This window comes from Petroclostridium xylanilyticum, from assembly GCF_002252565.1.
Lineage (GTDB): Bacteria > Bacillota > Clostridia > SK-Y3 > SK-Y3 > Petroclostridium > Petroclostridium xylanilyticum.
In genome coordinates, this window is the sequence record NZ_NPML01000004.1 from 1 (window position 1) to 57,671 (window position 57,671).

At 35.6% G+C, this 57,671-nt stretch carries 48 protein-coding genes, 1 tRNA gene and 1 pseudogene (1 of these 50 running past the window's edge); 40 read left to right on the top strand and 10 right to left on the bottom strand.

What is annotated here, in order from left to right; translation table 11 throughout:
* The first annotated feature begins 160 nt into the window (after nt 1-160).
* The 14 genes and pseudogenes from CIB29_RS01960 (at nt 161) to CIB29_RS02025 (ending at nt 17,387) form a co-directional block, all read left to right on the top strand.
* Complete coding sequence (locus CIB29_RS01960) at nt 161-1,285, top strand: RNA-guided endonuclease InsQ/TnpB family protein (RefSeq protein WP_094546271.1); 1,125 nt, start codon at nt 161-163, stop codon at nt 1,283-1,285.
* Nucleotides 1,286-1,464: 179 nt separating this feature from the next.
* The gene (locus tag CIB29_RS01965) at nt 1,465-2,010 is read left to right on the top strand and encodes a D-lyxose/D-mannose family sugar isomerase (protein WP_094546273.1); all 546 of its coding nucleotides are present in this window, start codon (nt 1,465-1,467) and stop codon (nt 2,008-2,010) included.
* Nucleotides 2,011-2,146: 136 nt separating this feature from the next.
* On the top strand, nt 2,147-2,839 hold the full coding sequence (gene sleB / locus CIB29_RS01970) for a spore cortex-lytic enzyme (protein ID WP_479724515.1): 693 nt from the start codon (nt 2,147-2,149) through the stop codon (nt 2,837-2,839).
* Nucleotides 2,840-3,150: 311 nt separating this feature from the next.
* Nucleotides 3,151-4,770: a response regulator transcription factor gene (locus tag CIB29_RS01975; RefSeq protein ID WP_094546277.1), complete on the top strand. Its 1,620-nt coding sequence runs from the start codon at nt 3,151-3,153 to the stop codon at nt 4,768-4,770.
* Nucleotides 4,745-6,559 carry a sensor histidine kinase gene (locus CIB29_RS01980; protein WP_094546279.1) on the top strand — a complete coding sequence of 605 codons (1,815 nt, stop codon included), beginning with the start codon at nt 4,745-4,747 and terminating at the stop codon, nt 6,557-6,559. Before CIB29_RS01975 ends, CIB29_RS01980 begins: the two co-directional genes overlap by 26 nt.
* Nucleotides 6,552-8,147 carry a response regulator transcription factor gene (locus tag CIB29_RS01985; RefSeq protein ID WP_157910182.1) on the top strand — a complete coding sequence of 532 codons (1,596 nt, stop codon included), beginning with the start codon at nt 6,552-6,554 and terminating at the stop codon, nt 8,145-8,147. Before CIB29_RS01980 ends, CIB29_RS01985 begins: the two co-directional genes overlap by 8 nt.
* A gap of 75 nt (nt 8,148-8,222) precedes the next feature.
* Entirely contained in the window at nt 8,223-9,929 is a 1,707-nt protein-coding gene (locus tag CIB29_RS01990) for a type 2 periplasmic-binding domain-containing protein (RefSeq protein WP_094546283.1), read from the top strand.
* Between the two features lie 111 nt (nt 9,930-10,040).
* Complete coding sequence (locus CIB29_RS01995; RefSeq protein WP_094546285.1) at nt 10,041-11,006, top strand: ABC transporter permease; 966 nt, start codon at nt 10,041-10,043, stop codon at nt 11,004-11,006.
* A gap of 15 nt (nt 11,007-11,021) precedes the next feature.
* Nucleotides 11,022-11,936 (top strand): carbohydrate ABC transporter permease, encoded by a 915-nt coding sequence (locus tag CIB29_RS02000; RefSeq protein ID WP_094546287.1) that lies wholly within the window; start codon nt 11,022-11,024, stop codon nt 11,934-11,936.
* Between the two features lie 30 nt (nt 11,937-11,966).
* On the top strand, nt 11,967-14,030 hold the full coding sequence (locus tag CIB29_RS02005) for an alpha-glucuronidase family glycosyl hydrolase (protein ID WP_094546289.1): 2,064 nt from the start codon (nt 11,967-11,969) through the stop codon (nt 14,028-14,030).
* A gap of 82 nt (nt 14,031-14,112) precedes the next feature.
* On the top strand, nt 14,113-15,621 hold the full coding sequence (locus CIB29_RS02010) for a GH39 family glycosyl hydrolase (protein ID WP_094546291.1): 1,509 nt from the start codon (nt 14,113-14,115) through the stop codon (nt 15,619-15,621).
* Between the two features lie 84 nt (nt 15,622-15,705).
* The gene (locus CIB29_RS02015) at nt 15,706-16,848 is read left to right on the top strand and encodes a family 8 glycosyl hydrolase (protein WP_094546293.1); all 1,143 of its coding nucleotides are present in this window, start codon (nt 15,706-15,708) and stop codon (nt 16,846-16,848) included.
* Between the two features lie 157 nt (nt 16,849-17,005).
* Nucleotides 17,006-17,218 (top strand): annotated as a pseudogene (locus CIB29_RS02020) (cell wall hydrolase); the annotation flags it as partial.
* Between the two features lie 93 nt (nt 17,219-17,311).
* A tRNA-Lys gene (locus CIB29_RS02025) sits at nt 17,312-17,387 on the top strand.
* A 110-nt stretch (nt 17,388-17,497) separates the two neighbouring features.
* On the opposite strand, the gene CIB29_RS02030 is transcribed toward CIB29_RS02025, so the two are convergent.
* Nucleotides 17,498-17,830: a hypothetical protein gene (locus CIB29_RS02030; protein WP_094546297.1), complete on the bottom strand. Its 333-nt coding sequence runs from the start codon at nt 17,828-17,830 to the stop codon at nt 17,498-17,500.
* Complete coding sequence (locus CIB29_RS02035; protein ID WP_094546299.1) at nt 17,812-18,024, bottom strand: FmdB family zinc ribbon protein; 213 nt, start codon at nt 18,022-18,024, stop codon at nt 17,812-17,814. The genes CIB29_RS02030 and CIB29_RS02035 overlap by 19 nt, the downstream gene beginning before the upstream one ends.
* Before the next feature lie 245 nt (nt 18,025-18,269).
* Here CIB29_RS02035 and CIB29_RS02040 point away from each other — a divergent pair, with 245 nt between their 5' ends.
* The 3 genes from CIB29_RS02040 to CIB29_RS02050 all read left to right on the top strand — a co-directional run bounded on the left by CIB29_RS02040 (nt 18,270) and on the right by CIB29_RS02050 (nt 21,723).
* Entirely contained in the window at nt 18,270-19,640 is a 1,371-nt protein-coding gene (locus tag CIB29_RS02040) for an RsmF rRNA methyltransferase first C-terminal domain-containing protein (RefSeq protein ID WP_094546301.1), read from the top strand.
* A 214-nt stretch (nt 19,641-19,854) separates the two neighbouring features.
* A complete protein-coding gene (locus CIB29_RS02045) occupies nt 19,855-20,865 on the top strand; it encodes a S8 family peptidase (protein ID WP_094546303.1) in 1,011 nt (336 codons plus the stop codon).
* A gap of 117 nt (nt 20,866-20,982) precedes the next feature.
* Entirely contained in the window at nt 20,983-21,723 is a 741-nt protein-coding gene (locus tag CIB29_RS02050) for a YebC/PmpR family DNA-binding transcriptional regulator (RefSeq protein WP_094546305.1), read from the top strand.
* An 84-nt stretch (nt 21,724-21,807) separates the two neighbouring features.
* Here the strand turns inward: CIB29_RS02050 and CIB29_RS02055 are convergent, their stop codons facing one another.
* Nucleotides 21,808-22,056, bottom strand: a complete 249-nt coding sequence (locus CIB29_RS02055) for a hypothetical protein (RefSeq protein ID WP_094546307.1) — start codon at nt 22,054-22,056, stop codon at nt 21,808-21,810.
* A complete protein-coding gene (locus tag CIB29_RS02060) occupies nt 22,038-22,268 on the bottom strand; it encodes a hypothetical protein (protein WP_094546309.1) in 231 nt (76 codons plus the stop codon). The genes CIB29_RS02055 and CIB29_RS02060 overlap by 19 nt, the downstream gene beginning before the upstream one ends.
* 335 nt (nt 22,269-22,603) lie before the next feature.
* Here CIB29_RS02060 and yunB point away from each other — a divergent pair, with 335 nt between their 5' ends.
* The 3 genes from yunB to CIB29_RS02075 all read left to right on the top strand — a co-directional run bounded on the left by yunB (nt 22,604) and on the right by CIB29_RS02075 (nt 26,457).
* Nucleotides 22,604-23,320 (top strand): sporulation protein YunB, encoded by a 717-nt coding sequence (yunB, locus tag CIB29_RS02065; protein ID WP_094546311.1) that lies wholly within the window; start codon nt 22,604-22,606, stop codon nt 23,318-23,320.
* 110 nt (nt 23,321-23,430) lie between these two features.
* On the top strand, nt 23,431-25,428 hold the full coding sequence (gene ligA / locus CIB29_RS02070) for an NAD-dependent DNA ligase LigA (RefSeq protein ID WP_094546313.1): 1,998 nt from the start codon (nt 23,431-23,433) through the stop codon (nt 25,426-25,428).
* Nucleotides 25,429-25,518: 90 nt separating this feature from the next.
* On the top strand, nt 25,519-26,457 hold the full coding sequence (locus CIB29_RS02075; RefSeq protein WP_094546315.1) for an ArsR/SmtB family transcription factor: 939 nt from the start codon (nt 25,519-25,521) through the stop codon (nt 26,455-26,457).
* Nucleotides 26,458-26,670: 213 nt separating this feature from the next.
* On the opposite strand, the gene CIB29_RS02080 is transcribed toward CIB29_RS02075, so the two are convergent.
* Nucleotides 26,671-26,859, bottom strand: coding sequence for a hypothetical protein (locus CIB29_RS02080; protein WP_094546317.1), 189 nt, complete (start codon nt 26,857-26,859; stop codon nt 26,671-26,673).
* 337 nt (nt 26,860-27,196) lie between these two features.
* On the opposite strand from CIB29_RS02080, the gene CIB29_RS02085 reads away from it, so the two are divergent.
* From CIB29_RS02085 to gatB, 10 genes are all read left to right on the top strand, one after another.
* The gene (locus CIB29_RS02085; protein ID WP_198543712.1) at nt 27,197-28,609 is read left to right on the top strand and encodes an ABC transporter substrate-binding protein; all 1,413 of its coding nucleotides are present in this window, start codon (nt 27,197-27,199) and stop codon (nt 28,607-28,609) included.
* Nucleotides 28,610-28,711: 102 nt separating this feature from the next.
* The gene (locus tag CIB29_RS02090) at nt 28,712-29,653 is read left to right on the top strand and encodes a carbohydrate ABC transporter permease (RefSeq protein ID WP_094546319.1); all 942 of its coding nucleotides are present in this window, start codon (nt 28,712-28,714) and stop codon (nt 29,651-29,653) included.
* An 11-nt stretch (nt 29,654-29,664) separates the two neighbouring features.
* Nucleotides 29,665-30,531 carry a carbohydrate ABC transporter permease gene (locus tag CIB29_RS02095; RefSeq protein ID WP_094546321.1) on the top strand — a complete coding sequence of 289 codons (867 nt, stop codon included), beginning with the start codon at nt 29,665-29,667 and terminating at the stop codon, nt 30,529-30,531.
* A gap of 135 nt (nt 30,532-30,666) precedes the next feature.
* Nucleotides 30,667-32,157, top strand: a complete 1,491-nt coding sequence (locus CIB29_RS02100; protein WP_198543713.1) for an arabinan endo-1,5-alpha-L-arabinosidase — start codon at nt 30,667-30,669, stop codon at nt 32,155-32,157.
* Nucleotides 32,158-32,235: 78 nt separating this feature from the next.
* Complete coding sequence (arfA, locus tag CIB29_RS02105; RefSeq protein ID WP_094546323.1) at nt 32,236-33,732, top strand: arabinosylfuranosidase ArfA; 1,497 nt, start codon at nt 32,236-32,238, stop codon at nt 33,730-33,732.
* Between the two features lie 117 nt (nt 33,733-33,849).
* Complete coding sequence (locus CIB29_RS02110; RefSeq protein ID WP_094546325.1) at nt 33,850-35,328, top strand: alpha-N-arabinofuranosidase; 1,479 nt, start codon at nt 33,850-33,852, stop codon at nt 35,326-35,328.
* Nucleotides 35,329-35,353: 25 nt separating this feature from the next.
* A complete protein-coding gene (locus CIB29_RS02115; protein ID WP_094546327.1) occupies nt 35,354-35,620 on the top strand; it encodes a DUF6171 family protein in 267 nt (88 codons plus the stop codon).
* A gap of 366 nt (nt 35,621-35,986) precedes the next feature.
* Nucleotides 35,987-36,274 carry an Asp-tRNA(Asn)/Glu-tRNA(Gln) amidotransferase subunit GatC gene (gatC, locus tag CIB29_RS02120; protein WP_094546329.1) on the top strand — a complete coding sequence of 96 codons (288 nt, stop codon included), beginning with the start codon at nt 35,987-35,989 and terminating at the stop codon, nt 36,272-36,274.
* A gap of 21 nt (nt 36,275-36,295) precedes the next feature.
* A complete protein-coding gene (gatA, locus tag CIB29_RS02125) occupies nt 36,296-37,756 on the top strand; it encodes an Asp-tRNA(Asn)/Glu-tRNA(Gln) amidotransferase subunit GatA (RefSeq protein WP_094546331.1) in 1,461 nt (486 codons plus the stop codon).
* Nucleotides 37,757-37,785: 29 nt separating this feature from the next.
* Entirely contained in the window at nt 37,786-39,267 is a 1,482-nt protein-coding gene (gene gatB, locus CIB29_RS02130) for an Asp-tRNA(Asn)/Glu-tRNA(Gln) amidotransferase subunit GatB (protein ID WP_423241276.1), read from the top strand.
* A gap of 146 nt (nt 39,268-39,413) precedes the next feature.
* Here the strand turns inward: gatB and CIB29_RS02135 are convergent, their stop codons facing one another.
* A complete protein-coding gene (locus CIB29_RS02135; protein ID WP_094546333.1) occupies nt 39,414-40,598 on the bottom strand; it encodes a M20 metallopeptidase family protein in 1,185 nt (394 codons plus the stop codon).
* 612 nt (nt 40,599-41,210) lie between these two features.
* Between CIB29_RS02135 and CIB29_RS02140 the strand changes: the two genes are divergently transcribed.
* From CIB29_RS02140 to uvrA, 6 genes are all read left to right on the top strand, one after another.
* Complete coding sequence (locus CIB29_RS02140) at nt 41,211-42,344, top strand: efflux RND transporter periplasmic adaptor subunit (RefSeq protein WP_094546335.1); 1,134 nt, start codon at nt 41,211-41,213, stop codon at nt 42,342-42,344.
* 4 nt (nt 42,345-42,348) lie between these two features.
* Nucleotides 42,349-43,551: an ABC transporter permease gene (locus CIB29_RS02145; RefSeq protein ID WP_094546337.1), complete on the top strand. Its 1,203-nt coding sequence runs from the start codon at nt 42,349-42,351 to the stop codon at nt 43,549-43,551.
* 74 nt (nt 43,552-43,625) lie between these two features.
* Nucleotides 43,626-44,378 carry a DUF6873 family GME fold protein gene (locus CIB29_RS02150; RefSeq protein WP_094546339.1) on the top strand — a complete coding sequence of 251 codons (753 nt, stop codon included), beginning with the start codon at nt 43,626-43,628 and terminating at the stop codon, nt 44,376-44,378.
* 110 nt (nt 44,379-44,488) lie between these two features.
* Complete coding sequence (gene ytxC, locus CIB29_RS02155) at nt 44,489-45,403, top strand: putative sporulation protein YtxC (protein ID WP_094546341.1); 915 nt, start codon at nt 44,489-44,491, stop codon at nt 45,401-45,403.
* A gap of 204 nt (nt 45,404-45,607) precedes the next feature.
* Nucleotides 45,608-47,590 (top strand): excinuclease ABC subunit UvrB, encoded by a 1,983-nt coding sequence (gene uvrB, locus CIB29_RS02160; protein WP_094546343.1) that lies wholly within the window; start codon nt 45,608-45,610, stop codon nt 47,588-47,590.
* Nucleotides 47,591-47,610: 20 nt separating this feature from the next.
* Nucleotides 47,611-50,436, top strand: coding sequence for an excinuclease ABC subunit UvrA (gene uvrA, locus CIB29_RS02165; protein WP_094546345.1), 2,826 nt, complete (start codon nt 47,611-47,613; stop codon nt 50,434-50,436).
* A 50-nt stretch (nt 50,437-50,486) separates the two neighbouring features.
* Here uvrA and CIB29_RS02170 read toward each other — a convergent pair whose 3' ends face one another.
* Nucleotides 50,487-53,000 (bottom strand): transglycosylase domain-containing protein, encoded by a 2,514-nt coding sequence (locus CIB29_RS02170; RefSeq protein WP_157910183.1) that lies wholly within the window; start codon nt 52,998-53,000, stop codon nt 50,487-50,489.
* 459 nt (nt 53,001-53,459) lie between these two features.
* Between CIB29_RS02170 and CIB29_RS02175 the strand changes: the two genes are divergently transcribed.
* Entirely contained in the window at nt 53,460-54,146 is a 687-nt protein-coding gene (locus CIB29_RS02175; protein WP_094546349.1) for a BofC C-terminal domain-containing protein, read from the top strand.
* A gap of 246 nt (nt 54,147-54,392) precedes the next feature.
* Here the strand turns inward: CIB29_RS02175 and CIB29_RS19625 are convergent, their stop codons facing one another.
* Entirely contained in the window at nt 54,393-54,557 is a 165-nt protein-coding gene (locus tag CIB29_RS19625; protein ID WP_117434595.1) for a recombinase zinc beta ribbon domain-containing protein, read from the bottom strand.
* Nucleotides 54,558-54,717: 160 nt separating this feature from the next.
* On the opposite strand from CIB29_RS19625, the gene CIB29_RS02180 reads away from it, so the two are divergent.
* Nucleotides 54,718-55,044, top strand: coding sequence for a nucleotidyltransferase domain-containing protein (locus CIB29_RS02180; protein ID WP_094546351.1), 327 nt, complete (start codon nt 54,718-54,720; stop codon nt 55,042-55,044).
* A complete protein-coding gene (locus tag CIB29_RS02185) occupies nt 55,037-55,420 on the top strand; it encodes a HEPN domain-containing protein (RefSeq protein ID WP_094546353.1) in 384 nt (127 codons plus the stop codon). The genes CIB29_RS02180 and CIB29_RS02185 overlap by 8 nt, the downstream gene beginning before the upstream one ends.
* A gap of 385 nt (nt 55,421-55,805) precedes the next feature.
* On the opposite strand, the gene CIB29_RS02190 is transcribed toward CIB29_RS02185, so the two are convergent.
* A complete protein-coding gene (locus CIB29_RS02190) occupies nt 55,806-56,267 on the bottom strand; it encodes an ISAs1 family transposase (RefSeq protein WP_094546355.1) in 462 nt (153 codons plus the stop codon).
* Nucleotides 56,268-56,431: 164 nt separating this feature from the next.
* Here CIB29_RS02190 and sigK point away from each other — a divergent pair, with 164 nt between their 5' ends.
* The gene (sigK, locus tag CIB29_RS02195; protein WP_094546357.1) at nt 56,432-57,142 is read left to right on the top strand and encodes an RNA polymerase sporulation sigma factor SigK; all 711 of its coding nucleotides are present in this window, start codon (nt 56,432-56,434) and stop codon (nt 57,140-57,142) included.
* Nucleotides 57,143-57,274: 132 nt separating this feature from the next.
* Here sigK and CIB29_RS02200 read toward each other — a convergent pair whose 3' ends face one another.
* Nucleotides 57,275-57,671, bottom strand: partial view of an HAD family hydrolase gene (locus CIB29_RS02200; RefSeq protein ID WP_094546359.1) — the 3' portion only. The gene runs 317 nt beyond the window's last position; the window shows 397 of its 714 coding nt (coding positions 318-714); the start codon falls outside the window, past its right edge — the gene reads right to left on this strand; it ends in the stop codon at nt 57,275-57,277.

Sequence of the window (57,671 nt, forward strand, 5' to 3'; positions counted from 1 at the left end):
TTTCAAATCTATACATTCTCAATTTCCAATTTTATAGGGGTAAGATAAATTTTAAATAAAAGTCAATAAAATCAAAGGGTACAGGTCAAAAGTTGATAAAATTTTTGACACTACCGGAGAGCCAATAAAGCCAAAAAAATGATAAAGGAGCTGTTGGAAGATGATAATAGCCCTGAAAGTCAGGCTTGAACCCAACAACAAGCAAAAAACAAAATTGTTTCAGAGTGCAGGAGTTGCAAGATGGGCATATAACTGGACGCTTGCCAAACAAGAAGAAAATTATAAAAGCGGTGGCAAATTCATTAAAGACGGAGACTTGAGAAAAGAATTAACGTTTTTAAAGAAGACTGAAAAATACAAGTGGCTTAATGATTACAGCAACAACATAACCAAACAAGCCATAAAGGATGCCTGTGATGCTTACTATAAGTTTTTTAAAAAGCTTGCCGATAAACCAAAATTTAAAAGCAGGAAGAAAAGCCAGCCAAAATTTTATCAAGATACCGAAAAAATAAAATTCAAAAACGGCAAGGTTAGATTAGAAAAAATTGGTTGGGTAAGACTTTCAGAAAAAGACAGGATACCGGAAAATGCAAAATATACAAACCCAAGGGTAAAGTTTGACGGAATACACTGGTATGTGTCTGTAGGCATTGAGGCGGAGCAAGAGGCTGTTGAGCTTACAGGCGAAAGTATAGGTATTGATTTAGGGATAAAGAATTTGGCTGTATGCTCAAACGGAATGACATTTAAAAACATCAACAAAACCAAAAGAGTTAAAAAATTAGAAAAGAAATTGCGCAGGTTGCAGCACAAGGTATCAAACAAATACCAAAAAAACAAGGAAGGAGGAAGTTGCGTCAAAACAGGCAACATTATAAAACTTGAAAAAAACATTAAAAAGTTGTACAAACGTCTTGATAACATCAGAACTGACAACAGGCATAAAGCAACTGCCGAGATAGTGAAAACCAAGCCATCAAGGATAGTTATGGAAAACCTGAATGTCAGTGGTATGATGAAAAACAAACACCTGTCAAAATCAATATCAGAGCAGGGCTTGTTTGAATTCAAAACAATGCTTCAGTATAAATGCAGGAAGTATGGAATTGAATTTATAGAAGCCGATAAATGGTATCCTTCATCAAAAACCTGTTCAGCATGTGGGCATGTGAAAACCAAACTGTCACTGTCTGAAAGGGAATTTATATGTGAATGTTGCGGTGCTGCAATAGACAGGGATAAGAATGCAAGTATCAATTTATCAAGATATAAAGCATCATAAATCACCAAAACGAATTATGATGCTGTGTACCGTGAGTTACACGGGAATTCAAGCCTCTGGAGTGTCACATCAAACGATAGTAGGTTAGCCGAGGTCGGACACTATGAACGAGGAAGCAAACATAAACTTTTATAATGTTTTTGTAAAGTTTTATAAGTTTTGCGTAACGGAATAAACAAATGTTAAGTAAAAAACAAGTAAAAGAGGCTAGGGAAAGAGCATTAACTTTTTTTGAAAAAGCGAATATTATTCTTACCAAAGAAGAAAAGGATAATATTGAAGTAGCTGATTTTGGCTTAAATGAACTGGAACAAACCGGGCTTGAAGTGGTAACATACGTGAATACCGACAGATGCTGTGCGAAAGAACTGGTATTATTTCCTTTTCAGACATGCCCGGAGCACAGACATCCGCCTGTAGAAGGTGAGCCGGGCAAAGAGGAAACTTTTCGTTGCAGATGGGGTAAGGTCTATTTGTATGTTGAAGGAGAACCTACATCAAACCCTACTGCTAAGCCTCCGAAAGGAAGAGAACATACGTATACAGTTTGGCATGAAATTGTTTTAAACCCAGGGGAGCAATATACACTTAAACCTAATACTTTGCACTGGTTTCAAGCCGGGCAAGAGGGAGCAGTAGTATCTGAATTTTCTACTAAAAGTAGAGATGAGGCTGATATTTTTACTGACCCCGATATAAAGAGAATTCCTGTAATTGAAGAATAAAAATATAAAAAAGAGATGGATGATTAATGTATAATAAATTTTTATTATTATTTGTGTTTTGCTAGAGATATAGATTCTTAATCCCATGTATATTTTCTCTCAATTAGCAGAAAATATTTCTGACAAGTTTCTGAATTTGAGGGGGAATATAACCATGAGAAAGTTTATTATATCTTTACTTGTCTTATCATTAACAAGTGGTGCGTGCTTCTATTACTATAAAGCGTGGACAACCGAGTCGGTATTATCCCGGTACGGTTCCCGCGGTCAGGAAGTGAAAAATATACAGTACCAATTGAGAAAATGGGGATATTATAAAGGAAAGATTGACGGTATTTATGGCTGGAGAACCGCTCTGGCAGTCAGAAGATTTCAGAGAAAAAATGGACTGAGAGTTGATGGCATTGCCGGTCCGCAAACTCTGGCAGCGCTTGGTCTTCCTACAGGTAGGAGCACTGCAAAAGCCAGTACCAGTGCATCAGGAAATGTTTACCTGCTGGCAAGGGTAATCAATGGGGAAGCAAGGGGAGAACCTTACATAGGGCAGGTAGCAGTAGGGGCAGTCATACTTAACAGGGTAGAACATCCTTCTTTTCCAAATACACTTGCAGGTGTCATATATCAGCCGGGGGCATTTACTGCAATAACCGATGGACAGGTTCATGCCCAATTGGAATCTTCATCGGTAAAAGCAGCAAGAGACGCTTTGAATGGTTGGGACCCTTCAGGTGGAGCCATCTATTATTACAACCCTGCAAAGACCACAAATAACTGGATATATAGCAGACCGGTAATAAAGAGAATAGGGAAACATATATTTGCAAAATAGATTTTAATGGGCAGGAAATTAAATTTCCTGCCCATTAAAAATTGCCAAATTGCCAAATTGCCAACGATTACTTGACAGTAACCAAATTTATGATAAAATTAACTTGAGTTGCGCACTAAATTGTAAACATTGGTTAATATTGTTAACTTTATATATGCTTGTGCAGATAATGGGGTTAGTCTCGAAAATACTTTTGCCAAACTTGGGATAGCTGCATAAAAATTTACAAATTACTGCACAAGTCTAGAAATTTAATTTAAAACAATTTTGAAGATAAAATGCTATAACATTATGTAAGGTGATGATGTATAGTGTTCAAAGTTTTAATAGTAGATGATGAGCCATTAGTCCTTGAAGGTCTAAAAACAATGATTGATTGGGGGAAATATGGATTTTCCATATGTGCAGAGGCTTCAGATGGAGAAGATGCTTTAGAAATTATTAAGTTAATGAACCCACATCTAGTAATAACCGATATTCATATGCCCGTTATTGATGGTCTGCGACTCATTAAAGAAGTAAAAGAGATTAGAAACTTAAGAGCCAAGTTTGTAATTTTAAGTGGATATGATGATTTTAAATATGCCAAAACAGCAATGCATTATAATGTTAATCACTATATTCTTAAACCAATTGATGTGGAAGAAATTGAGGAATTGCTGGAAAAACTCAATGGTGAACTTCAGGTAGAGATGAGATCACAAAAAGCAAATGAGCAGACCATTGCATTTATAACTGAAAATGTAATCCATAGAATTATTAATGGAGAGAAAAAAGAAAGTTTATTTAATAAAGCAGCCTTTCTATTAAATATAAAAGATACTACAAAGATTAGGTATATTTTAATGGAAATTGATCATTTTAGTATGTGGATGAATGATTTTGAAGAGTATGAAATAAAGAATAAAAAAGATCAGCTCAGTTATGTAGTTCAAGAAACCTTTCAGATAAATTCTTGTATGGATGTATTATTATATATATATCAACATAATCTTTATCAACTTGGACTGATTATATCAGACAAAGAAAAATGCGATGCAGGCATAATGAATTTACTTATAAAAATCAGAAAAAATGTTTTGGATAAATGTGGTTTCAGTATTTCAATGTTTGTAAGTAATTCAGCAAAAGGAATAGATTCTCTATCAACTTTGTATGAGCAGATATTAGAGATAAAGGATTATCGTTTTTTTTATCGGGTAAAAAATATTTTCTTTTATGAAGATATCAAAAAAACATGTATGAGTTATCAATTTTATGAAGGTGATCTTGAGAATGTTCTTAAAGAGATTGAGAATAACGATACTGAAAAAATAAAAAATGGTATAACTAAGATTTTCAATAAATTTTACCAAAACAAAGTGGCAACTGTTATTATTGAAGCATATATCATAAATTTGAAAGCTGAGATTATTAAAAGGGTTTATGTATTAAACGGTAATGTAGATGAGTTTGCAAAGTGGATATTAGATTATAAAATTGATATTATAAAAGAAAATTTTATGCAGATGAAAGAACTGGTTACTGAATTATGCTTATGCACGGCCAATTATATTTCAGATTTGCAAAAGAAAAATTCGTCAAATCTTATTTATGAGCTGCAAAAATATATTGATAATAATTATTCAAAGCCTTTAAAACTCCAAGATTTAGCAGATCAATTTCATATGAATCCAATATATTTAGGGCAGTTATTTAAGAAAAAAACAAACATGTATTTCAATGAATATCTTCATCATATAAGAATTGAAAAAGCCAAAAAGCTTTTACAGAGAACGGATATGAAAATTTCAGACATTGCAAAGGTTGTTGGTTATAAGGACACAGAATATTTTACTAATAAGTTTAAAGAGGTTACAAAGACTTTACCTTCGGTTTATAAAAAAGCTGAGATGGGTGATCACGGTGAAATTTCAGAAAAAAATATTTGATATTGTTGATGATATTTCGCTCAATAAAAAGTTTTTTTCCATATATATCTTATGTGTTTTAATTCCAATTGTTGTAACCAATATTTTTTTTCTCAATACTGTAGGAACTTATGTAAAAGAACGGGAAAATAAAAATCGCAAAATATCTTTAAATAGGGCTGCAAACGAAATAGAAGATATTTTACAAGCAGGAATAGATATTAGTCAGGCTGTTTCTATGGATAGATCTTTGTATTCATTATTAGATAAGGACTATACAAATGATATTGACTATTATGGTTCTTTTTTTGATTTCTTGAGAGATCGTGTAAATATATATATGATCGTATATAGATTTATACAAAATATTGAAATTTATACATCTAATACAAAAATTATAAGTGGTGGAAATTATTTTTATATTGATGAAGATACAGAAAAAGCAGAGTGGTATAATAAAATTGATAATAGTAATAAAGACATAATAATTTATTCTTATAAATATGTAGATCCTTATAATCCAAAGAGGAACGTGCCATCTATTAGTATTTTAAAAAAGTTAAACCGATATGTGGTTTATTTACAAAATAAAAATATAGTAAAGTTAGACATTAATATAAATAGTATTTATGAAATTATGAATAGAGAAAAAAACTATATGAATCTTATATTGGTTGATAACTTAGGAAGAATTATTTGCTCAACAGATAAAATGTATGAAGACAATATAACTGCATATAAAAAATTTGAAGATATTTTAATTGATGACTATCAGATACTTGTGACTAATTGGTTTGGAAATCAACTGTTGCAAGGTTGGAAGCTAGTGGGTATATTAGATAACAGTGCAGTGAATCAAGAGCTAAATGCTACCAGAAATTATGTACTTATTTTGATGAACATTACTACATTGGTGTCTACTTTTTTAGTTGTGATTTTGCTAAGATCCTATAATAATAGAATTATGAGCCTTACAAAGCATATGAGAAAAGTGAAGGAACAACAATTTGATAATATTATGCCTATTCAAATAAGAGAAGGAAAAGATGAGATTGGTGAATTAATTCGTAGTTTTAACCTTATGGCGGGAAAGATCAGTTCACTTATTTATGATGTGTATAAGCTTGAACTGCAAAAAAAAGATTTGTACCTTGAAAGGATACATGCAGAACTAATATTTTTACAGAGTCAAATGAATCCTCATTTTCTTTTTAATACACTAAATGCAATTCTGGTGGTATGTGTAAAAAATAATTATACAAATGTTATTGAAATCATAAAATATTTATCCAAGATTTTGAGAAGACTTCTAAGTTGGAAAGATGATCTTATTACTATAGGCGAAGAAATATCCTTTACAGAAATGTATCTTAAGATAGAAAAGTTTCGTTTTGGAGACCAATTTAATTATATATTTTCTATAGACCAAAGCGCAACAGGATATAAAATTCCTAAAATGAGTATACAAACGATAGTTGAAAATGCTTGTAAACACGGACTGCAAGCGATAAAAGGAAATAGATTGGTTACAGTAACGGTTAGATTGGAATATGAAGAACTCATTATTGCGGTAAAAGATAATGGAAAGGGAATTGAAAATAATGAATTATATAATATTATGGAACACATAAAGAATGAAGATACTAAAAGTAATATAGGTCTTAGAAACGTTTATCGACGGTTAAAATTAAATTACGGTGAAGAGATTGAATTTAACATAAAGAGTAAATTGGATGAAGGTACAATAGTTTATTTTAAAATTCCTATTAAAGTATTGGAGCAACCACAAAGAGGTGAAAAAGGTGTATAAAGTCTTAGTAGTGGATGATGAATATCAAGCCTTAAAAGGCCTTGAAATTATGATCGATTGGGAAAGTATGGGTTTTGAAATCTGTGGTCTATGCACGAATGGCCAAGAAGCCATCCAAGAAATCCAGCGTTCTTTACCGGATGTTGTAATTACAGATATTAGAATGCCTGTTATAAATGGTTTAGAACTCATTGAGTATGTAAAAAAAAATGTGGATTATGATATAAAGTTCGTAATCATGAGTGCATATAGTGAGTTTGAATATGCAAAAAAGGCAATGGAGCAAGGAGTAAATCACTATATAGTGAAGCCAATTATTGAAGAAGAAGTGGACCAGGTTCTGAAAGAAATATATGAACAGTTTGAAAAACAATCAAAATTTAAATATATTCAAAAAGAATTTGAACGGGAAACCATTGTAAATATAATTTTAAAGTTGATTCAAGGGAATTATATTGATGAAAGTATGAAACAAAAGTTTTGCAGAAATTTTCAAAATAAAGAATGGTATTATATTCTTATTGAAATAGAAAGTAAAGCTAATACTAACAGTATGACCGATGTGATAGAAAGCATAGAACAATATATCGGATCAAGAGAAGATGTATTTTTTTTTAGTATTAACGTAAGCTCTCATGGTGTTATTATAGGGATAGAAAAAAGTACTAATGCTAAGAGTGAAATCTATAGCTTTGCATATGGCATATATCACACCATTAAAAGCCTTTACAATACAGACATCAATATGAGTATTAGTCATGGAGTATCTAGTATACTGCAAATTAAAGATGCTTATACAGCAGCTTTAGAAGCAATGAAATTCAAAGTATTTATGAATAGTTCCGGTCCCATTATTTATGAACACGTAAAAGATAGATCTATTAATTTTGAATTTGAAAAAGTTCAGCTTGTTGAAAAATTATTTGAAGCATTAGCCAATGCCGATGAAAAGAAAGCTAATGAAGTTATCAGAACTGTTAAAGAAGAATTTTACCATAAGCAAATTTCACCAGATATATTGAAAATGCTTATTATAAATGTAGTTTATAAAAGTATACATTTAATTGAGGAGACCGACAGAGATTATTCAAAGCTTTTAAGCATGTGTGATATAAAAAGATTATCACAAAAATATCTAACTATAGAAGAAATGATGAAAATTCTAAAGAATTATTGTATGTATATCGTTCAATATGTATCTGAATTAAGGAATAACAAATCAAAAGGAATTTTATATGAAATAGAACTTTATATAAAAAGTCATTTTTGTGAAAGCCTTACTATTAAGGAAATCGCAGAACACTTCTATATAAATTCTGTCTATCTTGGACAGATATTTGCAAAAACGTATGGGATGGGCATTAATGAGTATCTGCATAAACTGAGGATTGAAGAAGCAAAACATTTGCTGGAACAGACAGATATGAAGCTGAATGAGATAGCTAATAAAGTTGGATATTTGAATTATAGCCGGTTTGTTAAAAAGTTTGAACAATATACCAGAATGAAACCTTTTGAATACAAAATGAAATTTACTAAAGATATAAAAAATATAATATTTACAGGGGATAATACTATAATTTTGTAAATGATATATCGGCTATGGCATTATATAATAAGATTAGTTACGGTTGTAACCAAAATTTAACGAGGAGGAAGAACTATGAGGGTAACTGTAAAAAAACTATTAAGTGCCATAGTATTTCTTGTCATTAGCATCAGCTTAGTCTTATCAGGATGTGGAAGTAAAGGTAAAAACCAATCATCATCCAACGAAAGTACTAACACGAAAAGTGAAAATCAAGCAAAACTGGAGCCTATTACGTTAAGTGTATATGTGAATGCTCCGGGACAACAGCCCACAAAAGATAATAAGATATATAAATTAATTGAAGAAGAACTTGGTGTTAAGTTCCAATTTGAATATCTTGTTGGTGATAGCAAACAAAGGTTTGGCGTTATGATTGCCAGTGGAGATTATCCGGATATTGTCAACGGAGGAACGGAATTAATTAATGCAGGTGCTTTTATTCCTCTAGAAGATCTTATTAAAGAACATGCACCCAATTTATACCAACATTATAAACCTTTCTGGAACAAGATAAAAGATCCGGATAGCGGAAAAATCTATGTTATGCCCGACTATGGAAGATTTTATGGTGATTTTAACAGGACAGCTCATTATGGACCGGCATTCTGGATTCAAAAACAGGTATTGGAAGATGCCGGTTATCCATCGGTTGACAAAATTAATACATTAGATGAATATTTTGAACTTATTGAGAATTATGTAAAGAAAAATCCTACCATTGACGGAAAACCGACAATCGGATTTGAGATTTTATCTTATGACTGGAGAAACTTCTGTTTAACCAACCCTCCACAGCACTTAATCGGTAAACCTAATGAAGGTGGAGTTGTTGTAAATTACGAAACTAACATTGCAGAAATTTTTGCTGATAAAGACTATGCCAAAGCATACTACAAAAAATTAAATGAAATAAATGCAAAAGGTTTGCTAGATCGTGAAACATTTACACAAAACTACGATCAATATTTAGCGAAAATTGCCAGCGGTCGTGTTGTTGGTATGTTTGACCAGGGATGGAATTTCGGTTCTGCAAGAGATTCTTTAATTGAGCAGGGATTAATAAACAGAACTTATGTACCGCTGCCGGTTATGCTGGATGAAAGTTATGCTGGACACGACTGGTATGCTGACCGTCCTGCCATCAATGTAAACAGCGGATTTGGTATTACTGTCAATGCAAAAGATCCGATAAGGATTATTAAAATGTTTGATACATTGATTACAGAAAGATGGCAAAAGATCCTTCAGTGGGGTATTGAAGGCGAAGATTACTTGGTAGATAAAAACGGTAGGTTCTACAGGACGCCGGAACAAAGAACAAATGCAAATGATCAAGTTTGGCAGTTAGCAAATAAAGCGATGGGGATATTTGATAAAGGACCCAAAATGGAAGGTGTATACAGTGATGGAAATGCATGTGGCCCTGGAGATCAACCGGAGGAATATTTTGCAGGTTTAAGTGACTATGATAAGGGATTCCTTAATGCTTATGGTTTCAAAACGCTTACTGAATTTTTAAGAAAACCGCCAGAAAACCCAATAGCTTATCCGGCATGGCAAATCAATATTATTGATGGATCTGAAGCAAAGATAGCATCTACCAAGCTAAATGATTTGTCTATGAAATATCTGCCACGTGCAATTCTTGCGCCAATGGATCAATTTGATGCTATTTGGAATGAATATGTGTCTGAAATTCGCAAACTTAATATAAAAGCTTATGAAGACAGGATTAATGAACAAATCCAGTGGAGAATAAAAAATTGGAGCAATAATTAATAATATTTTGATTAGCAGTTCGGGTGGTGGATAATAAATACCCATCGCCCGGTTTACTTTTATAGAAATGCAATTGTTATAATCAGTATTAATAATGTATGGAGGAATCTTATGCCTGAAGTAGCAGTAGTAAAAAAAAGACAGGAAAGACCGCAAAAAGAAAAGAATATAATTACCCTAAAAACACTGAAAGCCCAAAAACAATTGATGTTTATGTCTTTACCGTTTTTGGCGTATATAATTTTGTTTTCCTATGTGCCAGCCATTGGATGGGTTATGGCTTTTCAAGACTTTAAACCGGCAAAAAGCTTCTTTAATCAACAGTGGGTAGGATTTAAGCACTTTCAATTTCTGTTTTCGGATTCAGGATTTTTAAGAGTTCTTAGAAATACACTAGCCATGAGTTTTATTAACTTAGTTCTTGGATTTGTCACTGCTATTTTGCTTGCTTTATTGCTGAATGAAATTAAAAATGCGTTATTTAAAAGAACAGTCCAGACAATTTCTTATTTACCTCATTTTCTATCATGGGTAATTGTTGCGGGACTTGTTTCCAACGCATTATCGACGGAAGACGGAATTATCAATATATTATTATTAAATTTGGGACTTATTAAGGAACCTATATTGTGGTTGGGTAAAGGTGAATATTTTTGGGGTATTGTAGGAGCAGCAAAGGTATGGAAGGAAGTTGGTTGGAATACAATTATTTACCTTTCTGCAATGTCTTCAATAGATCCAGCGTTGTATGAAGCTGCAGATATTGATGGGGCAAACCGTTATCATAAGATGTGGCACATTACTCTTCCTGGGATAAAACCTACATTTGTGGTACTTCTGATTATGAGTGTGGGTCATATTTTGAATGCAGGTTTTGAAGTTCAGTATTTACTTGGCAATGGTTTAGTTGTTGATTGGTCTGAAACTATAGATATCTTTGTGTTAAAATATGGTATTAGTCAGTTTAATTTTTCTCTTGCGACAGCAGCAGGTATATTTAAGACTGTTGTAAGTGTTATTTTAATTTATACGGCTAATACAATTTCGAAAAAAATAGGTGAAGAACAACTTATATAGAAGGGAGGAGATGTAATGAAAACAACAAAATGGACTAAGATAGAAGATGTGCTTTTTAATACTTTTAACACAATTTTTATGATTATGCTTGTCATTATTACGTTATATCCCTTTGCTAATACAATTGCAGTTTCTTTTAATGAAGGCTATGATACCATTAGAGGAGGAATTTACCTGTGGCCAAGAAAGTTTACACTGCAGAACTATAGGGCAGTCTTTGCAACAGGTACAATTTATCACGCGTTTTATATTTCATTAATGAAAACAGTTTTATGTACAGTTTTAGGTGTTTTTTTTAGTACTATGTTGGCATATACCTTAAGTAGAAAAGAATATGTATTTAGAAAGATGATTACTACGGTATTGGTTATTACTATGTATTTTAGTGCTGGGTTAATACCGGGGTATCTTTTGATTAAATACCTTGGACTGTTAAATAACTTTTGGGTATATGTTATACCTACTTTGATCAGTGCATTTAACGTCATTGTTATTAGAACATATATAGGAACGCTTCCGGAAAGTCTTGTAGAATCTGCAAAAATAGATGGCGCAGGAGACTTTCGAATATTTTTGCAAATCATATTTCCATTGTGCAAGCCGGTGCTTGCAACTGTAGCACTATTTATTGCGGTAGGCGCATGGAATTCATGGTTCGATACGTTCTTATATGCGCCGGCAAAACAGAGTTTAAGCACCATTCAATATGAACTGATGAAACTTCTTGCCTCTACCACAGCTACCAATACAGATCCGGCACTTCGAGCAGGAGCCTTGCAGGGAAGCGAAGAAATCTCAAAGGCAATGGTTACTCCGGCATCAATTAGAGCAGCAATAACAATTGTTGCTGCAACCCCAATTTTGATTGTGTATCCATTCTTACAAAAATATTTTGTTATTGGGCTAAATGTTGGTAGTGTAAAAGAATAGTTTAAATTTTAATCAGAATGGAGGTTGTATATGGGAGATAATGGTTATAATTGCTGGTTGAGATATACAAAGATAGAAAAAACAGAACTCATTGATAACTATAAAAAATATGTTGCAACCATATGGGCAAAAATAGATTCCCAGCTATTATCATCTGCAGTTAATGAGTTAAAGAAAGGCATTTGGGGACTGATGGAAACAGAGCCGGAAGTTGTTTCTGAAAAACCTGCATTTCAGGGAATTGTTTTGGGAACTTTTGATGTTATTGAGGAAATGTATGCACTGGAATTTTTACAGGAAGAAAAAAACGCTGTTAAAGAGGAAGGTTTTTTGATTAAGCTCATTATGAGTGATACAAGACACAATATTATTATTGCCGGAAAAACAGACAAAGGGGTACTATATGGCGTTTTCTATTTCTTAAGATCTTTAATGACACAAAAAGAGGTAGAACAGATTGAAACAATAGAAAATCCCGGGAATGCTTTGCGATTTGTAAACCAATGGGATAATATGGATGGCAGTATTGAAAGAGGATATGCAGGACAATCTATCTTTTATAGAAATAATGAGATAGGATATGATTTGGAAAGGGTCAAAGATTATGCCAGGCTTTTAGCATCTGTAGGGATTAACAGTATTGTAATTAACAATGTAAATGTCAGAGAAGCAGCCCTTAGATTAATTATGAAGGAATTTTTACCTTCTGTAGAAAAAATCGCGGATGTATTTAGAGCATATGGAATCAAAATTTATCTAAGTATTAACTTTACCAGCCCTATCCATCTAGGAAATCTTCCTACAGCAGATCCAGTTGATGCAGATGTAAAGCAGTGGTGGAAAGAAAAAGCAGCAGAAATATATGAGTATATTCCGGACTTTGGAGGATTTTTGGTAAAAGCCGATTCCGAATTTAATCCAGGTCCTTATGTCTATGGGAGAACTCATGCCGATGGTGCTAATATGTTAGCAGAGGCTCTAGCACCATTTAATGGGATTGTTATTTGGAGATGTTTTGTGTATAACTGTTTACAAGACTGGCGGGATCGAAAAACAGATCGGGCAAAAGCAGCTTATGATAACTTTGTTCCATTAGACGGGGCGTTTCATGACAATGTAATTCTTCAGATTAAAAACGGTCCTATGGATTTTCAAGTTAAGGAACCGGTATCTCCACTTTTGGGAGGTATGAGCAAGACTAATCAAGTGCTGGAACTGCAGATTACCCAAGAATATACGGGTCAGCAAAAGCATTTGTGTTATCTTGTCCCCATGTGGAAGGAAATTATGGATTTTGATACCTATGCCAAAGGGCCGGGATCCACGGTGAAAAAAATAGTCAGTGGCTCTCTTTTTGAAAGGAAATATGGAGGGGTTGCAGGAGTATCCAATATAGGAGATGATATAAACTGGACAGGTCATACCCTGGCGCAGTCTAATTTATATGGATATGGCAGACTCATATGGAATCCTGACCTAACCGCAGAACAAATAGCAGAAGAGTGGGTGAGGCTTACATTTGGGAATGAGCAGATAGTGGTGGATACCATTTGTGAAATGTTAATGAATTCTTTGCAGATTTACAGAAATTACAACGCACCTCTGGGAATTGGTTGGATGGTAAATCCCGGGCATCATTATGGTCCTAATGTAGATGGGTATGAGTATTCTAAATGGGGTACCTATCACAGAGCAGACTGTTTTGGTATTGGTGTAGATCGCACCCAAAAAAGCGGAACAGGTTATACAGGACAATATCATAAAGAGAATGCAGAAATGTATGAATCACTGGATACCTGCCCGGATGAACTTCTTTTATTTTTCCACCATGTTCCATATACCTATATACTTAAGTCGGGAGAAACAGTTATACAGCATATATACAATACACATTTTGATGGTGCTGAACAGGCAGCTGAATTAAAAGATAAGTGGATGACTCTTAAACATTATATTGATGAGGAGAGGTTTCTTCAAGTATTAGAGAGGTTGAAGATACAGGTTGAACATGCAAAAGAGTGGAGAGATGTAATTAATACTTATTTCTATCGAAAATCTGGAATTAAAGATAAATTAGGTAGAATTATATATTAAAATACAATTAAAAACCATAATACCAATTCAATAACTTGTCTATACAAATTTAGTAGTAATAATGGTAATAGGAGGAACTATAATGCAAAAAATAGTAATTCCGCAGAAATCTGACGGAAAAATTTTCAAAAAAAATTGGAAATTCTGTGTTGGTACAGGGAGGTTAGGACTGGCACTTCAAAAGGAATATCTGGATGCTTTATCTTTTGTACAAGATACAATTGGGTTTAAATATATTAGAGGCCATGGCTTATTGAGTGATGATGTAGGTATTTATAGAGAAGATGAAGTAGGGGATGAAGTTAGGCCATTTTATAATTTTACCTATGTCGATCGGATTTTTGATTCTTTTTTGGAAAGAGGTATTCGGCCTTTTGTAGAATTGGGATTTATGCCGGCAAAACTTGCATCGGGAAATGATACAGTTTTTTATTGGAAGGGAAACATTACACCACCTAAGGATTATAATAAATGGAAAAAGTTAATAAAAGCTGTTGTACGGCATTTTATCTCACGTTATGGAGAACAAGAAGTACTTCAATGGCCCTTTGAGGTATGGAACGAACCAAATCTAACTCAATTTTGGAAAGATGCTAATAAAGAAGAGTATTTTAAACTTTATCAAGTTACGGCAACGGCTGTGAAAGAAGTGAATAAGAATATAAAAGTGGGGGGACCGGCAATCAGTGGAGGAGCAGATCACTGGATAGAAGATTTTTTGATTTTTTGTTACAAGGAGAAAGTACCTGTTGATTTTGTATCACGGCATGCGTATACATCTCAACAACCAAATACAAGGACATCTCATGTGGTTTATCAGGAATTATGGGATAATACATATATGCTAGATGAATTTAAAAAGGTTCGTCAAATGATTCGTCAGTCACCGTTTCCTGACTTGCCTTTACATATTACTGAGTATAATACTTCATATCATCCACTTAATCCGGTGCATGATACGCCTTTAAATGCTGCTTATTTAGCCAGGATCGTCAGCGAGGGCGGAGACTATGTAGATTCGTTTTCTTATTGGACATTTAGCGATGTTTTTGAAGAACATGACGTACCCAAATCACAATTTCATGGAGGGTTTGGCCTTGTGGCACTTAATAACATTGCAAAACCCACATTTCATATGTTTTCTTTCTTTGCGTCAATGGGCGATGAGCAATTATACCGGGACGAACATTTATTAGTGACCAGAAAAAAAGACGGATCCATTGCTTTAGTAGCTTGGAATGAAATAATGAAAAAAGAAAGTGATATTGTCAGAGAGTATGAAATAGAGATACCTGTATCATTTGAAGATATTTTTGTAAAAAAACAAACAATAAACGAAGAATATGGCAATCCGTGGAGAACTTGGATTCAAATGGGCAGACCAAGATTTCCTACAAAAGAACAAGTGAAAGTGCTGCGCCAGGTAGCAAAACCATTTATAACCACTAATCGAATGAAAAGTGAAAAAGGTGTTTTAAAATTAAACTTTAAATTATCAAAAAATGAAGTTACTTTATATGAAATTAATAGGATTAATGATGAATCTCATAGCTACATAGGATTAGATGACCATAAAATAACCAGTTACTAGATTTCTCAACATAAGTAAAAGAGTAGCTAAAATTTATATTTTATAGGACATTAACCCAATATAGTGAAAAGGAAGTGTTTGTATATGAAAAAAGAAGGGGCTTTTTACACTGGAGAGTATCGAAATGTTTTTAAAGAATATGGTTACCAAGAGCATGAGATTTTCCGAAAAGTAGAGAATACATGGAATGACTTGTTTTATGGAGATGAAAATACAAAAATTTATTACCCTGTAGGTTCAGAGGAAGCGTATATTTTGGATACTGGAAATCTGGATGTAAGAACGGAAGGTATGTCTTATGGCATGATGATGTGTGTACAAATGGATAAAAAAGAAGAATTTGATCGTATTTGGACATGGACTAAAAAATATATGTGGCACAGTGACGGAAAGTATTCAGGTTACTTTGCATGGTCTGCAAATCCTGATGGTTCGAGGCGAGCTCAGGGGCCGGCTCCAGATGGGGAAGAGTATTTTGCAATGGCTTTGTTCTTTGCATCACATCGTTGGGGAGATGGACCGGAGCCATATAACTATAGCCGGCAGGCCAAAGAAATTCTTAAGGTTTGCATACATAAAGGTGAAGACGGTATCGGCGACCCTATGTGTAATCATGATAATAAGCTAATTAAATTCACACCCGAAAGTACATTTACTGATCCATCCTATCATCTTCCTCATTTTTACGAATTATTTGCGTTATGGGGAGAGCCTGAAGACAAACAATTCTGGTTAGAAGCTGCAGCAGCCAGTAGAGAATATCTAAAAAAAGCTTGTCATCCTATTACCGGATTGGCTCCTGAATATGCAAATTATGACGGCAGCCCTTATGTTTGCAATGGGCATGAACATTTTTATAGCGATTCATACAGGGTAGCAGGTAATATTGCTTTAGATTATGAATGGTTCAGAGGAGATGAATGGGAAAGGGAAGAAGCAAATAAGATTCAGAAATTCTTTGTAGACAAGAATCCTTCTGACTATAGTATGTATACTATTGATGGTATTGAATTAGAACAAAAGGCTCTTCATCCTATAGGACTTTTGGCTATGAATGCAATGGCCTCTCTTGCAGCAACAGATCCAAATGTAAAAACATATATTGATATGTTTTGGAATATGCCTCTTCGTACTGGAATTAGGCGTTATTATGATAACTGCTTATATTTCTTTAGTTTACTGGCGTTAAGCGGGAAATATAGAATATGGTTTCCGATACATGGGTAAAGATATCATGTAATTCCAAAAATAATTTTATGTAGATTTATATATGTATATCTCCTCTCAATTAGCAGAAAATATTTTTGAAAAGTTCTAATTGGTAGTGTAAAAAGTTCTATGAAAAACAGTTGAATTTTAAAAATCAGACTATAGTTAGTGGCATTTATATCAGCCAGGGGCGTTTACTGCAATAACCGATGGACAGGTTCATGCCCAATTGGAATCTTCATCGGTAAAAGCAGCAAGAGATGCTTTGAATGGTTGGGACCCTTCAGGTGGAGCCATCTATTATTACAACCCTGCAAAGACCACAAATAACTGGATATATAGCAGGCCGATAATAAAGAGAATAGGGAAACATATATTTGCAAAATAGATTTTAATGGGCAGGAAATTTAATTTCCTGCCCATTAAAAATATTTGACATATTTGCAAAAATCATTTATAATACCATTTGTAAATGAAATATGCACCATTAGCTCAGTTGGTAGAGCACCTGACTCTTAATCAGGGTGTCCTGGGTTCGAGTCCCCGATGGTGCACCATAAAAAATGCCTTCAAAATAGATATTTTGAAGGCATTTTTTATGGTATTCCCAATTAAATTAAAAAAGGGAATAAAATCTAGAGACCACAGGTGTAAACTGAAGCTCTAGTCACTGCAAGTTTAGAAGTTCCTTAATTCTTGCTCTGTTATTTCTCTTATGATAACAATTGGTGCAGATAATATCATTATACCAATCGTCAATTACAATTTCAGAGTGCTGGCATAACTTGCAGACTCTTATTTTGTTCTTGCTTTTATATAAGTTCAATGCATCTTGCAAAATGTCAAAATGTTTTTCGGCTAGTGTTCCATGTAGTGCATCAAATGAAAATAGTGATTTACATACAAGTGTATCCATCTCATTAAGGATGGAGGTATTGTATTTGCTCTTCACATTGTCTATAATCTGCATATGGACTCCTTTTACCTTGCATTTGGACAACCACAGCATCCTCCTGAACAAGGTGGCATTTCTTTAGTACGATTCTTAACTATATTAATGTTGGTAAATACGGAGCTTAAATCGTTGCTGCCACACGTAGGACATTTGATGAGCTTTTCTTCTTTTTCTCTCATTTTTGCCATTACGTTAAAAACAGCTCCACATTTTTCACATTTTAAATCATAAAACGGCACTTTTCTCCCCCCTTACTATATAGCATTATATATTATAGCATAATTATATAAGATCTTTACTATATTATAAGGATTAATTTTATTTTAGGTGCCTTTTTATGAAATATTATGTCTAAGTATATTTTTAGCTTAAATGAGAAAGTTATTCTTAATAATCATTGACAGAAGTTATGAAATCATATACAATTTTTTGCATTAAATTTATTCATAACTAAAATGCTAACTTATTTAAAACAGGTGATAAAATGGATTATTTGCCAAAAGAATTTTTGAACAAAATGAAAAAATTGCTGCGGGAAGAATTTGATGAATTTGTAAAGGCATACGATAAGGATAAATACTCAGCCTTGAGAGTCAATACACTAAAGATTAGTGTTGAAGATTTTAAAAAAATTTTTCCATTTACATTAGAAAAAATACCATGGATTGACGAAGGATATTATTATAGTCAGGAGGAATCGCCGGGAAAGCATCCATATCACTCTGCAGGATTGTATTATATCCAGGAACCATCTGCCATGTCAGTAGCAAAAGTTGTTGATGCTCAACCTGGGGAAATAATTTTGGATTTATGCGCGGCACCCGGAGGAAAGTCAACGCAAATTGCCTGTGATCTAAAAGGAAAGGGATTGCTTGTTTCGAATGAAATAATTTCTTCAAGGGCTGCTATCCTTGCAGAAAATATGGAGAGATTCGGTGTTAGAAATGCGGTAATAACTAACGAATCACCGGATAGATTGTCCAAATACTTTTATGAGTTTTTTGATAAAATCCTGGTGGACGCTCCCTGTTCAGGAGAAGGGATGTTTAGAAAAGAGCCCAGGGCGTGCATTGAATGGAGTTCAAATTCGGTGATATCCTGTGCCAAAAGACAGTTGAGTATATTGATAGAAGCAGAAAAAATGTTAAAACCAGGCGGGAAACTCATTTATTCTACGTGTACGTTTTCACCGGAAGAGAACGAAGGGGTGATTGAGCAATTCTTACAACTCTATAATAACTTTGAAATATGTAGTATACCAAAGATGGATTACCTGGATGATGGACGTCCTGAATGGGTAAACGGAAGGGAAGAATTAAAAAAATGCCGTAGAATATGGCCCCACAGGCAAAAAGGAGAAGGTCATTTTATAGCTTTATTGGAGAAGCAAGGAACTGCACTAAACAATAAATTAATAAGTCAACGTAAGTGGGATGATAAAAAAATACAGCTATATTTTGAATTTGAAAAGGAAAATCTTAAATTTCACTTTGAAGGAAATTTCACTTTATTTGGAGATAATTTGTATGTAATTCCTGGAGGGATTTTTGATTTAAAAGGTGTAAAAATCGTACGGCCTGGTCTACACCTTGGTACCATCAAAAAGAATAGGTTTGAGCCATCCCATTCCCTTGCAATGACTCTTAATAAAGACGTTTTTATAAGAAAAATTAATTACAGCGCAGATAGCCAGGAAATTATTAATTATCTAAAAGGTGAAACTTTAAATGTATTATCACCAAATGGCTGGACAGCAGTTTTAGTAGACGGCTTTCCTCTAGGTTGGGGAAAAGTTGCAGATGAAGTATTAAAAAATCATTATCCCAAGGGATTAAGAATAAATCTTGGTAGTTAGTTTTATTGTTTGAATTATATTTTTATATAGATTATTAACCATAAACCTCGGACTTTTTCATGCTGATCTTAAATTATAACCTGTTATGTAGTGGCATTGTCAAAATTACCATAAGATGCATATTATATATCAGGTTATTTATTTTCCTTAAAAATATGACCAAGCGTTCAATTATTAATACTGGTAAGGTTAGTGTGAAAATGGAGGGATCTTTGTGAGGTTTAAAATAAGTGATTTTAAAGTTTTAGACGTAAGGCGTTCTCAAAAACGGGAAGTAATTGACTATGGCGTAGAAATGGTAGGTGCTCCCTTGGAATGGAGTGAGACAACAGGAAAAGGTATCAAAGTAGGTGTTATAGATACTGGAATTGATGTTAATCACGAAGACTTACGGGGAAGAATAAAAGAGTATGTTAACTTTACATCCTCGGATAGGCAAAATGTATTAGATGATAATGGACATGGCACACATGTTGCAGGCATTATCGCTGCTGAACGAAACAATGTAGGGGTAATAGGAGTTGCACCCGAAGCAGATTTATATATTGCAAAAGCATTTGATAAAGATGGTTCAGCAGATTTTGAGGCAATCCGTAACAGTCTTGTGTGGATGGCAGAACGTAACGTAGATGTAATCAACATGTCATTTTCATCCCAAACCACTTCAAGGGAATATCAAAAAATTATTTCTGATTTGTATGCAAGTGGAATTACTTTAGTATGTGCAGCAGGAAATGAAGGTGCCAGTGAAGGAGATAACGGGGATACTATTGGTTACCCGGCACGATTTGATGAAACCATTGCGGTTACAGCAGTGGATATAAACAAAAAAAGGGCAGATTTTAGTTCCGTAGGAGCAGAGGCCGAGATCGCCGCAGCGGGAAAGGACATTTATTCTTGCTATCTGGATAACGGTTATGCTACTCTAAGTGGTACTTCTATGGCTACACCTGTTATTACCGGTGCAGTAGCATTGTTACAGGCAAAAGGACTTAGAAGGTATAAGAGAAGGCTTACCCCTGAAGAGATAAGATTAGTGCTTCACATTTATTCTGAAGATTTGGGAGAAGCAGGAAGAGACACTGAGTATGGATTTGGTTTGTTTTCTTTTGGAAGGTTTAACAGGACTGATTATGTTTATGATAATGCCGCATTAAGAACCAGAGGATCTTTAAGAACTGATATGATTTTAAACGCAATCATTGCTGGAATTCTACTGTTATGATTTTGATTTAAAAATTACTAAAAAGGTACTGGATTTTGTCATTCAGCACTTTTTAGTTGCAGATTCCTCCTTGTATATGTTAAAATAGATGCGGAGTTTAGAAGGAGGATGATCGAGATGTCAGGGCATTCGAAATGGGCCAATATAAGGCATAAAAAAGAAAAAACTGATGCTCAAAAAGGAAAGATATTTACAAAAATAGGTAGAGAAATTGCTGTAGCCGTAAGGGAAGGCGGCCCAGATCCTAATGTCAACTCAAAGCTTAAAGATGTAATAGCCAAGGCTAAGGCAAATAACATGCCTAATGATACAATTGCAAGAAGTATAAAAAAAGCCTCGGGTGAACTAGGTGGGGCAAACTATGAAGAAATCGTTTATGAAGGTTATGGCCCATCGGGGGTAGCTGTTATTGTTGAGGCCATGACAGATAATAAAAATAGGACTGCTGGAGATATGAGACACTATTTTGATAAATTTGGTGGAAACCTTGGAGCGAATGGGTGCGTATCATGGATGTTTGATAAAAAGGGTGTCATTGCTATTGAAAAGTCTGGTGATATTGATGAGGATGAATTAATGATGGAGGCCTTAGAGGCCGGTGCAGAAGATTTTTCATCAGAAGATGAATATTTTGAAATATTAACTTCACCCGAAGCTTTTCCACAAGTGCGAGATACTCTTGAATCCAAAGGATTTACCTTTGCATCTGCAGAAGTAACAATGCTTCCTCAGAATACGGTGAAATTAGAAGGTGACGATGCAGTTAAAATGCAAAGACTTATCGATGCTTTGGAGGATAATGATGACGTGCAAAACGTGTACCACAACTGGGATATGCCTGAGGAAACTGATGACTGATGATATTATAAAGACACTTTTTAAATGCAGAATGAATACCAGCTTTAAAAAGTGTCTTTATATTTATGCTGTTAGTAAAAAATTTTACCATCTTGTTCGATCTTGAATTTCCAGGACTTCAACCTGTTGGTTGTTATTTTTTAGCATATTGGCTACACTTTCAGCTTCATTTTTATTTTCAAAAGTTTCCGCTTCTGTTAGGGTTGATAAATAATATGTTCCGTCTCTTGCCTTTGCAATATACTTTTCAAGCCCGGTTTTTGACTTTAAAATATATGATTTTTCAATATTACTCTGTGGCTGCTGTGGCTGGTTTAGGTGGTTTGAAAACATCTTGACTCTTCCTCCGGTTTATGTACTTCTTCCATGGATAGGGACTTTTCTATTTTGTCATAGTCGATCTTAATTTGCTCATGTGAGTGTTCATGTAAAGCCGGATCATTATAATCACTAAAAGTAGAGAGTCCGGAGGCTATAGTTCCTTTATTGCCTCCCATGGTTTCGGCACTTCTTCGGTAAGAATTTTTGATATCTTTATCTGACATAAAATACCTCCTTATAGTAATATTCATTTTCTATTCTTTACTTGAGCAATGCTAAATATGCACAAAAATTTGATAAGAGGGTACACAAAGATTTTGTTCTTTTGAAATAAATTCATTCTATAAACAATAATGTGTGAATAAGAATACTGTGGAGGGATTTACATGAAAAAATTGTTATTCATGATACGGTATAAAAGTATTGTTATGTTCTTCAACTTGCGAATCCCGATGATTTTGAAATAGATTATATTATCTTAAAATAAACAGTATTAGTTTGCACAGCAAAACGTTAACAAATTTATTTCATGATCATATGATAATAAGGGGGGCTAAGTATGAGATTTTGGACGCGCGGGGGTTTAAGATATAGGCCCAAATATAGAAAAATGAACAGGCGTAATTATAATATATATCTTGTTATTGCAGTAATATTTCTGCTAGTATTTTATTCATTGTCGCTCTTTGATAAAAAGATAAGGCCTACAATTACTTCTATTGCAGAAGCGAGAGCTAAATACATAGCAACAAGGGCTATTAATGAAGCAGTAAATGAAAAAATAGCAGAAAGCAACTTAAAATATGAAGATTTGATTACTTTTCAAAAAAACAATGATGGACAGATTACTGCGCTTCAGGCAAATATTGTTAAGATGAACCAGTTGAAAGCGGCTCTTTCTATGAGTGTGCAGCAAAAAATCGTGAATATAGATTCAACACAAATCAATGTACCTATTGGAAATGTAATCAATAGCCAGATTCTTTCCGGGTGGGGTCCACGAATACCTGTAAGGCTTATCCCCGTCGGAACTGCCCAAATCGATTTTAAAAGCAACTTTAGTACGGCAGGTATCAATCAAACTAAACATGAAATATTTCTGGAAGTACATAGCACGGTAGCGGTTTTGCTGCCAATGGTCAAAACCAGCTCAGAAGTGGTTACAACAGTGCCGGTAGCAGAAACTATTATTGTTGGCACAGTACCACAGCAATACATCAATGTAGAGGGTGCCACTTCTAATGCACCCGACACAATATTGAATATGCTAAATTAGTTCCAAATTTCCCATAACGAAGCAGTAACCGTCACAATTTACTAAGTTGTAGATTTAAGAAATGATGGTATAATATAAATACCATTATTTTTTTGGGGGAAGATAACATTATGAATATAGAACAAGCAAAAAAGAGAATTAATGAATTAAGAGAGGCTATCGAATACCATAACTATAAATATTATGTAGAAGATCAACCGGAAATAAGTGATTTTGACTATGATAAGCTGTTAAGGGAGCTGGAAGAATTAGAAGCAAAATTTCCTGAACTAATTACTCCCGATTCTCCAACACAAAGGGTTGGAGGAAAACCCCTTGAAGGCTTTGAGACCGTTGTACACAATGTTCCTATGCAGAGCTTATCTGATGTTTTTAATGAAAATGAGCTATATGAATTTGACAATAGGGTAAAAACGGCTTTACATTCACAAGAGGTAGAGTATGTTGTAGAACTGAAAATTGATGGATTATCTGTATCGTTAGAGTATGAGAATGGCACATTTATAAGGGGTTCTACCCGGGGGGATGGGGTGATAGGTGAAGATGTTACTCAAAATCTCAAAACAATTAAATCTATTCCCTTGAAACTGCAGGAAAAAATTCCTTATCTTGAAGTAAGAGGAGAAGTATTTATTTCCCGGGATAACTTCATTAAATTGAATGAGCAAAGGGAAGCTATGGAAGAACCTTTGTTTGCGAATCCGAGAAATGCTGCTGCAGGGTCATTACGACAGCTGGACCCCAGGGTTACTGCAGGTAGAAAGCTGGATATCTACATTTTTAATGTTCAACAGGTACAGGGTAAAAATTTTAACACCCATGCAGAGAGTTTAGAATATCTAAAAAATCAAGGTTTTAAGGTAAGTCCTACATATAATGTGTTTAAAGATATCAAAGATGTATATGGTGAAATCCTAAGGTTAGGCGAAAGTAGAGGCACACTTCCTTTTGAAATTGATGGTGCTGTAGTAAAAGTAAATTCATTACGGCAAAGGGATGCGCTGGGCAGTACGTCTAAAAGCCCGCGGTGGGCAGTAGCATTCAAATTTCCTGCCGAGAGAAAGGAAACAGTAATTAAAGATATATATGTACAGGTTGGAAGAACCGGTGCGTTAACACCCAACGCCATACTTGAGCCTGTGAGGTTGGCCGGCACTACTGTGAGCAGGGCTACTTTGCATAATATTGATTACATCAGACAAAAGGATATTCGTATAGGTGATACGGTAATAGTGCAAAAAGCGGGAGATATTATTCCTGAGGTAGTCGAAGTTGTAAAAGAAAAGAGAAAAGGTGGTGAAAAGGAGTTTCACATGCCTACTCACTGTCCTGTATGCGGTGCGGAGGTGCTCCGGGAGGAAGGCGAAGCTGTAACCCGTTGTACCGGAATTGAATGTCCTGCACAGTTAATGAGGAATATTATCCACTTTGCTTCTAGGGATGCAATGAATATAGAAGGACTGGGGCCGGCAATAATAGAGCAACTGCTTGAAAAAGATCTGATTAAAGGTGCAGCAGACCTGTATTATCTTAAATTTGAAGACCTGGTAAATATGGATAGGATGGGGAAAAAATCTGCTGAGAATTTACTAAATGCCATAGAAAAATCAAAGGGTAATGACCTTAGCCGTGTCCTTTATGCATTTGGAATCAGACTGATAGGACAAAGAGCTGCAAAACTTCTCGCAGACCACTTTGGTTCAATAGACCGCCTGGTACAGGCAAATGTGGAAGATTTAACCCAGATACATGAAATAGGAGATAAGATGGCCCAGAGTGTTGTGAATTTCTTTAAACAGGAACAAAGCAAGGATACAATAGAAAAACTTAGACGAGCAGGTGTCAACCTTCAGAGTCTGAAGAAAGAAGCCATTAAGGATAACCGGTTTGAAGGACTTACTTTTGTTCTTACGGGAACCCTGACAAATTATACCCGCAGTGAGGCTGCAAATATTATTGAGAGCTTCGGAGGCAAAGTATCAGGGAGTGTATCTAAAAAGACCTCTTATGTCTTAGCCGGTGAAGAGGCTGGAAGCAAGCTTGATAAAGCCAATCAGCTTGGGGTGAAAGTTATTAATGAACAGGAATTTCAGGAGATGATTAAATAATTTTTTGGGGGCGTATATTTTATATTTGCATTTTTTTATGTTTTGTTTTATAATTATCTAAAATAAAACTTTTTTTATGAGGTTGTTGTCATGATATATATTGACGATTTACAGTCAGGATTAAATGTCTTTAAGGCATTGAGTTCCGAAATAAGAATTGAAATACTGAAATTATTATCAAAACACAAACAATTAAATATGAACGAAATAGCTGAAAAATTAAACCTCACAAATGGAGCTATTACAATGCATATAAAAAAACTTGAGGAGTGCGGTATAATAGAAGTTAGTACTGCTACAGGAAAACACGGCACTCAGAAAATTTGTTATTTTCATGAGGATAAGTTGATTGTTGATTTAAAAAAGGAAGAGAACGAGGAAAATTCATACGAAGTTGAAATAAATGTCGGCCATTATTCCTCTTATCAAATTTTTCCAACTTGTGGGCTGGCTACAAAAGACAATATCATAGGCGAAGTAGATGAACCAAGATATTTTGCTGATCCAGAACGTATAAATGCCGGAATAATATGGTTTACAAAAGGGTTTATAGAGTATCGAATTCCAAACTATTTAAAAGCTAATCAAAAATTATCGGAAATACAGATTTCTATAGAACTCGGTTCTGAAGCACCAGGCTTTTGTGATAACTGGCCCTCTGACATATACTTTTATTTAAACGAAGTTGAACTTGGCTATTGGACCAGCCCTGGAGACTTTGGTGATGCGAAAGGATTATTTACACCTGCCTGGTGGTTTCCAAACTGGAATCAATACGGGCTTTTGAAATTACTTTCTATTAACAAGTATGGTACATTTATTGACGGTTTAAAAATATCTGATATCACTCTTGATGATATCAACCTGAATTATAAAAGTGATCTTGTGTTAAAGCTGGCTGTACCGGAAAAAGCAAAAAACATTGGTGGATTAACCATATACGGTAAAAACTTTGGTAATTATAATCAAGGTATTAAGGTCAGGGTCCTTTATGAGGTTATGAATGTTACAGTAAATGACAATACCTGATAAAATCTAGTAAGGAGTTCTAAATATTTATTTTAAGTTTTTGTGCAACTCTCGGCATAAAAAGACTGTAAGTAATTTTATGAATTCACACAAAACTACTTACAGTCTCTAATATCCAGGAAATTGTGGTTCTCACTGGATTTATTAATTTCTGTTAACGGCATTTCTAAAAAATCTACCTTTGAATCTTTTTTTAAATTTTTCTTTAAAAACTTAAAGTCTTGCTATTTCTGTATCCCTTGCTGCTTGTGCAACTGCTTTATCAATCCTTGGGTCAAACCAGGTATTACGCAGACAGTTTTCATTCCTCATGCTTAAGAAAGATACTATAGTTTTGGCTGCAGCAATCTTTATTTTGCCACTAATATTTCCTACTCTTATACCGCTATCATAGTATATCATGTAAATTAATTCATATAAAATAATATATATAAATATAAATAATATATGATAAATTGTTATAAATTACTAAATTTATAACAAAAAAATATTGACATTTTAGAAACAAAGATGTATATTATAGATAGTTTTAAAATATTATATATTTTTTTAAAATAAATATATAATATTTTATTGTTACTTAAAGTGGGTGAATTTTGATAATTTTCAAAAAATCTCTGTCTATAACTTTTATGTATATAAATTTCATTGCATTGTTTGAAAATCTTTGGGATAAATGAGAAAGGAGACTTTCTCAATATCTAATATATAAAAATATAAATTTATGAGGTGATGCGTGATGAAAAGGGTAAAAGGTCTTATGGGTATCATGATTGCTTGCGTACTACTTGTCAGTATGTTTGCTGGCTGTGGTTCTTCAAGCAAAACTTCCAGTTCTTCTGCTGGTGAATCCAATACTCAGGCTGCGGCTGGTGAAACGACAAAGGGAGAAGTGAAGCTCGAAGTTTTAACATTCTCACAACCGCATGAAAAGGCTATTTATGACAAATTGATTACTAAGTATCAAGCCAAGTACTCTAATGTAAAGGTGAATTTTACGGTTACTACTCAGGCTGATTATGGTATGAAAATTAAAGCGGCCTTTGCAGCAAAAAAAGCTCCTGATGTATTTTATGTAGCTCCTGGAGATCTTAGAGCATGGGTGGATGCAGGAAGGCTTTTAGGTCTTGATGAATACATAGCCAAATCCAAAGACATCGACATCAATAATATTTGGCCTCAGGCACTCAAACGGTATAAATATGATGGCAAGCAGACAGGACAGGGTACTCTATATGCTCTGCCAAAAGATATAAGTGCATTTGCGTATGCTTACAACAAGACAATGTTCCAAAAAGAAGGTATTCCGTTGCCCGATCCTAACAAGCCATATACATGGGATGAATTTCTTCAAGTTTGCCAGAAGTTGACTAAAGACACAAATGGAGACGGTAAATTTGATCAGTGGGGAGCAGGATTTGATCCTGCGTGGTCGTTACAGCCATTCATTTGGAATGGAGGTGCCCAGTTTTTAAACGAAGACAAAACAAAGGTAATGGTGGATACTCCTGAATTTATAAATGCACTTCAGTTCTTTGCAGACCTTACCGTAAAATATAAAGTAACGCCAAGCCAGTTGGAATCACAGGCTTTGGGTTACTATCAGAGATGGCTTGATGGTCAATTAGGTTTCTTTGCTTGTGGCAACTGGGACGTAGGCGCATTTAATGATCCAAAAACATTGAAGTTTGATTATGATTTGCTGCCATGGCCTGTAAAGGATGCAAGTATTCCTTCATCAACATGGACTGGCTCTTTAGGTTTTGCAGTTTCAAAGGTTTCAAAGCATCCCCAGGAAGCTTTAAACCTGGCATGCTTCCTGTCTGTTGACCCTGATGGACAAAAGGAACTCAGTGATGCGATGATTCAGCTTCCAAATCTTATGGACTATGCAAAGGGAGAATACAAGAGCAAGTTTACAAAACCGGCTAACATAGATGTATTCTATAATTATATTGAAAAGACAGGACAGCCCCTTCCAACAGAATATACATATAATGCTGAATGGTGGGATGAATTCCAGTTAGGCATAGTTCCTGTGCTGCAGGGGAAGAAGACTGCTGAACAATACTGTAAGGAAGTTGCTCCCAAAATGCAGGCTAAGCTCGATAAGGCTATTGAACTGTCAAAGCAAAATGCTATCAAGGACTAATACGTTAAGTGCACAGGTTCTTCACAAAGGGATTGTGAATAATCACAACCCCTTTGTTTTAGCCAACAATCAATAAAGAGTATAGCGGAGAAGGTGAGTTGAATGAATACTACGGCACAAGACGTAGTGGTTAAAAAAGTAAAGCTTTTGCCTAAAAAAAAGCTAAGCAAGTACACAGTTCATGAAGAAAGAGTCGCGTGGCTGTTTATCTTGGCACCGATACTACAGTTTTTGCTATTTGCTTCAATCCCTATGATATATTCTTTTGTGGCCAGCTTTACAGACTGGGATGGAATGTCGAAAATGACATTTGTAGGTTTTTCAAATTATATTGAAATGTTTAAGGATATAAATTTTTACAAAGCATTATTCAATACCGTATTTTATCTGATAGGTATCCCTATCGGCATGATATTGTCTTTGTTACTGGCTATGGCAATGAACAGAGATATCAAAGGAATTAGAATATTCAGGACAATTTATTATGTACCTGTTGTATCCTCTCTAGTGGCGATTTCCATAATATGGGGATGGATATATAATGGGGATTATGGTCTTATTAATTCTACTCTTGCAATGTTTGGAATACAAGGCCCGGCATGGTTGTTTGAGCCAGCCTTTGTAAAGCCTGCCATGATCGTCATGCTTGTATGGAAGGGTCTGGGTTCGTCTTTGCTCCTTTATCTTGCCGGACTTCAGAATATACCCGCGGACTATTATGAGGCATGTGAAATTGACGGAGCAAATGCTTTTCAAAAATTCAGGCATATTACCTTACCGCTCATTACTCCGGTAAGTTTTTACATTGTTGTAACATCGATAATCGGCGGACTTCAGATATTTACAGAAATTCAAGTGATGACGCCTAATGGGGGAACGGATTATAGCTCGGCTTCAATAGTATTTTATCTCTTCAACAAGGCTTTCCGTTCATACCAAATGGGATTTGCATCTGCTGTAGCATGGGTTTTAGGAGTAATTATTTTTATAGCTACCATAATCCAGTTTAAGAATTCCGATCGTTGGGTTAATAACATGAACTAGGGGGGTAGAGCATGGAACTTTTAAGTAAAATAACTGTTTCTAAACGTAAGACAGAACAAATTATAAATATAATGATTATTATTATCCTTTCAATTGGTGCCATCTTTATGCTCCTGCCGTTTGCATGGATGATATCAACATCGTTAAAAACAAAAGCGCAGATATTTGCAATGCCTCCGGTCTGGATACCGGATCCTATCGTCTGGACTAAATACGCAGAAGTATTCCAGAAAGGGGAGTTTGTAAAAGGCTTTTTTAACAGTGCTACCGTTGCATTTTTTGTATTGCTTTTTGGTTCATTTACCTCTTCTTTAGCGGCATTTGCATTTGCAAAACTCAGGTTCAGACATAAGGAAAAGATATTCCTGTGCTTGCTTGGTACAATCATGCTGCCATATCCTATTGTGATGATACCGCAGTATATAATGTTTTCAAAGGTTGGATGGATTGATACATTACTTCCAATCATAGTACCTGGTCTTTTTGGGAATGTCAGCATGATATTTTTCTTGAGGCAAAATCTTACATCAGTCTCAGATGCACTAATTGAGGCTGCAAAGATTGACGGATGCGGTTTCTTTAGAATGTACTGGCAGATTATACTCCCGTTGATTAAAGCGGCTATCGCATCGCAGATAATTCTTTGGTTTATGTTTATATGGAATGACTATCTTGGACCCATGATATATCTATCTACGCCGGAGAAGATGACATTGCAGGTGGTTATTGCAACATTCAATGCATACTATGCAATACAAAGCGACTATGCATTGATTATGGCAGGAGCAGTTGTGGCTATGCTCCCCACGTTGATAATCTTCTTTGCATTCCAGAAGTTCATCATAAAATCTATTGCAATAAGCGGAATAAAAGGTTAATCCGGTTATGTATTGCTAAATAATTTATTTTTATGCCGGATTTTTAAGCAGAATATGATAAAGATTTAAGTGCACAAATTTAAAAATTGATGAAGGATTAAGAGCTAAGTTTACGGTTTGAGGAGATTTTAAAATATGAAAAAATCAATTCTTTTTTTAATGTTGCCAATGTTGCTTTTGTCCGGTTGTTCCAATCAGTCTCATAATATGGGTAAAAGTACTTCAGATACTGCTGTGTTAAAGGATAAAAGCCAAAATAACGATAAAGCCGATGCAAAGGAAAAGGTATTACCGAAATACCCTTCCAAACCGCCCGAGTTAAATTTGTTTAATAGCGATGCCATCAATCATAAGGAGTTGTGGGGTACAATGAATGGACATGATCCTGCTATATTCAAGGATGATGCCAGCGGGAAATATTATGTTTATTCTACTGATGTGGAAATTGGTTCCCACCCCAGGCCTGGGGCACAAATAAGGCGTTCAAACGATTTAATTACCTGGGAATTCGTTGGATGGGCGTTGGAAGATGGCATTCCTGAGGAAATACAAGCGTGGACAAATGCTACAAATATTTGGGCTCCGGACATAATAAAAGCAGGCAATGAATATAGGCTTTACTGTTCTGCCTCTACTTTTGGGAGCCAGAAATCTGCGATATTCCTGGCAGTATCAAATAGCCCTGAAGGACCATTTAAATACAGGGGTATTGTTGTAAAAACCGATACTGGTGACCCTGTGAACGCAATAGATGCCAACTTGGTTGTTGAGGAGGGGACTGGTCAACAATACATGGTATACGGTTCTTTCTGGTCAGGTATTAATATATTGAAGATTGATAATGAAACAGGATTGGCAGCAGAAGAGGGTTTCGGCAAATCTATCGCACGACGTCCAAGGTCGGTTGATGGGGCTATTGAGGGTCCTTATATCAGATATAATAAGGATACAGGCTATTATTATCTGTTTGTTTCATATGGGTCTCTTTTTTCTGATTATCATATCAGGGTGGGAAGGAGTAAGAGTGTAACGGGTCCTTACGTGGATTTTAATGGGACAGAACTTACCAACATTGAAAAAAATCCATATGAAGTAGGGGTAAAAATAGCTGGCGGCTATAAGTTTGAACAGGATTTAGGTTGGATGGCGCTAGGTCATAATTCTGTGTTAAATGACAATGGAGAATGGTTTTTGGTGCATCATGCAAGACCAGAGGGGGAACAGAATTGGCCGTACATGCAGGTTCGTAAGCTGGTATGGAGTGAGGATGGATGGCCTCTTGTAAGCCCTGAATTGTATGCCGGAGAAAAGTTGCAGAAAATAGATCAAAGTATAATTGCCGGCACTTATGATAGAATAAAACACTTTGACTTTATGTTGAGTGTTGTTGAACCATCTGAAAAAATGTACTTGAAACCGGATAAAACCTGTATGATAGATAGAGAAAAAGGTGAATGGTTTATCGAAGGGGATTACAGGTTGGTGATTCAAGTTGGTAACATTACCGAAAGGTATGTGATCATACCCAGTTGGGATTGGGAGAAGAAAACAACGACGCTTGTACTTACAGGAATTGATAGTGAGGGAAGGTGCATATGGGGGAAAAAGAATAACAGTGGAAACTGATGCACTGCCTAATTTATGACAATAGCAGGAAATCATCATTAACTTGGATCTAGATATAGAAAGGATGTTATTATTTATATGAAGCAAGCAAAATACATACTTGATAAGGACTATAAGATAGGAACGGTAGATCCTCACTTGTTCGGATCATTTATTGAGCATCTCGGGAGAGCTGTATATACGGGTATATATGAACCGGGTCATCCTATGGCTGATGAACAGGGTTTCAGAAAGGATGTTTTGGAGCTTGTCAAGGATTTGCAGGTTTCTATTGTGCGGTATCCCGGAGGGAATTTTGTTTCGGGATACAACTGGACTGACGGTATTGGTCCTGTGAAAGATAGGCCAAGACGTCTTGAACTTGCGTGGAGGTCTATTGAAACAAATGAGATCGGTATTGACGAATTTGCTGATTGGGCTAAAAAAGCCAATACCCAAGTTATGGCTGCGGTAAATTTAGGTACAGGAACACCGGCCGAAGCAGGATACATGGTTGAATACTGTAATCATCCTTCAGGTACATACTGGAGTGACCTTAGAAGAAAAAATGGACATGAGCAGCCTCACAATATTAAAGTTTGGTGCTTGGGAAATGAAATGGATGGCCCATGGCAGATATGTCATTTATCTGCTGAAGATTATGGTAAGAAAGCCCTCGAAGCAGCTAAAATCATGAAATGGATAGATCCTAATATTGAATTGGTTGCTTGTGGAAGTTCAACTTCCTTTATGCCTACATTCCCTGAATGGGACAGAATTGTACTGGAGCATGTTTATGACCATGTGGACTATATTTCGCTCCACAGGTATTATGAGAATGATAACGATATTGGCGATTTTCTGGGCTCTTTTGCGGATATGGATAATTTCATACATACCATCATATCAACAGCCGATTATGTAAAAGCCAAAAAGCGCAGTAAGAAAAACTTGATGCTGTCTTTTGATGAGTGGAATGTATGGTATCAGAAAAAGGTAAAACTCATGCCATGGGAAATAGCTCCACCGCTTCTTGAGGATATATATACCTTGTTGGACGCTTTAGTGTTCGGAGGTTTGCTATGTACTCTTGTTAAAAATGCAGATAGGGTTAAGATGGCCTGCCTGGCGCAACTGGTCAATGTAATTGCTCCAATTTATACCCAGAAGGGCGGAGGGGTTATCAAACAGGCAATTTATTATCCTTTCCAGCAGGTATCAACTTTTGGACGGGGTGAAGTCCTTAGACCTCTGGTATCCTGTCCGACATATGAGACAAAATCCTACGGTGAGGTCCCGATTATGCAGTCTGTGGCAACATTCAACAGGGAAGATGGAAGCATAAGTGTATTTATCCTAAATTGCGACCAGAGTGACGATGTAGAAGTTACTATGGATTTCAGGTCTTTCGGAAGTGTACAGCCTATCGAACACATTGTATTGGATGGACCGGACTTATTTGCTTCAAATAGTTTCGATGAACCTGAAAAAGTTAAACCGAGAAATGCATGTTTGTCTGCAGGCCAGGGAGGAGTATTCAACATTACCTTGCCAAAATTATCATGGAATATGTTAAGGTTTTCCTGTGAAAAATAAACACACCTCCGGCAAAACATGGAATATATGATGCGACTTGCCCCAATGTAACATATTAAGTGTATTTTATATACTTAAAGAATGAACAGTGGGACTATGAAAGAGAGGAGAAAATATATGGCTAATATGATAATTAATGCAGACATTCAAAAAGGTATAATCAATAAAAATATTTACGGTCATTTTTCAGAACATCTCGGAAGGTGCATATATGAGGGGATTTGGGTTGGTGAGGACTCACCAATCCCCAATACCCGTGGGATAAGAAACGATGTAGTTGAGGCACTGAAGAATATAAATATTCCTGTGCTGCGCTGGCCGGGAGGGTGCTTTGCTGATGAGTATCACTGGAAGGACGGAGTTGGGCCTAAGGAAAGCAGGAAAAGAATGATAAATACACACTGGGGTGGAGTAATTGAGAACAACCACTTTGGTACCCATGAATTTTTGGAATTATGCGATATGCTTGGCTGCGAGCCTTACATATGTGGTAATGTCGGAAGCGGTACAGTACAGGAAATGCAGGAGTGGGTGGAATATATCACATTTGATGGTGAATCCCCAATGGCAAACTGGCGCAGACAAAACGGCAGGGAAAACCCCTGGACTTTGAAATACTTTGGCGTAGGAAATGAAAACTGGGGTTGCGGTGGAAATATGCGCCCTGAATATTATGCCGATGTATACCGCCGTTATCAGACCTATGTGCGCAATTACGGAAAAAATAAAGTATACAAAATTGCGTGCGGACCTAATACGGCAGATTATCACTGGACTGAAGTATTGATGCGAGAGGCTTGTAGTTTTATGGATGGTCTTAGTCTACATTATTATACTGTTCCGGGAGATAGTTGGCATAATAAAGGTTCTGCTACTAATTTCACTGAACAGGATTGGTTTAAAACAATGAAGAAAACGTTATTTATGGAAGAACTGATAACCAAACATTCTACCATAATGGACCGTTATGATCCCCAAAAGCGTGTTGGGCTCATAGTTGATGAATGGGGTACATGGTATGATGTGGAACCGGGGACCAATCCGGGATTCCTTTATCAGCAGAACACCCTCCGTGATGCACTGGTAGCAGGTATAAACCTAAATATCTTCAATAATCATTGTGACCGCGTACAGATGGCAAACATTGCACAGACGGTAAATGTACTGCAGGCTGTTATTTTGACTGAAGGGGAGAAGATGGTTTTAACACCAACCTATCATGTGTTTGAAATGTATAAGGTTCACCAGGGGGCAATATTACTGGCCTCGGTAATGGAATGCGAGGATTATGAATATGATGGTGAAAAAATATCACAATTAAGCGTATCGGCATCCAAAAACTCGGAGGGAAAAATTCATATAACGTTGTGCAATCTCAATCCAAAGGAGGTAGCTGAACTGAATTGTGAACTGCGTGGTGTCAATGCTTCCAGGATATCAGGCAGAGTACTTACAGCGCCGTCCATGAATACCCATAACACTTTTGACAACCCTGACCAGGTTAAACCTGCAGATTTTAAAGCAATTTATATGAATGAAAAAGGTTTTTTTGCAACGCTGTTGCCAATGTCAGTAACAGTGTTAACTATAGAATAAAAGGTATAGGCATAACAGGCTAACTATGAGTGAACGGAATGAGTGTAAAGGTTGTTCAGTTTCGGTAAAGGTTTCTTTTGATGAGATAAAGGCTAGAATGAGTGAATACATGATAATGCTTGATGGTGATGACTGTGTGCCGGATAATATCTATCAGAGACGGCTAAGTGAATGCAATAGCTGTCCTGGCCTTTATTACGGGACTACCTGCCGCTATTGCGGGTGTTTTGTACAAATGCGGGCAAAAAGAAAGGACAGGAACTGTCCCTATCCCGGGAAGAGTAAGTGGTAAATTAGCTGTAATTGATTTTTAATCATTGCAGGTAAATGCACTTGAGCATTTACCTGCTTCTTTTTTGACAACAAAATCGTTTCACTCAAAAATACTCAAAAACGCACTGGTATCCGTAAAATCTTCAAACACATAATCAGCCCCACAGTCCAGCAGTTGTGAGGTTGTATATTCCCATATACAATGGATTATACAGGATGTGGTTTGATAAAAAATTGTAAACTTATGCTTGACACAAACTTTTTCTTGTATAAACGTTGAATAGTGGAAAATCGTAATGTATAATTATTAATTATTAAAGATTAAAACATTGAAAATCATTGTATAACGCTGGATTCTAAAAATAATAGTAAAGGATGTGAGAAGATGAAGATCACAAAAGAGCAGGTAGAGCATGTAGCCAATCTTGCACGGTTAAATTTAACTGAAGACGAGAAAGAAAGATTAACAGGTGAAATGGAAAATATTATTGCTTTTGCGGACAAGCTAAATGAACTTGATACTTCTGGAGTGGAACCTACAGCTCATGCAATACCCATTCAAAATGTTTTTAGAGAAGATATTGTTGGACCTTCTTATGACAGGGAAAAGATTCTGGCAAATGCACCATCCCGGGAAGATGGATGTTTTAAAGTTCCTAAGATAGTAGAATAGACAAAAGGAGTGTGAGATGATTTGGAACTATATAAATTAACTGCCCATGAGTTAAGGGATTTACTGAGAAAAAAAGAAGTCAGTTCTGTTGAGATTACAAAGTCTATCTTAGATAGAATTAGTGAGATAGATTCCCAAGTACAAAGTTATATCACTGTTACCGGAGATGAGGCTGTCAAACGTGCACAGGAGATAGACGATAAAATTAGTGCAGGGGAACAGTTAAGTGATTTAGCCGGAATTCCTATGGCATTAAAGGACAATATATGTACTGAAAATGTCCTAACTACCTGTGCATCCAAGATGCTTTATAATTTTGTTCCGCCTTACAATGCAACTGTAACAAAGAAACTCAACGAGGCTGGAGCAGTGCTGGTTGGTAAGTTAAACATGGATGAATTTGCAATGGGTTCATCTACCGAAAATTCACATTTTAAGAAAACAAAAAATCCTTATGATTTAGATAGAGTACCTGGAGGTTCCAGTGGTGGGTCGGCAGCAGCGGTTTCAGCTGATGAAGCAATATTTGCTTTAGGTTCAGACACCGGAGGCTCTATCAGACAACCTGCGGCTTTCTGCGGTGTAGTTGGGATGAAACCTACCTATGGAACGGTTTCAAGATTCGGTTTGGTTGCCTTTGCTTCATCATTGGATCAAATAGGACCATTGACCAAGGACGTAACCGATTGCGCATTAGTACTTAATGCGATTACCGGCCATGATCCGATGGATTCAACTTCTGTAAATATTGATTATCCTGATTATACAAAAGCCTTGGTTAATGATGTGAAAGGCTTAAAAATAGGTGTTCCTAAGGAATACATAGGAGAAGGCATCAACGCTGAAGTTAGAGATTCAGTTTTAAAATCAATTGAAGTCTTAAAGGACCTGGGAGCAGAATATGAAGAATTCTCACTTCCTATTACTGAGTATGCTTTACCTGCCTACTATCTTATTTCTTCAGCAGAAGCCAGTTCCAACCTCGCCAGATATGATGGTATCAAATATGGCTATAGAGCAGAAAAATTTAAGGATTTACTAGATTTGTATAAGCAAACCCGGAGTGAAGGTTTTGGAAAAGAAGTTAAAAGAAGAATCATGTTGGGAACCTATGCATTGAGTTCCGGCTATTATGATGCATATTACAAGAAGGCACAACAGGTAAGAACCCTCATTATGAAAAGCTTTGATGACGCTTTTAACAAATATGATGTTATCATTACACCAACAACTCCTACAACTGCATTTAAGTTTGGAGAAAAATCCGAAGATCCATTAGAAATGTATGCTGCCGATATATGCACTGTTTCTGTAAACATAGCCGGGCTTCCAGGATTGGTCATTCCCTGCGGTTTCGACAGCCAGGGACTGCCAGTTGGCATGCAGCTGATTGGAAAAGCTTTTGATGAGCCAACCTTGCTGCGTGCGGCTTATACTTTTGAACAAAATACAGAATATCATAAGGTTAGGCCAAAGCTATAAGAATTGACAATTGAGAATTGTTTTTATAGATGGAAGTTGATAAAGGTAAGCTGACATTAATTAAAGAGGTGATAATATTGAATTACGAAACAGTGATAGGGCTTGAGGTTCATGCTGAACTTTCAACCAAGACTAAAATATATTGTGATTGTACTACCGAATTTGGTGGAGAGGTGAATACGCATTGCTGTCCCATTTGTACAGGAATGCCGGGAGTATTGCCTGTTTTAAATAAGAAGGTAGTGGATTATGCTATCAAAGCCGGGCTGGCTACTAATTGTGAGATTACTGCTTTTGGTAAACAGGATAGAAAGAACTATTTTTATCCGGATCTCCCTAAAGCATACCAGATCTCCCAGTATGATTTACCGATTTGTAAAAATGGATATGTAGATATTGAAGTGGATGGTCGGAAAAAGAGGATAGGGATTACAAGAATACACATCGAAGAAGATGCCGGCAAATTAATGCATGATGAATGGGGAACGGGTTCATTGATAGATTACAACCGTTGCGGTGTACCCCTTATTGAGATTGTTACGGAGCCGGACATGAGGACGGCGGAAGAAGCAAGAGTTTTCCTTGAAACACTGAAGTCCATCTTGCAATATATTGATGTATCCGATTGCAAAATGCAGGAAGGTTCGCTGCGATGTGACATCAACCTTTCTGTGAGGCCGGTTGGACAGAAGGAATTTGGTACCAGAACAGAAATGAAAAACGTTAACTCTTTCAGGGCTGCTGTCCGTGCGATGGAATATGAGGCTAAAAGGCAGATTGAAGTGATAGAGTCCGGCGGACAGGTGGAGCAGGAAACACGCCGCTGGGATGATGTAAAAGGCGTAAGTTATGCAATGCGAAGTAAGGAAGAAGCTCATGATTATAGGTATTTTCCAGAACCGGACCTGGTACCTATCGTTATTGATGAGGAATGGATAGAAGAAATCAGAAAAACTATTCCTGAACTGCCTAATGCAAAGAGGGGACGTTATGTACAGGAATATTGCTTGCCTGAATATGATGCAGCAATCATTACGTCTTCCAAGACCTTAGCTCAGTTTTTTGAACAATGTGTTGGTCAAGGGGCTAATCCCAAAACCGTTAGCAACTGGTTTATGGGAGACCTAATGAGAATTTTAAAAGACAGGGATATGGAGCCTGAGGAAATTCCTTTTCCGGCCGAACATATTGCAAAATTAATTGCTTTAATTGAAAAAGGAACTATCAGTGGTACCATTGCAAAGAAAGTTTTAGAATCTATGTTTGAAGAAGTAAAAGACCCTGAGGTTATTGTAAAAGAAAAAGGACTGGTCCAAATCAGTGATGAATCCCAGTTGGCTGAGATTGTGAAGAAAGTATTGGAGGATAATCCTCAATCTGTAGCAGATTATAAAGCCGGAAAAGAAAAAGCGCTGGGCTTCCTGGTAGGACAGGCGATGAAAGCGAGCCGTGGAAAAGCAAATCCTCAAATGCTGAATAAGATGTTAAAAGAAATGCTGGATGTAGAATAGTGGGGAGTAAAATCCACGCAATCGCAGTTCAAGAGATTTTCATCATTATTTGTGATCTGTTGAGGAAAGTCATAGCGGATAATAGAAATGAGACATGGAGAATTTGTAATTAAGCTGAATTATATCCCCATGTCTCATTTCTATTACTATCTATTTAAATAATCCACTGCAAATTGTGCCAGTATTGAAGCACCTACCGCAATACAGTCTTCATCTACATCGAATTTTGTACTATGAATTGGATGTGTAATACCTTTTTCAGGATTTCCGCATCCCAGTCTGAAGAAAGTGGAAGGAACTTTCTCAGCAAAATAGGCGAAGTCTTCGCCGCCCATTGAAGGTTCCCTACCCCATAATATGTTGCTTTTTCCAATTATTTTAGAAGCCGAGTTTGCTAGAACATCTGTTATTATATCATCATTGATGGTTGGAGGGTAGAGATATTTAAAATCAAACTCGTATTCGCCGCCCATTGCTTTTACAACACCGGCAACTGTTTCCTCAATTAGGCTGGCAATTTTTCTTCTTAACTCAGGATCAATTGTCCTTGCAGTTCCTTTAATAGTCGCTGTGTCTGGTATTACGTTAGTGCATGTACCGGAGTGGAAGTAACATATGGATATAACTGCCGGATTTAACGGGTCAATTTTCCTGCTTACGATGGTTTGAAGAGTATTTACTACATGACATCCAATTACAATAGGATCTACGGCAGCATGGGGCATTGCACCATGCCCGCTTTTACCTTTGATAATAATTTCGAAATCATCAGGAGATGCCATAATAGGACCGTTTTTGACAACAATTTTACCAGCAGGAATATCCGGCCATACATGAGCCGCGATGCAGGCATCAACTTTTGGATTTTCTAATACCCCCTCTTCAATCATTGGCAATGCTCCACCTACTCCTTCTTCAGCGGGTTGGAATAAGAGCTTGATATTTCCATTGAGTTTGCCTTTAAGTCGACTTAAAATTTCTGCAGCACCTAAAAGACAGGTAACATGGACATCATGGCCACATGCGTGCATTTTCCCCGGTACAGTAGATTTATATTCACACTCATTCTCTTCAGTCATGGGCAGCGCATCCATATCCGCCCGTATTGCAACTGTCTTTCCCGGCTGGTTACCGCGAATCAGACCAACTACCCCCGTTTTTGCAATACCAGGCGTCACTTCGATATCGAGATCTTTAAGATAGTTGTATATTAATTGTGCTGTCGCATGCTCTTCAAAAGCCAGTTCGGGATGCATATGAATGGTACGCCGTATATTAATTAATTTTTCTTGTATTTCTTTTGATATCTTTTTAATTTCTTCTGTGAACATTTAACCATCTCCAGCAATATTGTAATGTATTAAAAATATACTATATTATATTATCATAATCTAATTGCAGCGTCCACACATTCTGACTCAAAATAAAATAACAGCAGAGAAGGTTCCTGCTGTTATTAACTTACTATTCTTTTGTCGTTTTTTCGCTCTTATCAGTAAAGTAAACACAGGAGTTGTTTAATGTACTGGATACTGTGGTGACATTATCTAATTGGCATTTACCATCTTTTTGATATATACAATTGGATGTGCAATTAATATTAGTCATAATATCACCTCCAAAATATATTTTTTCCCTATTGGAATAATTCATGCAGATCATATTAATCTTTATTTTTAGTAAATGATATCATGATATCATGGGAATAAAACTGCCGTGAAAGTTTCCAGCTTTCACGGCTTATCTCAACAACAGACAGCCAAAATTGTTTTGTTGTCTGTTGGTCGCGAGAAGATAACAATACGAATGATGTTGTTTTCAATAATATAATATGTAATTATAAAAAAAACGTGAATGAAAAATAAAACTCTAAAAGTATGTTTACTTTTTAGAGTTTATTTTTTTTGGTTTTACAGATAATAAACGTTGAAGGAGTGGTTGTGTTGAAGAAGATTTTCATTACCCTAATATCTACCATAGTAATTATACTTACCATGTTATTCATCCACTACATAGATATGAGATCGGTGGTAAACGTAAAAGTTTATACAGTCAAAGAAACAGGGATTGTGTCCAGTATTTCAAGTAGCGGAAAGGTAGAGGAAGTCAATAAGGCTGAGCTATTTGCAGAATATCCTGTAAGAGTAAAAGATATTAAGGTAAGGGAAGGGGATAAAGTTGGAAAAGATCAGCCGTTAGTTGAATTAGAACTTCAAGAACTGGAATTACAGCTTGAACAGGCTAAAGCTAATTTAGAAATAGAAAAATTGAATTTTGAAAAGATAATCAAAGAAAATTACTTTAGTAATGTATTTGAAAATAAGCAGCAGGAACCTAAAGGGAATATTCAGGAAACATGGAACGAAAGGACAGCCTATACATATCCAGGTAAGGATATTATAAATGTATACCAAAAGAAAATAGAAATCGCACAACTGGAAGTGCAGGAATTAGAAAAAAAATTACAGCAGCAGCCAAAGGTGCTTAAAAGTCCAATAACAGGCATCATTACCGCGGTAAATGTGAAAAAAGGGTCTGTTACTAATTCTCTACAGCCTATTATCACCATATCAGACATAGATAATTTACAGGTAAAGGTAAACATAGGAGAATATTATATTTCAAAAATAAAAGAAGGCCAAAAAGTAGAAATAACCGGGGATGCTTTTGAAGGTATTTGTTATTCGGGTAGAGTGCAAAAAATTTCCCCGATCGCAAAACAAGTTCCCTCTGGGCAAAGCAGCGAAACAGTAATAGAACTGACAGTAGATGTTATTGATGAAAATACCGTATTAAAACCCGGATATTCTACAGAAGTAAAAATTATAACAGATACTAAAGATAATACATTGATATTACCCTATGAAGCTATTGTACAGGACAGTGATAATAATGACATTGTATATGTTGTAAAGGATAATAGAGCTTATAAAAGAAAAGTTGTTACAGGAGCAGAACTGGAATTGGAAATTGAAATACTTGAAGGGTTGAAAAAAGGAGAGAAAGTAATATTAAACCCCCCGAAGAAGATAAAAGATGGTACAAAAGTTAGAATAGCAGCAACCAGGAAAAGGTGATACAATGAATCTAGTTGAATATATTAAAATATCGTTGTCCAGTACATTTTCAAATAAGCTACGGGCATTACTTACAGTACTTGGAATCGTTATAGGAATTTCATCAGTAATTACTATAGTATCTATTGGAAAAGGTGGACAGAGTGCCATTCTAGGCGAACTTGAAAAATTGGGGATTAATGGGATAAATATAAAAATTAAGTCTGGTGATATTTTATCAAAGGACACACTGAAAATTGAGGATGCCAATAATATAAAAAAATATATTCCTCAGATAGAAACTGCCGCCCCCGTATTTAACGGTTTCGGAGTTGTAAAACATAATAATAGGAATAGAGAAGCTTTTATCTGGGGAGTAGATAGAGAATTTAGAAATATTTTTTCACTACAGGTTCTTCATGGCAGGTTGATAAATGAAACCGATACGCGGTCAAGTAGGAATGTTGTGGTCATAGATAATATATTAGCAAAAAAGTTATTTCACCGGGAAAATGCTGTAGGAAGGACGTTAAAACTTACCTCTAAAAAAACTTCGTTAATGTTAACTGTTATAGGGATTGTAAAAAGTTCTAACGAGGTTTTCGAAGATATATTTGGTGAACAGATTCCTACTTTTATTTACATGCCCATTACTACTATACAGAAAATATATAATACAGATAGTGTAGACCAAATTTCAATAAAAGTTGATCATCAAGAAAATCTTGATGATGTAGGTATAAAAGTAGTAAAGTTTTTAGAGAGACGACACCACAATAAAGATAAGTACTATGTTGAGAATATGATGAGGCAAAAAGAACAGATTAATAAAGTTACAAACATACTTACTTTTATTGTCGGAGCAGTAGGTGCTATTTCACTAATGGTAGGCGGAATAGGTATTATGAATATCATGCTTGTAACAGTTAAAGAGAGGACAAGGGAAATTGGAATTAGAAAGGCATTAGGTGCCAGGAAAAAGGATATATTAATGCAATTTTTAGTTGAAGCTGTTATCTTGACTATTACCGGAGGCATTATAGGTGTATTAACCGGAGTATTATCCTCATGGTTAATATCCTGTTTTTCTGGATTGCCTTTAAGTATTTCGGTCTTTACTATACTTACAGCATTAGTTTTTTCAGTGTTTATAGGTTTGGTTTTTGGAGTTTATCCAGCTAAAAAAGCTGCAAATCTTGATCCTATAGAAGCACTGAGACATGAGTAATGATTTGATAAATTGATAATTATGGACAGATTAAATAACTTTTGCATTTTTAATTGATTCATGGGGGTATTATAATGACAGAGTTTATTAAGACACCATTTATTCCTGAAAGAAAAGTAAGCCATGTTCTTATAGACGGAAGGGCATCAGCTGATATACTGTCAGGCTTGGAGGATTTAGGGATAAAGCCAATCCTTACGCCTTTATCTGCCGGACTGTATGAGGCAGTAACCAATCATCCTGATATGCTTGTACATCCTGTAGGAGACAATATTTTGGTAGTAGCACCTGATGTATATGAATTTTTTAACTCAGTACTGGAGCCATTAAAATTTAGATTAATTAGGGGTAAAAGTGTATTAAAAAGTAACTACCCTGAAAATATTGCATATAATGTAGCAAGAATAAATAATTTAGCTTTTCACAATATAAGATATACAGATCCGGTTATTAGACAATATTTTGAACAACATGGCGTTAAAATGATTAATGTAAAACAAGGCTATGCAAAATGTTCAACATGTATCGTCAGTGATCATGCGATTATCACTTCGGACAGAGGAATAGCACGAACTGCCGATAATTACAATATTGACGTATTATTGATTACCCCCGGACACATACTATTACCTGGATTAAATTATGGTTTTATAGGTGGAGCAACCGGGTTAGTTTCAAAAAATTTATTGGTTGTTGCAGGAATGCTAAACAATCACCCAAATTATATTGATATTGTTGAATTTTGTAGTAAATATAATGTAAGTGTCAGAAGTTTGGGTAAAGGACAAGTAATAGATATAGGGTCCATCATACCTATATTGCATTAAGTACTAAAAAGACGGTATTATACTTATTTATTTGGTTTTATAGGTAAAACATAACACTGCATACAACAAAGTACTTAATCATATAATACACTTGAAGGGATGTGAATTTAATGGAGTATTTATATATAGGAATGTCTGATGAAATAGAAGAAGTAAAAAATATGATAGAAGACACACTAACAGATTTAAAATCAAAAGACATATTTGTAGAACTAAGGCAAAAAAAGTCCAATGATGTAAATTTTTTGGAGGTTGAAATTAGTTCGGAAAATAAGTTAAATAGTTTAAAAATTCATATAGCTAATGTCCTTTCTGAATATATTATTGAAAAATACGAACAAAAATTTATCAGCCGTATTATTAATTCAAATTATTGCTATTTTAACTCAGGAGAGCGAAGAGAAATCTTAAGGACAGCATTAAATAATGTCCTGGGGGTTGAAGAAAAAAATATTTTCAATAATTTATTTATGTTAAGACGAAAGAACATTGTAGCTAAAAAATTACTTGAATATTTTGAAACATCTAATGAAATTATTTTAGACGGTTTTGTAACATTCCGGTTAAAGGATTATATAAAAGAACTGGAAGACGTAGTAGATAAGGCAGTAGATGACTACTTAATGGAAAAGGAATATAGAGAATTTATCCGGTTGCTAAAATATTTTGTAGAGATTCAGGAACCCAAATTTGATACAGTGCATGTGCTTGTAGGCTATGATAATAGGTATATATTGCTGGACCATAACAGAAAAGAAATTACTAATGAATGTATCCAGGATTTTATAAATGAAGTTTCTGAAGGGGAAATTAACTATGATGATTTATTGGTAAGTTCTTTAATAACCCTGGCGCCTAATAAAATCTATATTCATATGATCAAGCAAATAAAAAACAGGGAACTTATAGAAACTATAAAGAATGTTTTTTATGGAAAAGTAATTTTCTGTTCAGGCTGCGACCTATGTCTGGTTAACAAAGTTAGTACAAACGAAGTAAAAATAACCGATTATATGCACAAATAAATAATGATAATAACTAAAAACATTATGCTAATAGCATGATGTTTTTTTATTGAAGAATATTATGGAAAGAACGTTGCGGAAAAGCTTAGAGCCTGTTAATAATATTCTTCAAATACAAAATATACGACCATTGAATGACAAAACATATGTTTGCTTTTTTTGGTACATATGGTATAATTACAAGGGAATATGTGAGGTGGCAATATGAAGAATGGATTTGAAGTAATATCTGAATATAAACCGCAAGGTGACCAACCTAAAGCAATTGAGCAGCTTAGCAGTGGGATAATAAAAGGTTATAGAGGACAAACCCTGCTGGGAGTAACGGGCTCAGGAAAAACTTTTACCATTGCAAATGTTATTCAACAGGTACAAAGACCTACATTGGTCTTAGCACATAACAAGACGCTTGCGGCTCAATTATGTAGTGAATTTAAAGAATTTTTTCCTAATAATGCTGTCGAATATTTTGTAAGCTATTATGATTATTATCAGCCTGAAGCATATATTCCTCAAACTGATACTTATATTGAAAAAGATGCATCAATAAACGATGAGATAGACAAACTCAGACACTCTGCCACTGCGGCATTGTTTGAAAGAAGAGATGTCATTATTGTTGCCAGTGTTTCGTGCATCTATGGATTAGGGGACCCTATAGATTATAAAAATCTTGTGATTTCTTTACGTCCGGGAATGATAAAAGACAGGGACCAGGTTATCAAGAAGCTGGTAGAAATACAATACGAGAGAAATGATATAAACTTTGTTCGAGGTAAGTTCAGAGTCAGGGGAGATGTGCTTGAAATCTTTCCTGCCAGCTCTAGTGAGAAAGCGTTGAGGATTGAATTTTTTGGTGATGAAATTGAACGGATTACTGAAATAGATGTACTTACAGGTGAAATCACCGGTATTAGAAATCATTGTGCCATTTTTCCTGCATCCCACTATGTTACTACACAAGACAAAATGGAGAGGGCAATAAAAGCTATTGAAAAGGAATTGGAAGAAAGGGCTGCTGAGCTTAAAGCACAGGGCAAGCTGGTAGAAATGCAGAGGCTGATACAAAGGACGAACTATGACATAGAAATGATGAGGGAAGTCGGGTTTTGCCAGGGGATTGAGAATTACTCCAGGCATATCAGCGGAAGAGAAGCTGGAAGTGCTCCTTTTACATTAATTGACTATTTTCCAAAGGATTTTCTGTTGATAGTGGATGAATCCCATGTTACATTACCTCAGGTAAGAGGTATGTATGCAGGAGACAGGTCAAGAAAAGATTCGCTGGTTGAACATGGTTTCAGGCTGCCTTCTGCCTATGATAACAGGCCGCTGAACTTTGAAGAGTTTGAAGAAAGAATTAACCAGGTTATATTCGTAAGTGCAACTCCCGGAGATTACGAACGGCAGCATTCTTCTAAAATTGTGGAACAAATTATCCGTCCAACAGGATTGGTGGATCCGGAAGTAATTGTAAAGCCTGTAAAAGGCCAGATTGATGATTTGTTAAGTGAAATTAACAAACGGATAGAAAGAAAAGAAAGAGTGCTGGTAACTACTCTAACAAAGAAAATGGCAGAAGATTTGACTGATTATTTAAAAGATATGGATATAAAGGTGAAGTACCTTCATTCTGATGTTCATACAATTGAAAGAATGGAAATTATCCGGGATTTACGTCTTGGGGTTTTTGATGTGCTGGTAGGAATAAACCTTTTGAGAGAGGGGTTGGACCTTCCGGAAGTATCCTTGGTTGCTATACTTGATGCAGATAAGGAAGGGTTCTTACGTTCAGAAACATCGCTTATTCAGACGATCGGTAGAGCAGCAAGAAATGTTAACGGTAAAGTTATTATGTATGCTGATTCCCTCACTGATTCCATGACAAGAGCAATTAATGAGACAAACCGTAGAAGAAAACTCCAGATGGATTATAACAAACAGCATGGTATTATTCCTAAAACCATTGTAAAAGGAATCAGGGATGTTATAGAAGCAACGAAAGTTGCTGAAGAGGGTGAAAGATATATCGTAGGTAGAAGTATAGAAAATATAGATGGTACTGCCGATATCGAAAAAATTATTGCACAGCTTACTGAAGAAATGAAACAGGCAGCAGCAGACCTTCAGTTTGAGAAGGCTGCAATGCTGAGAGATAAAATTAATGAATTGAAAATGAGGAATTGAGAAAAAGGTGAAGGTAAATTATGTCAAGAAACAGTATTTTTATAAAAGGTGCAAGAGAACATAATTTAAAAAATATTGATGTTGAAATTCCGAGAGATAAATTTGTTGTTTTGACAGGTTTAAGTGGTTCGGGAAAATCTTCTCTGGCATTTGACACTATTTATGCCGAAGGACAAAGACGATATGTAGAATCTCTTTCTGCCTATGCAAGACAATTCCTGGGGCAGATGGAGAAGCCTGATGTCGATTATATTGAAGGGTTATCTCCAGCCATATCCATAGACCAAAAAACGACTAGCAAGAACCCCCGTTCCACTGTGGGGACTGTTACTGAAATTTATGACTATCTAAGATTGCTTTTTGCACGTATAGGGATACCTCATTGTCCTAAATGTGGAAAGGAAATTAATCAGCAGACAATAGATCAGATTGTAGATAATATACTGGCATTAGAAGAAAGAACAAAAATACAAATACTTGCTCCTATTGTCCGGGCCAGGAAAGGGGAACATCAGAAGGTTTTTGAGGATGCAAAAAGGAATGGTTATGTAAGGGTAAGGGTAGATGGAGAAGTCCGGGAACTTTCTGAACAAATAAAACTGGATAAAAATAAGAAACATAACATTGAAATTGTGATTGACAGGTTAATCGTGCGTGAGGACATTAGAAAAAGACTGGCAGATTCCTTAGAGACAGCATTACAGCTATCAGGAGGAATTGTAATAGTTGACGTAATTGACGGAAAAGAGATTATCTTTAGTCAGAATTATGCATGCAGTGACTGTGGAATTAGTATGGAAGAACTTTCACCGCGAATGTTTTCATTTAATAGTCCATTTGGAGCTTGTTCTCAATGCAGCGGTTTAGGCACGCTAATGAAAATTGATCCCGATATGGTGATTCCCGATAGGACTAAAAGTATTTCTGAAGGCGCAATAAATGCAGGCGGATGGAATACTGCCAATGAAGAAAGTATGTCACGGATGTTTTTTGAAGCGTTATCACAGCACTATGGTTTTAGTTTGGATACACCCGTAAAAGATCTTCCTGAAAAGATAATAGATATTATACTTTATGGCACTAAAGGTGAAAAAGTCAAGGTCTCCTATGAGAGGGAGTATGGAAACGGTTCATTTTATGCACCCTTTGAAGGTGTAATTAATAACCTTGAAAGGCGGTACAGGGAGACTCAGTCCGATTGGATGAGAAGCGAACTGGAAAGCTTGATGAGCACAAATCCCTGTCCCGAGTGTAATGGTGCGAGACTTAAAAAAGAGAGCCTGGGTGTTACAATTAATAATAAAAATATTTTTGAAGTGACGCAGATGTCGATTATCGAAGCCAGGGAATTTTTTAATAATTTAAAATTAACTGAAAAAGAACGGATGATTGCCCATCAAATTTTAAAAGAAATTAATGCACGTTTAGGTTTCCTGGTAGATGTAGGTCTGGACTATCTAACTCTTTCCAGATCTGCGGGGACTTTGTCCGGGGGAGAGGCGCAGAGAATACGCCTGGCTACCCAGATAGGCTCAAGTTTAATGGGAGTTTTATATATTCTGGACGAACCCAGCATAGGTTTACATCAAAGAGATAATGATAAATTGCTAAAAACCTTAAAAAATTTAAGAGATTTAGGTAACACACTTATTGTCGTTGAACATGATGAAGATACTATGTATGCTGCTGACCATATTATTGATATAGGCCCTGGAGCCGGGATACATGGTGGTTATGTTGTAGCAGCGGGCACGGTAGAGGAGATTAAAAAATCTGAAAAATCTGAAACAGGACTATATCTCAGCGGGAAGAAAAAAATAGAGGTTCCCAATAATAGAAGGAAGCCTAATGGAAAATGGTTGAACATTGTCGGAGCTGGAGAAAATAATCTAAAAAACGTTAACGTAAAGGTACCTCTTGGTGTATTTACATGTGTTACCGGGGTATCAGGCTCTGGAAAAAGTTCTCTTGTCAATGAGATTTTATATAAAAGGCTTGCATGCGAGTTGAACAAAGCTAAAATGAAGCCTGGTATCCATAAAGAAATAAAAGGTCTGGAACATCTTGATAAAGTTATTGATATAGACCAGTCACCTATAGGAAGAACTCCAAGATCTAACCCTGCTACCTATACAGGAGTTTTTACAGATATCAGGGATATTTTTGCTGCTACCAATGAGGCAAAGATGAGAGGGTATAAGCCAGGAAGGTTTAGTTTTAATGTAAAAGGCGGACGTTGTGAGGCTTGCAGCGGAGATGGGATCATAAAAATAGAAATGCATTTTTTACCTGATGTTTATGTACCCTGTGAAGTATGTAAGGGAAAAAGATACAATAGGGAAACTCTCGAGGTAAAGTACAAAGGTAAAAATATTGCTGAGGTATTGGATATGACAGTAGAAGAAGGATTGGAATTTTTCCAACATATTCCCCGTATACAGAAAAAGCTTCAAACACTGTATGATGTTGGTCTGGGGTATATAAAAATCGGACAATCTTCTACCACTCTTTCGGGGGGAGAAGCACAGCGGGTAAAGCTGGCTACCGAACTAAGCAAACGAAGCACAGGGAAAACCATATATATTCTGGATGAACCAACGACAGGCCTTCATATAGCTGATGTTCACAAGCTGATCGGTGTCCTTCAGAGGTTGGTTGATTCAGGCAATACTGTCGTAGTGATTGAGCATAACCTCGATGTAATTAAAACTGCAGACTATATCATAGATCTTGGGCCGGAAGGTGGAGACCGGGGTGGTACAATTGTGTGCCAAGGGACTCCTGAAGAAGTTGCACGATGTGAGCAGTCCTATACCGGACAGTACTTGAAAAAGATATTAAAATAAAAAGCTGTGGGATCAATCCTCACAGCTTTTTATTTCTTTATGTGACAAATTTAATTATCTTCTAGAAGATTAGAAGGTTTCAGTTTTGCATTTTTCTTACTTGGTTTATTATTCTTTTTATTTTGAATTAAGTCATCTAAAAAGTTATCATTCTGGCCTGTGTCATTAAGTTCCGATTGCTGCAAAGAAGAATTATTATTCTCAAAAGGTTGTTGCTGTTGTAGCGGTTGCTGCTGCCCGGTCTGTGGACCATGTTCATTACAATATTCTCCTGACGGTAATTCGTATTTTGCATCCAAAGGTAGTATTGGATTTCCTTTACTATCCAGAATAGGAACATAAGGCTCGGGCCTTACGATGAATACTCGTTCTTCTACAACTTCAGGAGGACAGTATTCGTTTGCTAATAGGTTATTATTCTTATCAACTTTTTCTAATACGTGAACGGTACATTCCTCTTTAGGTTCAGTCCCTTTCTTGAAATATTCGGTGCGTACCCTTGGACCTCTTGGGTCTTTATAACACAATTCTGTTGGTTTCTTGCCATCATCAATACATACCTGTGCCTGAACAATTCCAAGAGGCTGGGGAAAATCCTTGACTTCAAGCCCTTTATGAATTTCATCCATGACTGCACGCCATAGTACGATGGCCGGATTGGTTCCTGAAACCTTTATCTCTTTTGGTTCATCGTAGCCAAACCAGGTGGCAGCTACATAATAGGGAGTGAATCCAACAAACCATCTGTCTTTATCGTCTGATGTGGTACCCGTTTTCCCGGCAGCCGGCATATTGTTTGATAACCTTGCCGGCGTGCCGGTACCTTGCTGGACTACACTCTTTAGCATCTGGGTCATCAAAAAAGCCGTTTGCTCGCTCATGGCTATATGTGTTTTTTTCTTTTTCTCTAGCAAAACTTTTCCTTCATAATCCAATACTTTGGTATAGGTATAGGGAGAGGTATACTTCCCATTGTTTACAAAAGGGACGTAAGCGGCTGTCATTTCTAAAACGGAAATACCATCGGTCAGTCCTCCAAGGGCGAGGGAGTTAAGGTTTTTATCCGTATATATTTTACCATCCTGCCGTTTTTCCCGCTCAACCAGTGAAGTTATGGCGACATTGGTTTTTAAAAAATTAAACGAATTATCAATTCCCAGTTTGTCTAAAACTTTGACTGCCGGTATATTTCTGGACCATTCAATAGCGGTCCTGATAGGTGTAAGACCATGAAACTTATTGTCATAATTTTTAGGAGACCATCCGTTTATAGTAATAGGCACGTCATCAATCACTGTTGCAGGAGTAATTAAACCGTATTCCAATGCGGGAGCGTATACTCCAATGGGCTTTATGGCGGAACCGGGCTGGCGGACAGTCTGGGTAGCCCGGTTTAAGGTGCGCTTTGCAGTTTTTTCACCTCTTCCGCCAACCATACCTTTTACTTGTCCGGTGTACGGGTCCATGATTAACATGGCAGCTTCCGGTTGTATATCTCCTTTAATTTGCGGAAAGTTTTTAGGATCTTTAAAAACTTTGTCCATAGCATTCTGTATTGTAGGGTCTATGGTTGCATAGATTTTTAATCCGCCTGTATATAACATTTTTGAAGCTATGGCTTTAGAATATCCTTTTTCTTTCTGCAAATCGTTCAACACATCATTAATAACCTGGTCTACAAAATATGACTGTTTACTGGTACGTTGTTGGTTTGAACCTTTTTTAAAGTTTAACTTTTCATTTAAAGCCTTTTCATATTCGTCTTTATTGATATAGCCAAGTTCAAACATTTTCTTTAAAACAATTTCCTGCTTTTTCTTATTGTTCTCAGGATTGATAAATGGGTCATAATAAGTAGGATATTGTGTAATACCGGCAATGGATGCTGCCTCTGCAAGCGTTAACTCGCTTACATCTTTATCAAAATAGGTGTTGGCAGCTGCCTGAACACCATTAGTTCCCTGGCTTAAGTAGATGGTATTCAGGTAAAGTTCTAAAATTTGATCTTTAGAGTATTTTTTTTCAAGATTAATAGCTCTCCACATTTCCTGTATTTTTCTCTTTTCTGATACCTCTTTATCGCCGGTAAGGTTCTTAACAAGCTGCTGGGTGATCGTGCTGCCGCCGTAAGATGCATCACGTTTGAAGACATAATTGATGGTTGCACCCAATGTCCTTTTGATATCGACCCCAAAGTGTTTCCTAAATCTTTCGTCTTCTATCGCAATAAAAGCGTTTTTCAGATGCTCGGGAATGGAATTGATATCTACCCAGACCCTGTTTTCCTCTCCATATAACCGTTCCAACTCTTTAGCTTCACCGGTTTTAGGATCAATATAATACACGAAAGAGGTAAAGTTAAGCTTGAGATCATCAATGTTTAATTCCTTAGTAGTATCTATGTAGCCATATAAAGTACCACCTAAAATTCCTGCAGTTGCAACTCCTGCAAATAGTCCGATTATTAAAAGTATTTTAAAGAATACAGAAAAAAATCTAAAGGTTCCTTTTTTATCTTTATTTGATTTCTGCCCCTTTTTTGGAGACATATTATTTTCTGGCATATATATCCTCCTACCTGTTACTATATAAAAACCTATATCCATCATATTATAACATAAAAATGTACTAAATGAATTAAAAAAATATTAAAAAAAGCTTTAGTTCTAAATAAAGCGAATGTTAAAGTATCGATAACTATATATTTACTGATAATGATTTTACATGGCAGATAAAGTAAATAAGTTCACAGTTCACGGTTCACAGTAAAAGCTATTAAATCGTTTACTACTGTGAACTGAGAACTGTTAACTGTGAACTATATAATATCAAAATCATAAATAGATTAATGCAGTTATCGATGAAATTCGCGAAGTTTGTATTAAGGAAATATTGAATTTTAAACTTCGCTCATTATAAGCATATATAATTATAACCTAATAGCTGAATTTTATATAAAATGAGTATATTTTTTCTTATCCTTGTAAATAATACTTACAAAATACATACATGGAGGTATTATTATGGCAAGAAGAAGGTCCTACAGGTTAGTGACATTCTGTTGCTTTATCATTTTACTGATAAGTTTTGGTTTTGGATATTATATCAATACGCCAGATAGGTCAAATAATAAGGACAATAAGCAAGTTGCCCAAAATGACAAATCAAATGCAGGAGAGACTGAAAAAATAGAAAAAAGTAATCTTGAAGAAAAAGTAAATATTGATAACCCAAACCATGAAGGTGGTGAGGGTGAAGCTAATAATGAAGGTATAATTGAACCGGTAAATATAGATATTCAAAAACAAAGAATTACTATTAACACAAGGGTAACTTTTAAACGCAATTATTTAAAATGTAACCATCAACTAACAGAAGAAGTCAATGCACCTCAAGATTTGATAAATCTTACTGAGGAAGAATTAAAAAAGCTTTATCCTAACTGGAAGTTAGAAAGTTTCGGTAGTGAACGGGTAGTACTTTCTACCGATGTTGATGAGCAATGTCCAAACCACTATATCGTAAAAGAATATGATGGGAAAGTAGGATTGTTCTATCAAATTCCTGTAAATGGGAAAGATTTTATACGTGATATCGGAAATATAAATATTGAACAGCTTAGACAGGATGACAGGGAAAAATTGAAAAAAGGTATAGCAGTTGATTCTGATGAAGAATTGGCACAGCTTCTTGAAGATTTTACAAGTTAAAAAATATCAACTTTTAAAGATATGAAATTTTAGTTGAGCGTATACAGAAAAAATGAGACATAGGGACATATAATAAAAAACATTGCTAGACATGCACACATTGAAATGAATTTTCATATATTTATATGGAATCATTATTTCCGGAGGTGTCTTAGCAATGTTTTCAGTTTTCTTAACGGTTTTTTCAGTTACTCTAAAGTATATTTTCCTGCTAGTTTCCTATGTATCAAATACAAATTCATTTCCTCAGCCTTTGTCAACTGAAGAAGAGCAGATGTATGATGTTATATCCATTAGCTTTTCTTCAACAAGTGCTTCTAAAACATCCGTACGTACATTGCTATTATCACAGCGAACACCACCGGAAATACTTTTATTATTACATACGTAGTAACTAACTAATTCTTGAATCGGTACTTTTTTTACATGTAATTAAATATATAAGTTATTCTATTACAGATTATGTTAAAACTCAATATTTGTTATTACAATAAGAAAATTACATAAAATATGGATATACTTGGTTTATTATGATATAATAAATCTACAATAATTTTGGAGGTATATGGTTATGGGACAAACTGTTGATGTTAATAGTGTAAAAAATGATATTGATAGAATTAAGGATCAAATTATTTCTCACTATGCTCCTTCAAAGATTATACTTTTTGGTTCACAAGCTAAAGGAACTGCTACAAGCAAAAGTGATATTGACTTATGTATAATTAAAGATACTGACAACAAGAAAGAATTGTTAACGGATATGTATCTAAATGTTGAAAGTAATAAGCCGTTTGATTTACTTCTTTATACAACCGATGAATGGTACGACTGTGTAAATGATACTACTAGTTTTGCATATCTAATTAATAAGAAAGGAATTACCATATATGGTTGACAGCTCGAGATATGTTGATTGGCTTGAAAAAGCGCAAAGAGATATAAAATCAGCGAAAGTACTAAAGCAAAATGATTGTGGCAATGATGTAGTTGCATTTCATTGTCAGCAAGCTGTAGAGAAAGCCCTCAAAGGCTACTTGCTCAAAAAAACTGGACAGATTGTCGAAGGACATAGTCTTATTTATTTGTGTAAGGAAGCATCAGGATATAACAGTGGTTTCAAAACAAAATTAAAAGATTGCGCCTTTGTTAATCAATACTATATTGAGACACGTTATCCAGCGGATATACCTCTTATTGTATCAGATGAAGAAGCTGAAGAATGTATTGCTATTTCTGAAGACATCTATAAAATTGTGAATGATAATATTTGAAGATGTCAAGGATGTCAAGGGGACGGGGCACGGTAAATTCATGAACCCACATCCTGCCAAAACTCTTTTTACAAGGTTTTTTAAAAAATGCCATTTCAACATTCATTTTTATAAGATGAGCCGTATTTTTAATGTGTTCCCCAGTTTACACTGAACAGGAAAAAGAAGCGTCCGGGGATTCGAACAATGCTATCTAAAAAAGGGTATACTCTATTAACCAGATGTTCCTTTCCGGAGATATCCAGTGTATACTGAGTATGCTTTTAAAGCGCATTAATCTTACTTGCATGTGATAGGGGAAAGCCTCACATCTACCCATTTATCATACTTTGGGTAGACCTCAGGCCTACCCCTATCACAAGTCAAATTATTGATGGTTCATGGTTCAGCCAAAGTTTATTCTTAATATATAATCTAGATACTCTTCATCTAATAACGAATGTACTTTTCTTATTTTTAAACTTTTTTTCGGATATCTTGCTTCATCTTTCCTTACCATATTTAATGAAAGTCTTTTGAGCATCGCAAGGTTTTCAGGCGCTTTTCCTTTTCTGGTTTTGCAAGCGTCTTTACTAAAGGTTGCATCAAGAGACCAATGCATACTCTCAATTCCCCAGTGCTGCCTTACTGCTTTTGCATATTCTATTACAGAGTTTACGCTCCCAAAATGAAAAGCTTTTTCCTCTGTTTTATTTCCCTTCTCTTCAGTTCTCCTGACAACCATTCCAATACCATTCATCTTTTCCCATTCTTCTTTTGCATCCATCCATTTTATATCGGTAGAGTAGTAATATATTCTTTCCTCAATTCTGCCATGCCCCTTCTCAAAAGTCCTATAGGTTGTCAATAACCCCGTCCCCTTGGCACCCTTAAGATATGAAATTTTAGTTGAGCGTATACAGAAAAAATGAGACATAGGGACATATAATAAAAACATTGCTAGACATGCACACATTGAAATGAATTTTCATATATTTATATGGAATCATTATTTCCGGAGGTGTCTTAGCAATGTTTTCAGTTTTCTTAACGGTTTTTTCAGTTACTCTAAAGTATATTTTCCTGCTAGTTTCCTATGTATCAAATACAAATTCATTTCCTCAGCCTTTGTCAACTGAAGAAGAGCAGATGTATCTTGAAAGGTATAGGGCCGGTGATGAAGAGGCAAAGAACGTACTAATAGAAAGAAACCTCAGGCTTGTGGCACATATCATAAAAAAATACAGCACTACGGGAAAAGATAGCGATGACCTTATATCTATCGGTACTATCGGTTTAATAAAAGCAATTACTACCTTTGATGCTGATAAAGGTACCAGATTGGCCACCTATGCAGCTCGATGCATAGAAAATGAAATTTTAATGACAATAAGAGCGGGAAAGAAAATGCAAAATGAGGTTTCCCTGCATGATCCTATCGGGGTTGACAAGGAGGGAAATGAGATCGCACTTATAGATATCATCAGCAATGATGGTGAGTCAGTACTGGAAGAGGTAGAACTAAAAATGCAGGTAAAAAAATTGTATAATAAAATGAAGAATATCTTAAAGAATAGGGAGAAATTAGTTCTACAATTGAGGTATGGATTATTAAATGGAAACGTTAAGACACAGCGCGAAATAGCACAGATGCTCGGAATTTCTCGTTCCTATGTTTCAAGAATAGAAAAGAAGGCAATTAAAAAGCTGGGTAAAGAATTAAAAACCGAGAATAGTCTATAGGTTGCTATTAGAAGAATATATAAAAAATGAATCATAGTGCAGGTACAGAAGTTAAGAAGTTGTTGTGCAAGTATTAGAGGGGCAACATTTTGATAGCTACTTAACTTCTGTGTCTGGCACTATGTATGTGCGCTAGGCTGCAGGTTCCAGGTTTTGTACAAACTTATAAAAATCCTCGTAGGTTCCTTTATATGTGCACTCAATAGTACCCTCATCTCTATTAATCATATAGTCTGTAATGAGAAAGGTTTGAATTCCCAGGGATGAAGCAATAAGGTCTTCTTGTACATCATTACCAACCATCATGCATTGATGAGGCAGCTTATTAATCTCTTTCAGGATTTCTTCGTAATATTTAATTTGAGGCTTACAATAGTGGCTATCTTCGTAGGACGTAATAAATGAAAATTGTTCGGGTTTAAAACCAGCCCATTTTATTCTATGTTCTATAGCTTTTCTAGGAAATAAAGGGTTTGTCGCTAATACTAACTGGTACCCTTTATCTATAAGTATATCTATACTTTCTTTC

Coding starts and splice junctions, on each gene's coding strand:
- CIB29_RS01960 (WP_094546271.1), top strand. CDS start 161: ATGATAATAGCCCTGAAAGTCAGGCTTGAACCCAACAACAAGCAAAAA.
- CIB29_RS01965 (WP_094546273.1), top strand. CDS start 1,465: ATGTTAAGTAAAAAACAAGTAAAAGAGGCTAGGGAAAGAGCATTAACT.
- CIB29_RS01990 (WP_094546283.1), top strand. CDS start 8,223: ATGAGGGTAACTGTAAAAAAACTATTAAGTGCCATAGTATTTCTTGTC.
- CIB29_RS01995 (WP_094546285.1), top strand. CDS start 10,041: ATGCCTGAAGTAGCAGTAGTAAAAAAAAGACAGGAAAGACCGCAAAAA.
- CIB29_RS02000 (WP_094546287.1), top strand. CDS start 11,022: ATGAAAACAACAAAATGGACTAAGATAGAAGATGTGCTTTTTAATACT.
- CIB29_RS02005 (WP_094546289.1), top strand. CDS start 11,967: ATGGGAGATAATGGTTATAATTGCTGGTTGAGATATACAAAGATAGAA.
- CIB29_RS02010 (WP_094546291.1), top strand. CDS start 14,113: ATGCAAAAAATAGTAATTCCGCAGAAATCTGACGGAAAAATTTTCAAA.
- CIB29_RS02015 (WP_094546293.1), top strand. CDS start 15,706: ATGAAAAAAGAAGGGGCTTTTTACACTGGAGAGTATCGAAATGTTTTT.
- CIB29_RS02040 (WP_094546301.1), top strand. CDS start 18,270: ATGGATTATTTGCCAAAAGAATTTTTGAACAAAATGAAAAAATTGCTG.
- CIB29_RS02050 (WP_094546305.1), top strand. CDS start 20,983: ATGTCAGGGCATTCGAAATGGGCCAATATAAGGCATAAAAAAGAAAAA.
- CIB29_RS02055 (WP_094546307.1), bottom strand. CDS start 22,056: ATGTTTTCAAACCACCTAAACCAGCCACAGCAGCCACAGAGTAATATT.
- CIB29_RS02060 (WP_094546309.1), bottom strand. CDS start 22,268: ATGTCAGATAAAGATATCAAAAATTCTTACCGAAGAAGTGCCGAAACC.
- yunB (WP_094546311.1), top strand. CDS start 22,604: ATGAGATTTTGGACGCGCGGGGGTTTAAGATATAGGCCCAAATATAGA.
- ligA (WP_094546313.1), top strand. CDS start 23,431: ATGAATATAGAACAAGCAAAAAAGAGAATTAATGAATTAAGAGAGGCT.
- CIB29_RS02075 (WP_094546315.1), top strand. CDS start 25,519: ATGATATATATTGACGATTTACAGTCAGGATTAAATGTCTTTAAGGCA.
- CIB29_RS02080 (WP_094546317.1), bottom strand. CDS start 26,859: ATGATATACTATGATAGCGGTATAAGAGTAGGAAATATTAGTGGCAAA.
- CIB29_RS02085 (WP_198543712.1), top strand. CDS start 27,197: ATGAAAAGGGTAAAAGGTCTTATGGGTATCATGATTGCTTGCGTACTA.
- CIB29_RS02090 (WP_094546319.1), top strand. CDS start 28,712: ATGAATACTACGGCACAAGACGTAGTGGTTAAAAAAGTAAAGCTTTTG.
- CIB29_RS02095 (WP_094546321.1), top strand. CDS start 29,665: ATGGAACTTTTAAGTAAAATAACTGTTTCTAAACGTAAGACAGAACAA.
- CIB29_RS02100 (WP_198543713.1), top strand. CDS start 30,667: ATGAAAAAATCAATTCTTTTTTTAATGTTGCCAATGTTGCTTTTGTCC.
- arfA (WP_094546323.1), top strand. CDS start 32,236: ATGAAGCAAGCAAAATACATACTTGATAAGGACTATAAGATAGGAACG.
- CIB29_RS02110 (WP_094546325.1), top strand. CDS start 33,850: ATGGCTAATATGATAATTAATGCAGACATTCAAAAAGGTATAATCAAT.
- CIB29_RS02115 (WP_094546327.1), top strand. CDS start 35,354: ATGAGTGAACGGAATGAGTGTAAAGGTTGTTCAGTTTCGGTAAAGGTT.
- gatC (WP_094546329.1), top strand. CDS start 35,987: ATGAAGATCACAAAAGAGCAGGTAGAGCATGTAGCCAATCTTGCACGG.
- gatB (WP_423241276.1), top strand. CDS start 37,786: ATGGAAGTTGATAAAGGTAAGCTGACATTAATTAAAGAGGTGATAATA.
- CIB29_RS02135 (WP_094546333.1), bottom strand. CDS start 40,598: ATGTTCACAGAAGAAATTAAAAAGATATCAAAAGAAATACAAGAAAAA.
- CIB29_RS02145 (WP_094546337.1), top strand. CDS start 42,349: ATGAATCTAGTTGAATATATTAAAATATCGTTGTCCAGTACATTTTCA.
- CIB29_RS02150 (WP_094546339.1), top strand. CDS start 43,626: ATGACAGAGTTTATTAAGACACCATTTATTCCTGAAAGAAAAGTAAGC.
- ytxC (WP_094546341.1), top strand. CDS start 44,489: ATGGAGTATTTATATATAGGAATGTCTGATGAAATAGAAGAAGTAAAA.
- uvrB (WP_094546343.1), top strand. CDS start 45,608: ATGAAGAATGGATTTGAAGTAATATCTGAATATAAACCGCAAGGTGAC.
- uvrA (WP_094546345.1), top strand. CDS start 47,611: ATGTCAAGAAACAGTATTTTTATAAAAGGTGCAAGAGAACATAATTTA.
- CIB29_RS02170 (WP_157910183.1), bottom strand. CDS start 53,000: ATGCCAGAAAATAATATGTCTCCAAAAAAGGGGCAGAAATCAAATAAA.
- CIB29_RS02175 (WP_094546349.1), top strand. CDS start 53,460: ATGGCAAGAAGAAGGTCCTACAGGTTAGTGACATTCTGTTGCTTTATC.
- CIB29_RS02180 (WP_094546351.1), top strand. CDS start 54,718: ATGGGACAAACTGTTGATGTTAATAGTGTAAAAAATGATATTGATAGA.
- CIB29_RS02185 (WP_094546353.1), top strand. CDS start 55,037: ATGGTTGACAGCTCGAGATATGTTGATTGGCTTGAAAAAGCGCAAAGA.
- sigK (WP_094546357.1), top strand. CDS start 56,432: ATGTTTTCAGTTTTCTTAACGGTTTTTTCAGTTACTCTAAAGTATATT.